This is a genomic window from Pseudomonas sp. NPDC089918 (genome assembly GCF_050280605.1).
Lineage (GTDB): Bacteria > Pseudomonadota > Gammaproteobacteria > Pseudomonadales > Pseudomonadaceae > Aquipseudomonas.
Genome location: NZ_JBNNVP010000021.1, coordinates 57672 through 106477 on the forward strand (window position 1 = coordinate 57672; position 48806 = coordinate 106477).

38 protein-coding genes and 2 pseudogenes (1 of these 40 only partly in view) are annotated in these 48806 nt (G+C 59.1%); 19 read left to right on the forward strand and 21 right to left on the reverse strand.

What is annotated here, in order from left to right:
* On the reverse strand, nucleotides 1-472 hold the start of the coding sequence (ccoG, locus tag ACQKPC_RS16470) for a cytochrome c oxidase accessory protein CcoG (RefSeq protein ID WP_427625544.1). 944 nt of this gene lie to the left of the window's left edge; the window shows 472 of its 1416 coding nt (coding positions 1-472); it begins with the start codon at nucleotides 470-472; its stop codon lies beyond the left edge, outside the window.
* 894 nt (nucleotides 473-1366) lie between these two features.
* Between ccoG and ACQKPC_RS16475 the strand changes: the two genes are divergently transcribed.
* On the forward strand, nucleotides 1367-2362 hold the full coding sequence (locus tag ACQKPC_RS16475) for a metallophosphoesterase family protein (protein ID WP_427625545.1): 996 nt from the start codon (nucleotides 1367-1369) through the stop codon (nucleotides 2360-2362).
* Nucleotides 2363-2442: 80 nt separating this feature from the next.
* Here the strand turns inward: ACQKPC_RS16475 and ccoP (ACQKPC_RS16480) are convergent, their stop codons facing one another.
* The 8 genes from ccoP (ACQKPC_RS16480) to ccoN (ACQKPC_RS16515) form a co-directional block, all read right to left on the reverse strand.
* Nucleotides 2443-3426 (reverse strand): cytochrome-c oxidase, cbb3-type subunit III, encoded by a 984-nt coding sequence (gene ccoP, locus ACQKPC_RS16480; protein ID WP_008075160.1) that lies wholly within the window; start codon nucleotides 3424-3426, stop codon nucleotides 2443-2445.
* A complete protein-coding gene (locus tag ACQKPC_RS16485; protein ID WP_003175465.1) occupies nucleotides 3423-3608 on the reverse strand; it encodes a CcoQ/FixQ family Cbb3-type cytochrome c oxidase assembly chaperone in 186 nt (61 codons plus the stop codon). Before ACQKPC_RS16485 ends, ccoP (ACQKPC_RS16480) begins: the two co-directional genes overlap by 4 nt.
* Before the next feature lie 5 nt (nucleotides 3609-3613).
* Nucleotides 3614-4222: a cytochrome-c oxidase, cbb3-type subunit II gene (gene ccoO, locus ACQKPC_RS16490; protein ID WP_007905434.1), complete on the reverse strand. Its 609-nt coding sequence runs from the start codon at nucleotides 4220-4222 to the stop codon at nucleotides 3614-3616.
* Nucleotides 4222-5664 carry a cytochrome-c oxidase, cbb3-type subunit I gene (ccoN, locus tag ACQKPC_RS16495; protein WP_007905436.1) on the reverse strand — a complete coding sequence of 481 codons (1443 nt, stop codon included), beginning with the start codon at nucleotides 5662-5664 and terminating at the stop codon, nucleotides 4222-4224. The genes ccoO (ACQKPC_RS16490) and ccoN (ACQKPC_RS16495) overlap by 1 nt, the downstream gene beginning before the upstream one ends.
* A 482-nt stretch (nucleotides 5665-6146) precedes the next feature.
* Entirely contained in the window at nucleotides 6147-7100 is a 954-nt protein-coding gene (gene ccoP / locus ACQKPC_RS16500) for a cytochrome-c oxidase, cbb3-type subunit III (RefSeq protein ID WP_427625546.1), read from the reverse strand.
* Nucleotides 7097-7303: a cbb3-type cytochrome oxidase subunit 3 gene (locus ACQKPC_RS16505; protein ID WP_427625570.1), complete on the reverse strand. Its 207-nt coding sequence runs from the start codon at nucleotides 7301-7303 to the stop codon at nucleotides 7097-7099. Before ACQKPC_RS16505 ends, ccoP (ACQKPC_RS16500) begins: the two co-directional genes overlap by 4 nt.
* A 21-nt stretch (nucleotides 7304-7324) precedes the next feature.
* Nucleotides 7325-7933: a cytochrome-c oxidase, cbb3-type subunit II gene (gene ccoO / locus ACQKPC_RS16510; RefSeq protein ID WP_427625547.1), complete on the reverse strand. Its 609-nt coding sequence runs from the start codon at nucleotides 7931-7933 to the stop codon at nucleotides 7325-7327.
* Nucleotides 7934-7943: 10 nt separating this feature from the next.
* The gene (gene ccoN / locus ACQKPC_RS16515) at nucleotides 7944-9368 is read right to left on the reverse strand and encodes a cytochrome-c oxidase, cbb3-type subunit I (RefSeq protein ID WP_427625548.1); all 1425 of its coding nucleotides are present in this window, start codon (nucleotides 9366-9368) and stop codon (nucleotides 7944-7946) included.
* Between the two features lie 108 nt (nucleotides 9369-9476).
* On the opposite strand from ccoN (ACQKPC_RS16515), the gene ACQKPC_RS16520 reads away from it, so the two are divergent.
* Entirely contained in the window at nucleotides 9477-10154 is a 678-nt protein-coding gene (locus ACQKPC_RS16520) for an alpha/beta family hydrolase (protein ID WP_427625549.1), read from the forward strand.
* A 128-nt stretch (nucleotides 10155-10282) separates the two neighbouring features.
* Here ACQKPC_RS16520 and ACQKPC_RS16525 read toward each other — a convergent pair whose 3' ends face one another.
* From ACQKPC_RS16525 to acnA, 3 genes are all read right to left on the reverse strand, one after another.
* Nucleotides 10283-11848, reverse strand: coding sequence for a methyl-accepting chemotaxis protein (locus tag ACQKPC_RS16525; RefSeq protein ID WP_427625550.1), 1566 nt, complete (start codon nucleotides 11846-11848; stop codon nucleotides 10283-10285).
* 104 nt (nucleotides 11849-11952) lie between these two features.
* A complete protein-coding gene (locus ACQKPC_RS16530) occupies nucleotides 11953-12744 on the reverse strand; it encodes a CPBP family intramembrane glutamic endopeptidase (RefSeq protein ID WP_427625551.1) in 792 nt (263 codons plus the stop codon).
* 281 nt (nucleotides 12745-13025) lie between these two features.
* A complete protein-coding gene (gene acnA / locus ACQKPC_RS16535; protein ID WP_427625552.1) occupies nucleotides 13026-15767 on the reverse strand; it encodes an aconitate hydratase AcnA in 2742 nt (913 codons plus the stop codon).
* A 221-nt stretch (nucleotides 15768-15988) separates the two neighbouring features.
* On the opposite strand from acnA, the gene rlmM reads away from it, so the two are divergent.
* Nucleotides 15989-17062 (forward strand): 23S rRNA (cytidine(2498)-2'-O)-methyltransferase RlmM, encoded by a 1074-nt coding sequence (rlmM, locus tag ACQKPC_RS16540; protein ID WP_427625553.1) that lies wholly within the window; start codon nucleotides 15989-15991, stop codon nucleotides 17060-17062.
* Nucleotides 17063-17247: 185 nt separating this feature from the next.
* A complete protein-coding gene (tusA, locus tag ACQKPC_RS16545; RefSeq protein ID WP_007907805.1) occupies nucleotides 17248-17499 on the forward strand; it encodes a sulfurtransferase TusA in 252 nt (83 codons plus the stop codon).
* Here tusA and ACQKPC_RS16550 read toward each other — a convergent pair.
* Nucleotides 17496-18905, reverse strand: a complete 1410-nt coding sequence (locus ACQKPC_RS16550; RefSeq protein ID WP_427625554.1) for an MATE family efflux transporter — start codon at nucleotides 18903-18905, stop codon at nucleotides 17496-17498. The two genes, tusA and ACQKPC_RS16550, sit on opposite strands and share 4 nt — an antisense overlap.
* A gap of 340 nt (nucleotides 18906-19245) precedes the next feature.
* On the opposite strand from ACQKPC_RS16550, the gene pdxB reads away from it, so the two are divergent.
* Nucleotides 19246-20388, forward strand: a complete 1143-nt coding sequence (gene pdxB / locus ACQKPC_RS16555) for a 4-phosphoerythronate dehydrogenase PdxB (RefSeq protein ID WP_427625555.1) — start codon at nucleotides 19246-19248, stop codon at nucleotides 20386-20388.
* 174 nt (nucleotides 20389-20562) lie between these two features.
* Here the strand turns inward: pdxB and ACQKPC_RS16560 are convergent, their stop codons facing one another.
* Nucleotides 20563-20742: a PA1571 family protein gene (locus tag ACQKPC_RS16560; protein ID WP_427625556.1), complete on the reverse strand. Its 180-nt coding sequence runs from the start codon at nucleotides 20740-20742 to the stop codon at nucleotides 20563-20565.
* A gap of 258 nt (nucleotides 20743-21000) precedes the next feature.
* Here ACQKPC_RS16560 and ACQKPC_RS16565 point away from each other — a divergent pair, with 258 nt between their 5' ends.
* Complete coding sequence (locus ACQKPC_RS16565) at nucleotides 21001-22788, forward strand: ABC transporter transmembrane domain-containing protein (protein ID WP_427625557.1); 1788 nt, start codon at nucleotides 21001-21003, stop codon at nucleotides 22786-22788.
* A 238-nt stretch (nucleotides 22789-23026) separates the two neighbouring features.
* On the opposite strand, the gene ACQKPC_RS16570 is transcribed toward ACQKPC_RS16565, so the two are convergent.
* Nucleotides 23027-24955, reverse strand: coding sequence for a transglycosylase SLT domain-containing protein (locus ACQKPC_RS16570; protein WP_427625558.1), 1929 nt, complete (start codon nucleotides 24953-24955; stop codon nucleotides 23027-23029).
* A 213-nt stretch (nucleotides 24956-25168) separates the two neighbouring features.
* Here ACQKPC_RS16570 and ACQKPC_RS16575 point away from each other — a divergent pair, with 213 nt between their 5' ends.
* Nucleotides 25169-27088 carry an ATP-binding cassette domain-containing protein gene (locus ACQKPC_RS16575; RefSeq protein WP_427625559.1) on the forward strand — a complete coding sequence of 640 codons (1920 nt, stop codon included), beginning with the start codon at nucleotides 25169-25171 and terminating at the stop codon, nucleotides 27086-27088.
* A 191-nt stretch (nucleotides 27089-27279) separates the two neighbouring features.
* On the opposite strand, the gene ACQKPC_RS16580 is transcribed toward ACQKPC_RS16575, so the two are convergent.
* Nucleotides 27280-27717, reverse strand: a complete 438-nt coding sequence (locus tag ACQKPC_RS16580; RefSeq protein ID WP_007907790.1) for a universal stress protein — start codon at nucleotides 27715-27717, stop codon at nucleotides 27280-27282.
* 104 nt (nucleotides 27718-27821) lie between these two features.
* Here ACQKPC_RS16580 and ACQKPC_RS16585 point away from each other — a divergent pair, with 104 nt between their 5' ends.
* From ACQKPC_RS16585 to ACQKPC_RS16615, 7 genes are all read left to right on the forward strand, one after another.
* Nucleotides 27822-28259: a hypothetical protein gene (locus ACQKPC_RS16585; protein WP_008007072.1), complete on the forward strand. Its 438-nt coding sequence runs from the start codon at nucleotides 27822-27824 to the stop codon at nucleotides 28257-28259.
* Nucleotides 28260-28793: 534 nt separating this feature from the next.
* Nucleotides 28794-30941, forward strand: a complete 2148-nt coding sequence (fadB, locus tag ACQKPC_RS16590; RefSeq protein WP_427625560.1) for a fatty acid oxidation complex subunit alpha FadB — start codon at nucleotides 28794-28796, stop codon at nucleotides 30939-30941.
* Nucleotides 30942-30971: 30 nt separating this feature from the next.
* On the forward strand, nucleotides 30972-32147 hold the full coding sequence (fadA, locus tag ACQKPC_RS16595) for an acetyl-CoA C-acyltransferase FadA (protein ID WP_427625561.1): 1176 nt from the start codon (nucleotides 30972-30974) through the stop codon (nucleotides 32145-32147).
* Between the two features lie 98 nt (nucleotides 32148-32245).
* The gene (locus tag ACQKPC_RS16600; protein WP_008007078.1) at nucleotides 32246-32482 is read left to right on the forward strand and encodes a DUF1653 domain-containing protein; all 237 of its coding nucleotides are present in this window, start codon (nucleotides 32246-32248) and stop codon (nucleotides 32480-32482) included.
* Nucleotides 32483-32596: 114 nt separating this feature from the next.
* Nucleotides 32597-35224 carry a type I DNA topoisomerase gene (gene topA / locus ACQKPC_RS16605; RefSeq protein ID WP_427625562.1) on the forward strand — a complete coding sequence of 876 codons (2628 nt, stop codon included), beginning with the start codon at nucleotides 32597-32599 and terminating at the stop codon, nucleotides 35222-35224.
* A 138-nt stretch (nucleotides 35225-35362) separates the two neighbouring features.
* A complete protein-coding gene (locus ACQKPC_RS16610; protein ID WP_038979974.1) occupies nucleotides 35363-35887 on the forward strand; it encodes a DUF6586 family protein in 525 nt (174 codons plus the stop codon).
* 141 nt (nucleotides 35888-36028) lie between these two features.
* Nucleotides 36029-36262, forward strand: coding sequence for a hypothetical protein (locus ACQKPC_RS16615; protein WP_008007084.1), 234 nt, complete (start codon nucleotides 36029-36031; stop codon nucleotides 36260-36262).
* Between the two features lie 93 nt (nucleotides 36263-36355).
* On the opposite strand, the gene sulA is transcribed toward ACQKPC_RS16615, so the two are convergent.
* Nucleotides 36356-36829 (reverse strand): SOS-induced cell division inhibitor SulA, encoded by a 474-nt coding sequence (gene sulA / locus ACQKPC_RS16620; protein WP_008073066.1) that lies wholly within the window; start codon nucleotides 36827-36829, stop codon nucleotides 36356-36358.
* A gap of 10 nt (nucleotides 36830-36839) precedes the next feature.
* Complete coding sequence (lexA, locus tag ACQKPC_RS16625; protein WP_427625563.1) at nucleotides 36840-37448, reverse strand: transcriptional repressor LexA; 609 nt, start codon at nucleotides 37446-37448, stop codon at nucleotides 36840-36842.
* Nucleotides 37449-37677: 229 nt separating this feature from the next.
* Here lexA and ACQKPC_RS16630 point away from each other — a divergent pair, with 229 nt between their 5' ends.
* The 3 genes from ACQKPC_RS16630 to ACQKPC_RS16640 all read left to right on the forward strand — a co-directional run bounded on the left by ACQKPC_RS16630 (nucleotide 37678) and on the right by ACQKPC_RS16640 (nucleotide 40303).
* A complete protein-coding gene (locus ACQKPC_RS16630) occupies nucleotides 37678-38385 on the forward strand; it encodes a TetR/AcrR family transcriptional regulator (protein WP_427625564.1) in 708 nt (235 codons plus the stop codon).
* A gap of 158 nt (nucleotides 38386-38543) precedes the next feature.
* Nucleotides 38544-39554, forward strand: a complete 1011-nt coding sequence (gene nagZ / locus ACQKPC_RS16635; RefSeq protein WP_427625565.1) for a beta-N-acetylhexosaminidase — start codon at nucleotides 38544-38546, stop codon at nucleotides 39552-39554.
* Between the two features lie 11 nt (nucleotides 39555-39565).
* Nucleotides 39566-40303 carry an S-methyl-5'-thioinosine phosphorylase gene (locus ACQKPC_RS16640; RefSeq protein WP_427625566.1) on the forward strand — a complete coding sequence of 246 codons (738 nt, stop codon included), beginning with the start codon at nucleotides 39566-39568 and terminating at the stop codon, nucleotides 40301-40303.
* 136 nt (nucleotides 40304-40439) lie between these two features.
* Here the strand turns inward: ACQKPC_RS16640 and ACQKPC_RS16645 are convergent, their stop codons facing one another.
* Genes ACQKPC_RS16645 through mfd form a run of 3 tightly spaced genes read right to left on the reverse strand, consistent with a single transcriptional unit; the run spans nucleotide 40440 to nucleotide 47167 of the window.
* The gene (locus ACQKPC_RS16645; protein ID WP_427625567.1) at nucleotides 40440-43130 is read right to left on the reverse strand and encodes an SNF2-related protein; all 2691 of its coding nucleotides are present in this window, start codon (nucleotides 43128-43130) and stop codon (nucleotides 40440-40442) included.
* A 1-nt stretch (nucleotide 43131) separates the two neighbouring features.
* Complete coding sequence (locus ACQKPC_RS16650) at nucleotides 43132-43707, reverse strand: CsiV family protein (protein ID WP_427625568.1); 576 nt, start codon at nucleotides 43705-43707, stop codon at nucleotides 43132-43134.
* Nucleotides 43708-43717: 10 nt separating this feature from the next.
* Complete coding sequence (mfd, locus tag ACQKPC_RS16655; protein WP_427625569.1) at nucleotides 43718-47167, reverse strand: transcription-repair coupling factor; 3450 nt, start codon at nucleotides 47165-47167, stop codon at nucleotides 43718-43720.
* Between the two features lie 354 nt (nucleotides 47168-47521).
* On the opposite strand from mfd, the pseudogene ACQKPC_RS16660 reads away from it, so the two are divergent.
* Together ACQKPC_RS16660 and ACQKPC_RS16665 are read left to right on the forward strand one after the other, a co-directional pair.
* Nucleotides 47522-48709 (forward strand): annotated as a pseudogene (locus tag ACQKPC_RS16660) (glyceraldehyde-3-phosphate dehydrogenase); the annotation flags it as partial.
* Nucleotides 48710-48711: 2 nt separating this feature from the next.
* Nucleotides 48712-48806, forward strand: a pseudogene (locus ACQKPC_RS16665) (hypothetical protein); the annotation flags it as partial.

Sequence of the window (48806 nt, forward strand, 5' to 3'; positions counted from 1 at the left end):
TGCGCAGGAATTTGTTGGCGCTCATCGGCGCCTTGTCGAGCTTGATACGCTGGTTGCGGTCGCCTTCGGTGACCTTTTCGCACCACATGAAGATCCAGGTCCAGACGCTTTGCGGGCAGGTATAGCCACACCAGACCCGACCGGCATACACGGTAATGAAAAACAGGCCGAAGGCACTGATGATCAGAATGCCCGAGAGCAGGATGAAATCCTGAGGCCAGAAGGTCGCGCCAAAAATGAAGAATTTACGCTCTGGCAGGTTCCACCAGACGGCCTGATGACCGCCCCAGCTCAGCCACACCGTGCCGAAATACAGCAGAAACAGCCCGGCCCCGCCGATCATCCGCAAATTGCGGAACAGGCCGGTGAAGGCGCGGGTGTAGATCTTTTCTCGAGAGGCGTAGAGGTCGACGCTGTTGTTCGCGTTCTTGGCAGGCGGAGTGACGTCGTGTACCGGAATCTGATTGCTCATCGTTGCATCCCACGGCAGTGGAAAAATGCCTCGGTCAGTACGTGCCGACCGCGGTCAAAAAGAGGTGTTGCAGTGGCGCAATGATACGCCTGTCGCTCTAGACCAAGGGTGCGACCTTTGGTCGCGTTGGGGGGAAGGCGTGGATGGTGTAGCAGATGCAACAAGTCATGATCCAGATCAATTGACTATAGACGATCCATGAATCACCTCTCGTGAGCCGCTCCTTGGAGCGCAGCGGCTCATTTATTCTGAGAAGGCATCAAGGCAGCCTTCCGTCTCCCAAGCTGTCCAGCCCGCTGTCTTTTTTTCTACCGACATCTTCGGTGGCCGGTTTTGTGCTTTCGTTGTCTGAGGGCGTGCCCTCAACATCGTTGATAACGTAAGTGAAATCCTCGTGTGATAGCACACAATCGTAGTCAGACTCTCGCATAGGGTTCTTCCTTGAAATGCATCTATTGAACGGTGGTTCTCACGTTGCTCGTCAGGGTGAAAAGGGAAGCTACAGGGCGCTGAAATCCGAGTCTATTGAGCATTCGTCTCAAATTATGAAGGCGTCGAAATGCAAACGGCCCCGCCAATTCTCATTGGCGAGGCCGTTTTTTTATTGCATCAAGCGTTTGCCTTACTGGGGCTGCCGCTGGAGCTTTTTCACCGTCAGACAAAACGTGATGCAGGTCCATTGAATTTTGAGTATAGCGGCTTGCTCGGCACTCGTTAGAGCGCGTTCATATGTTTGATTCTTAACTAACGAAATGTCAGACATATATTTTATTGGTTTGAAAGTTTCATTTATTTGCGAGTTAACAGGGCTTATTGTATTTTGCGGCTTCAACGTAATGGCTGCGAAGAGCGGCTAATCAATATCAATGGAAATGGATTTCAATGAAGTTGTCAATGAATAAGTGGCTGGCATGCCTTGCCTTGGTGTTAGTTAATTGCTGGGGCTCAAGTGTTGCTTTTGCAGAAGCACCGCAACACATGATATTTGCCTCGGATTCGCAATATCCCTGGAGTGATCTTACCGATAAGGGTGAGCAGGATCCCAACAAGGAAGCTCGGTCAAGAGAACTGATCGAGTTGCAGTATTCCGATATCGCGAGCTTCAGAAGCCTTAATGGCGGCGCTCACCGTATACCTGTAATGATTAATGGAGATATCACGGCGTTTGGTCATGGAGGCGAGCGTTCGTACATGAGGGGGGTTTTTGAGAAGAAGTTGCTGGGGCTCTATGACTATGGTTTGGGGAACCATGATTATGCCAATAACGTAGATGATTGTGTTTGGAATAATTGTGCGGCCGGGAGTATCAATGACCTCAAGACACGCTATTGGGGAAAAGGGGGATCCATGGACTTGGGGGCAAGAAGTTCGGGGCTTGGGAAAATTTATTACGGCAGTCTCGCCTACTCAAAGGGTTTTGGTGATGTGCATTTTGTTCAATTGAATAATGAGCCGACCTATACAGTTAATTTTACTTCCGGTAATCCGTTGGCTCGAACGTCCTTTGAAATTACTGATGCGCTGGACTGGCTTGAGCGTGATCTGAAAAGCGCGAGAGCACAGGGCAAAATCATTATTCTCAATATGCACAAGGTCTATGACTGGGCTGGCAGTGATGCGCAGATTTCCCGATTTAAACAGATGATCAACCAGTACAAGGTGACCGCTGTATTTGGCGGGCATGATCACAAGGGAGTAGGGATCCATGTGTTCTCCAGAAAATGGGAACTGTTTGGCGAAGTGCCCGTATTCATGAGTGGGTCTGCTTCCCAGCAAACCTATCTTATTGCCAGTTTTACCGATGATCGACAGTCTCTGAAAATCAGCGTAGTACACAACAGTAACTGGCCCAGCCGTGAAGCCGTGAGGGTCATTCCTGTCTTGAAGTAAGCAGGTTTGAGGCTGAAATGAAAACGGCCCCGCCAATTCACATGGGCGGGGCCGTTTGTTGTTGCGATCAAGCGTTTGCCTTACTGGGCGTCCGCTTCCGGCGCTTTCTCACCGTGAGAGAGGCTGTAGACGTAAGCGGCCAGCAGGTGAACCTTGTCGTTGCCTTGCAGCTGTTCTTGTGCAGGCATCTGGCCCTGACGGCCGTAACGGATGGTCTGCTGCAGTTGAGCGAAGCTCGAACCGTAGATGAACGCCGCCGGGTGGGTCAGGTCAGGTGCGCCCATCGCTGGCGTACCTTTGCCTGCGGGACCGTGGCACGCCACGCAGTTGGCAGCGAACAGTTTCTGGCCGGCAACCGGGTCAGCCTTGGCGCCTTCCGGCAGCTTGCGGCCATCGAGGTTGGTCAGCACGTAAGCGGCAACATCGCTGACACCTTGTTCACCGATCACTGCAGCCCAGGCCGGCATCACGGCATGACGACCGCCCATGATGGTGGTCTTGATGGTTTGCGCATCACCGCCCCAGCGCCAGTCGGCGTCGGTCAGGTTAGGGAAACCGTAGGCGCCTTTGGCGTCGGAACCGTGGCAGACCGAGCAGTTGGAGGCGAACAGGCGGCCACCCATCTTCAGGGCTTGCGGGTCTTTGGCGACTTCTTCGATCGGCATGGAAGCAAACTTGGCGAAGATCGGGCCGAACTTGGCGTCCGACCTGAGCATTTCCTTTTCCCATTCGTGAACGCCGGTCCAGCCGGTCTGGCCGTTGGCGAACGCGGTCTGCTTCTCGTTATCCAGGTAGTTGTAACCCGGCAACAGGCCTTTCCAGTTACCCAGGCCCGGGTACAGCACCAGATAGCCGAGGGCGAAGATGATGGTGCCCACGAACAGCATGAACCACCATTTCGGCAGCGGGTTGTCATACTCCTCGATCCCGTCGAAGGAGTGGCCGACCGTTTCATCGGTGGATTCGCTGCGCTGGCCCTTGCGGGTGGACAGCAGCAGCCAGGTCAGGGCGAAGATGGTGCCGAGACTGAGGACTGTGACGTACAGACTCCAGAACGTAGTCATTCTTTGTTACTCCTAGAAGCTTGCTCGACGTGCTTGATGGCTTCGGGATCATCCGCGAAAGGCAGCAAGGTCGCGTCTTCAAACTCCGACTTGCGCTTGGGGCTGAACACCCACAGCGCCAGACCGATGAAGGCCACCATCACAACAACGGTGCCCAGGCCACGAATCATCCCGATATCCATCTAAATCACCGTTTGCTTTTGATGATGGTGCCCAGGCCTTGCAGATAGGCCACCAGCGCGTCCATTTCGGTTTTGCCCTTCACAGCATCCTTGGCACCGGCGATGTCTTCGTCGGTGTAAGGGACGCCGAGCGTGCGCAAGACTTCCATTTTCTTGGCGGTGTCTTTGCCGTCGAGCTTGTTTTCCACGAGGAACGGATAGGCCGGCATTTTCGACTCAGGCACCACGTTGCGCGGGTTGTACAAGTGCGCACGCTGCCAGTCATCGGAGTAACGACCGCCGACACGGGCCAGGTCCGGACCGGTACGCTTGGAACCCCACAGGAACGGGTGGTCCCAAACGCTTTCACCGGCGACCGAATAGTGGCCGTAACGTTCGGTTTCAGCACGGAACGGGCGGATCATCTGCGAGTGGCAGCCGACACAACCGTTGGCGATGTACACGTCGCGGCCTTCCAGCTCAAGGGCGGTACGCGGCTTCATGCCCTCGACCGGCTTGTTGGTGACGTCCTGGAAAAACAGCGGAACGATTTGAGTCAGGCCGCCGACGCTGACGGCGATAACCATGAAGAAGGCCAGCAGGCCAATATTCTTCTCGACTGCTTCATGCTTCATCAGTGAGCTCCAACTACAGCAATCTGTTCAGCAGCTTTGGCTTCAGCCGGGTTCGAGGCACGTACGGTACGCCATACGTTGTAGGCCATGAACAGCATGCCGCTGGCAAAGAACGCACCGCCCAGGGCGCGAACGATGAAACCCGGGTGGCTGGCTTGCAGCGCTTCAACGAACGAGTAGGTGAGGGTGCCGTCGTCGTTGATTGCACGCCACATCAGACCTTGGGTGATGCCGTTGACCCACATCGAGGCGATGTACAGAACGGTACCGATGGTCGCGAGCCAGAAGTGCGTGTTGATCAGGCCGATGCTGTGCATCTGCGTACGACCGAACAGTTTCGGGATCATGTGGTAGATCGCGCCGATCGAAATCATCGCTACCCAGCCAAGAGCGCCGGCGTGTACGTGGCCGATGGTCCAGTCGGTGTAGTGCGACAGCGAGTTGACGGTCTTGATGGCCATCATCGGGCCTTCGAAGGTCGACATGCCGTAGAACGCCAGCGATACCACGAGGAAGCGCAGGATCGGGTCGGTGCGCAGCTTATGCCAGGCACCCGACAAGGTCATCATGCCGTTGATCATGCCGCCCCAGCTTGGTGCCAGCAGGATGATCGACATCGCCATGCCCAGGGACTGAGCCCAGTCCGGCAATGCGGTGTAATGCAGGTGGTGCGGACCGGCCCAGATATACAGGGTAATCAGCGCCCAGAAGTGCACGATCGACAGACGATAGGAGTAGATCGGACGCTCGGCCTGCTTCGGAACGAAGTAGTACATCATCCCCAGGAAGCCGGTGGTCAGGAAGAAACCTACCGCGTTGTGGCCGTACCACCACTGGATCATCGCATCAGTCGCACCCGAGTAGGCCGAGTAGGACTTGAAGAAACTGACCGGCAGGGACGCGTGGTTGACGATGTGCAGCATCGCGGTCACGACGATGAAGGCACCGTAGAACCAGTTACCGACATAGATGTGCTTGGTCTTGCGCTTGACGATGGTGCCGAAGAACACCAGACCGTAGGTGACCCAGACGATGGCCAGCAGAATAGCCAGAGGCCATTCAAGTTCCGCGTATTCCTTGGTGGTCGTGAAACCCATCGGCAAGGTAACGATCGCGCCGACTATCACCGCTTGCCAACCCCAGAAGGTGAAGGCCGCGAGGCTGTCGGAAATCAGTCGCGTTTGGCAGGTTCGCTGCACGACGTAATAGGAAGTGGCAAACAGAGCGCACCCACCGAAGGCGAAAATCACCAGGTTGGTGTGCAGCGGGCGCAGGCGTCCAAAGCTCGTCCATGCCAGACCGAAGTTCAACTCCGGCCAGACCAGTTGCGAGGCGATGAAGACACCGAGCCCCATGCCAAGGATCCCCCAGACCACCGTCATGATGGCGAACTGGCGGACTACCTTATAGTTATAAGCAGTCGGACTGATTGCTGTGCTCATTCTAAGGTTCCACGGTTTGGGTGTTTTATTAGGAGTAAAAATCGGCCGCAAGTATGTAGAAAGCGGGGGGTCATTGCAACGCGCCATGACGTAGGTCAATGCTTTCAAAAGCTGATTCTGCGGCCTTTCCATGCGCCGCGTAAGGACAAAATTGCCCTCGGACAAAATGTCGCAACGGATCAAAGAGGCGAGGGGTTCAGGTCAGTTGTAACGGGGTATGTTCAAACACGACGATCGGGTAACAGAGGGCAACGGGGACGATAGCCGGTGTCTACCAGCCTTTGCGGCCTGTCATCGAGCAAATTCGTCGAACACATCGGGTTGAATCGACCTGGAACCGGCGCTGGCCAGTCCGCATCGCAGGGAAGCTTAGACCCGAATCCGGTGAACCGAAAGGAAGACCAGCGGAGGGTGCGACAATGCGTCGCAAAGGGGCAGGGAACTGCCGCATCCGGGTGGATGCGGCGTTGCGCGGACGAGATTTATTCGCTTTTGCCTTCAGCCTGTAAACGCTCGGTGCTCAGACCTTGAGACAGGCTGTATACGTAAGCGGCCAGCAATTGCACCTTGTCGTTGCCGAGCAGTTCGTTCTGCGCCGGCATATGACCCTGGCGGCCATGACGAATCGTTTGTTGCAGTTGCGCCAGGCTTGTACCGTAGATAAATCCGGCCGGTTGCGTCAGGTTCGGCGCCCCCATGGCTTCAGTGCCCTGGCCGTTTGCCCCATGACAGGCTACGCACATAGTGCTGAACGCCTGCTGTCCGGCATGCAGGTCGGCACCGTTGTCGGCAGGCAAAGGCAGGCCGGCCAGGTCATGGCGCACATAAGCAGCAACGTTCTTCACGCCGGCGTCACCGAGGATTTCTCCCCAGGCCGGCATCGCGGCCATGCGACCGCCCATGATAGTCGTTTTGATCATTTCGGCATCGCCGCCCCAGCGCCAGTTGTTGTCCGCCAGGTTAGGGAAACCAAATGCGCCCTTGGCATCCGAGCCGTGGCACACCGAGCAATTGGACGCAAACAGACGACCACCCATTTTCAGGGCTAGCGGGTCCTTGGCCACTTCTTCGATGGGCATGGCAGAGAATTTGGCGAAGATCGGCCCGAACTTCGCGTCAGCCTTGTTCATCTCCTTTTCCCATTCGTGGACACCGGTCCAGCCGTCCTCATAACCGGGCAATATGCCTTTCCAGTTGCCCAGGCCCGGGTAAAGCACCAGATAACCGACGGCAAACACCAACGTGCCGGCGAACAGCATGAACCACCACTGCGGCAGCGGATTGTCGTACTCCTCGATGCCGTCGAAGCTGTGGCCCATGGTCTGGTCGACGCTGCCCTTGGTTTCGCCCTTGCGGGTACCGATCAGCAGCCAGGTCAGGCCGATCAGGCTGCCGATGGTCAGTACGCAGATCCACGTACTCCAGAAGGTGGTCATGGCCGGGTACTCCTTGTTGTTGCAGATTCTTGAGTGTTGGCGTTGTCGGGATGCGGCTCGTCGGCGAACGGCAGCAGGCGTGCTTCGGCGAATTCCGGATTGCGCTTGCGGTTGAACACCCACAGCGTCAGGCCGACGAAGGCCACGAACACCACGACCGTGCCCAGGCCGCGGATCATTCCACTGCTCATTACGCTTACGATTTCAAAGGGCATGGCCATGGCTCACCTCTTGCTCTTGATGGATGTGCCGAGCACTTGCAGGTAAGCGACCAGCGCGTCCATTTCGGTCTTGCCCTTGAGCGAAGCCACTGAGCCTGCGATGTCTTCATCGGTGTACGGTACGCCGAGGGTGCGCATGGCGCGGATCTTGGTTTCGGTGTGGCTGCTGTCGACCTGATTGGCCACCAGCCATGGATAGGCCGGCATCTTCGACTCCGGCACCACGTTGCGCGGGTTGTACAAGTGCGCGCGGTGCCAGTCTTCGGAGTAGCGACCGCCAACGCGTGCCAGGTCCGGCCCGGTGCGCTTGGAGCCCCACAGGAACGGGTGATCCCACACGCTTTCACCGGCCACCGAGTAATGCCCATAGCGCTCGGTCTCGGCGCGGAACGGGCGGATCATCTGCGAGTGGCAACCGACGCAGCCTTCGCGGATGTAAATGTCGCGACCTTCCAGTTGCAGCGCGGTGTAGGGCTTCATGCCTTCCACCGGTTTATTGGTCACGTCCTGAAAGAACAGCGGGACGATCTGGGTCAGTCCGCCGATGCTCACGGCGAACACCATCAGCAACATCAGCAGGCCGACGTTTTTCTCGATTGTTTCGTGTTTCATGGCGGACTCCTCAGGCTATCTGCGCGGCAGCGGCGACTTCGGCAGGCTGCGAGGCCCGCACCGTGCGCCAGGTGTTGTAAGCCATCAGCAACATGCCACTGAGGAAGATCGCACCGCCCACCAGTCGCACGACGAAGCCTGGGTGGCTGGCCACCAGGGTTTCGACGAATGAATAGGTCAGCGTGCCGTCCTCGTTGACGGCGCGCCACATCAGGCCCTGGGCGATGCCGTTGACCCACATCGACGCGATGTACAGCACGGTGCCGATGGTCGCGAGCCAGAAGTGCGCGTTGATCAGGCCGATGCTGTGCATCTGTGTGCGGCCGAAGATTTTCGGAATCATGTGGTACAGCGCACCGATGGAAATCATAGCCACCCAGCCGAGCGCGCCGGCATGAACGTGGCCGATGGTCCAGTCGGTGTAGTGGGAGAGGGCGTTCACTGTTTTGATCGCCATCATCGGCCCTTCGAAGGTCGACATGCCGTAGAACGCCAGCGACACCACGAGGAAACGCAGGATCGGGTCGCTGCGCAACTTATGCCAGGCGCCCGAGAGGGTCATCATGCCGTTGATCATCCCGCCCCAGCTCGGCGCCAACAGGATCAGCGACATCACCATTCCCAACGACTGCGCCCAGTCCGGCAGCGCGGTGTAGTGCAAGTGGTGTGGGCCGGCCCAGATGTACAGGGTGATCAGCGCCCAGAAGTGCACGATCGACAAGCGATAGGAATACACCGGACGCTCGGCCTGTTTCGGCACGAAGTAGTACATCATCCCGAGGAAACCGGCGGTGAGGAAAAAGCCTACGGCGTTGTGTCCGTACCACCACTGCACCATGGCATCGGTCGCACCGGCGTACAGCGAGTAGGACTTGGTGAAACTCACTGGCAATTCCAGGTTGTTGACGATGTGCAGGATCGCCACGGTGATGATGAAGCCACCGAAGAACCAGTTACCGACATAGATGTGTTTGGTCTTGCGCTGCATGATCGTGCCGAAGAACACCACGGCATAAGCAACCCAGACGATGGTGATCAGGATGTCGATCGGCCATTCCAGCTCGGCGTATTCCTTGGAACTGGTGTAACCCAGTGGCAGGCTGATGGCCGCCAGCAGGATCACCAGTTGCCAGCCCCAGAAGCAGAACGCGGCGATCTTCGGCGCGAACAATCGGGTCTGGCAGGTGCGTTGTACCGAATAGAACGAACTGGCGAACAGGGCGCAACCGCCGAAAGCGAAGATCACCGCGTTGGTATGCAGCGGGCGCAGGCGGCCGAAGCTGGTCCACGGCAGGTTGAAGTTGAGTTCGGGCCAGACCAACTGGGCAGCGAGAAAAACCCCGAGCCCCATGCCGACGATGCCCCACACCACCGTCATAATGGCGAATTGGCGGACCACCTTGTAGTTGTAGGCGGTACTGATAGAAGTGTTCATGGTTCCCCATCCACGGTTCAGCCGAAGTGAGAGCCTGCCTTTGCGAGTAAGCCGCAAGGCAACGCTCCCTTCGCCTGGAGTTATAGGCAGACTAAAAGCGAGGCAAGCATGGACAAAGAGCACAAGGCCAGTATTGACGGGGATCAATGGGCGCAGTGTGTGCGGGATCATGGATGGCTGTGGAGTGCCGCCGCAGGCAAGGCCTCGGCGACGCTGATTCTCGCTCACGGTGCCGGTGCGCCGATGGACAGTGGCTGGATGAGCGACATGGCTGAGCGCCTTGCCGCGCATGGGGTCAACGTGTTGCGTTTCGAGTTTCCCTACATGGCGCAGCGGCGTATCGATGGCGGTAAACGTCCCCCCAACCCTGCGCCCAAATTGCAGGATTGCTGGCGTGAGGTGTATGCGGTGGTGCGACGCCATGTCGCTGGGCGCCTGGCCATTGGCGGCAAGTCCATGGGCGGGCGGATGGCGAGTTTGTTGGCCGATGAGTTGGGAGCGGATGCGCTGGTGTGCCTGGGGTACCCGTTTTACGCCGTCGGCAAACCGGAAAAACCGCGGGTCGAGCATTTGGCGGCGCTGAAGACTCGCACGTTGATTGTGCAGGGTGAGCGGGATGCGCTGGGTAATCGGGCTGCGGTCGAAGGGTATGAGTTGGCGCCGGGTATCGAGGTGTTCTGGCTGGAGGCAGCGGATCATGATTTGAAGCCGTTGAAGGCTTCGGGGTTTACTCATGAGCAGCATTTGGCGGCTGCGGCGGGGAAGGTGGCTGATTTCCTACGCTAAGCGATCGTTCCCACGCTCCGCGTGGGAATGCCTCAACGGACGCTCTGCGTCCGCTTCTGGGACGCGGAGCGTCCCGGGCTGCATTCCCACGCAGAGCGTGGGAACGATCAGGATCAGGCGAGGCACTATCAGCGATTAAACCGCTCCACCAACGAATACTGGGTATTCGCGGTCTTGGTCAGTTCTTCGCTCAACAGCGCCGAGTGCTGTGCCTGTTCCGAGGTCTGGTCAGCCAGTTGCGAGATGTTGCTGATGTTGCGGCTGATTTCTTCGGCGACGGCGCTTTGCTCTTCGGTGGCGGCAGCAATCTGGGTGGTCATGTCGGTGATGTTGGCCACCGCTTCGCTGATGCCCACCAGCGCCTGATCCGCTTCCAATACCCGCGCCACACCTTCTTCGGCCTGGCGATGCCCGGTTTCCATGGTTTGCACCGCGGTGCTGGCGGTTTGTTGCAGCTTGGCGATCAGGGCGTGGATTTGCCCGGTGGATTCGCTGGTGCGTTGCGCCAGTTGACGCACTTCGTCGGCCACCACCGCAAAACCACGGCCCATCTCGCCGGCACGCGCGGCTTCAATCGCAGCGTTCAAGGCCAGCAGGTTGGTCTGGTCGGCGATGCCTTTGATCACATCGACCACGCCGCCGATTTCGTCGCTGTCCTTGGCCAGTTGCGTGACCGTCAGGCCGGTTTCACCGACCACCACCGACAGGCGCTGAATGGCTTCGCGGGTTTCCCCGGCGATGTCGCGACCGCGACCGGTCAGGCGATTGGCTTCCTGAGTGGCGTCGGCGGTGCGCTGCACGTGGCTGGCGACTTCCTGAGTGGTGGCGGCCATCTGATTCACAGCGGTCGCCACTTGCTCGGTTTCCACGCGTTGACGTTCCAGGCCGGTGGAGCTGTTGTGGGCCAGGGTGTCAGACTGTTTCGCTTGCTCGGTCAGGTGTTCGGCGGTGTCCTGCAGGCGGGTCAGGCAGGTTTTCAGGCGTGCTTCCTGGCTGAGGATCGACATCTCCAAACGTGCCTGGGCGCCACGGCTGTCGGTATACATCTGCGCGATCAGGGGGTCGGACGTGGTCTGCTCGGCCAGGCGCAGCAAACGCTTGATACCGCGCTGTTGCCAGCTCAAACCCATCAAGCCCAACGGCACCGAAAGGCCGGCGGCGAGGGCGAAGCCCCATTGGGACGTCAGGGTGGCGCCGATCATGAAGCTCAACTGGCTGACCAGAATGAACGGCAGCCAGTCCTGAAGTACCGGCAGCCATTTGTCGCTTTGAGGAATGGCTGACTTGCCCTGGTTTATGCGTTGGTAGAGCGCTTCGGCGCGGCGGATCTGCTCGGCGGTGGGTTTGACCCGCACCGACTCGTAACCGACCAGCTGATTGCCGTCGAACACCGGTGTGACATAGGCGTTAACCCAGTAGTGGTCACCGGTCTTGCAGCGATTCTTGACAATGCCCATCCATGGCAAGCCTTGTTTCAGTGTGCCCCACATGTGCGCGAACACCGCAGCCGGGACGTCGGGGTGACGGACCAGGTTATGCGGCGCACGGATCAGTTCCTCACGAGAAAACCCGCTGATTTCGACGAAAGCGTCGTTGCAGTAGGTGATCACGCCCTTGGCATCGGTGGTGGAAATCAACCGTTGCTGAGCCGGGAAGGTCCGTTCGCGTTGGGTAATGGGCTGGTTGTTACGCATGGCTTTTTCAATCCGCAAGGCTTTGAAAGGTTCTCGGCATCGTCAGGCATTTATTGAAATGTTTTTTTCATAAATCAGTGACGCGTCGCAAAACGACCATTGCGTCAGCCAGCGAGCATCGGATAAGTGAACAGCCCGAAATGCAGCAGATTCAAACCAAAGTGGGTGGCGATGGCCGCGCCCAACCCGCCGAAACGGTAAGCCAGGCCATAACCGACCCCCGCCAGGCCCGCCAACAACACCCATTGCCAGCCAGCGCCCAGATGCACGAGGCCGAACAGCATTGAGGCGAGCAATAACGCGAGGTTGTCGCCGTAAGGCAGGTGTTTGAACTGCCGGCTCAGACCGCCCTGGATGTAGCCGCGAAACAGCGCTTCTTCCACCAGCGTCACCAGCAACAGATTGTTCAGTACCCACAACCAGGCCTGATCCGGCCACTTCGGAGCCCAACTGATCACGCCCAGCAACAGCGCGCCGCCCAAGGCCAGCACGGCGCTTACGATCAGGGCGAGGGCGGTGGCATAAACGGACAGCCGCAACGAGCGCCGGCCGACAATCCATGGGCAAATCAGCAACAGCCAGAAGCCGATCAGCGGTTTGTCCTGATTCAGGTACATCGCAAACGGCACGGCATCGCCGGTGAAACGCTGGGGATCAATCGCGCGACCGTTGAAGAAACCGGGAAGCCAGTGCATTGCCAGCGCTACCGCCAGGAAGATGAACAGGCCGTGGCCGAGGTAGCGGCCTACGGGAACCTGTTGCTGGCGAACGGCGAAACCGGCGAACAGCAGCAACGCAAAAGAGATAGCGGACAGCCAACCGAGATGGCCGTAGATCAACGCCAGGCCGTAGCCAATGGAGAGAAGTGCCAGATAAGTCCATGGCAGAGCGATCATTTGAAGTCCTTGTGTCCGAAATTTTGCGGATTGCCTCATTCCCTGTGGGAGCGGCCTGTGGCGAGGGGGCTTGCCCCCGTTTGAGTGCGTAGCACTCACAAAATCTTTGGTACATCAGAGATTTTGGGACTGCTTCGCAGCCCAACGGGGGCAAGCCCCCTCGCCACAGGCGCGCCCATTTGTCCTGTGATCGACACAAAACAAATGGGCGCGCGATTATAGAGACGTACACCGCGCAAACAAAAACACCGCCCGAAGGCGGTGTCGTTGTCAGCAGGCTGTTACGAGGCAATCAATTGCCGCAACACATAATGCAAAATCCCGCCGGCCTTGAAGTATTCCACTTCGTTGAGGGTATCGATCCGGCACAACACCTCAATCTTTTCCTTGCTGCCGTCTTCACGGGAGACAACCAGGGTCAGGTTCATCCGTGGAGTCAGTTCGACGCCGGTCAGACCAAGGATGTCCACGGTTTCCTTGCCGGTGAGGTTCAGGCTCTTGCGGTTCTGATCCAGCTTGAACTGCAACGGCAACACGCCCATGCCGACCAGGTTGGAACGGTGAATTCGCTCGAAGCTCTCGGCGATGACTGCTTTCACGCCCAGCAGATTGGTGCCCTTGGCTGCCCAGTCACGGCTCGAGCCGGTGCCGTATTCTTGCCCGGCGATCACCACCAGCGGTGTCCCCGACGCCTGGTAACGCATGGCCGCGTCGTAGATCGGCAGCTTCTCCCCGGTCGGAATATAAATCGTGTTGCCGCCTTCTTCGCCGCCAAGCATCTCGTTGCGAATGCGGATATTGGCGAAGGTGCCGCGCATCATCACTTGATGGTTGCCGCGACGGGAACCGTAGGAGTTGAACTCCCGCGGTTCCACCCCTTGCTCGCGCAGATAATGGCCGGCAGGGCTGTCAGCCTTGATGTTGCCGGCCGGGGAGATGTGGTCGGTGGTCACCGAATCGCCGAGCAGCGCCAGGACTCTCGCCCCTTCGACGTCCTTGACCACCGGCGCAGGGCCGCCGATGTCATCGAAGAATGGCGGATGCTGGATATACGTCGAATCGTTGTCCCAGACATAAGTCGCCGCCTGCGGCACTTCGATCGCCTGCCACTGTTCGTCGCCGGCAAACACTTCGGCGTACTCCTTGTGGAACATCGCGGTGTTTACCTGAGTTACCGCGTCGGCGATTTCTTTAGTGCTCGGCCAAATGTCTCGCAGATAAACCGGCTGGCCGTCCTTGTCGTTACCCAATGACTCGCTGCTGATATCGATGCGCACCGTGCCAGCCAATGCATAGGCGACGACCAGAGGCGGGGAGGCCAGCCAGTTGGTTTTCACCAGCGGATGCACGCGTCCTTCAAAGTTGCGGTTGCCCGAGAGCACCGAGGCGACGGTCAGGTCGGCTTTCTGAATGGCTTTTTCGATCGGCTCCGGCAACGGTCCGGAGTTACCGATGCAGGTGGTGCAGCCATAACCGACTAGGGCAAAACCGAGCTCATCAAGGTATTGGGTCAGGCCTGCTGCCTTGTAGTAGTCGGTGACCACTTTTGAGCCTGGGGCCAGCGAGCTCTTGACCCACGGTTTGCGCTTCAGGCCTTTCTCCACGGCTTTTTTCGCCACCAGCCCGGCCGCCATCATCACGCTGGGGTTAGAGGTGTTGGTGCAGGACGTGATGGCGGCGATCACCACAGCACCGTTTTTCAGCCGATAAGTACTTCCTTCGTGGTGGTAATCCGCTTCGCCGATCAGATCGGCGTTACCCACCGCGACGCCACCGCCACCCTCACTTTCGAGGCGACCTTCTTCCTTGCTGGGCGGTTTGAATTGCAGGCCGAGAAAGTCAGTGAACGCTTGCGCGACATTCGGCAACGAGACGCGGTCTTGCGGGCGCTTTGGCCCGGCGAGGCTGGCTTCGACGCTGCCCATGTCCAGGGCCAGGCTGTCGGTGAACACCGGCTCCTTGCCGGGCAGGCGCCACAGGCCCTGGGTCTTGCAATAGGCCTCCACCAGTTTCACGGTTTGCGGGGTGCGGCCGGACAGGCGCAAGTATTCCAGTGTCACCTCGTCCACCGGGAAGAAACCGCAGGTGGCGCCATATTCCGGGGCCATGTTGGCGATGGTCGCGCGATCGGCCAGCGGCAGGTCGGCGAGGCCGTCGCCGTAGAACTCGACAAATTTCCCCACCACACCTTTCTTGCGCAGCATCTGGGTGACCGTCAGCACCAGGTCGGTGGCGGTAATGCCTTCCTTGAGTTTGCCGGTGAGTTTGAAACCGATCACTTCCGGAATCAGCATCGACACCGGTTGGCCGAGCATCGCTGCTTCCGCTTCGATCCCGCCGACGCCCCAGCCGAGCACGCCGAGGCCGTTGATCATGGTGGTGTGGGAGTCGGTGCCAACCAAAGTGTCCGGGAAGGCATAGGTGCGCCCGTCCTCGTCCTTGGTCCAGACCGTGCGGCCCAGATACTCGAGGTTGACCTGGTGGCAAATGCCGGTGCCCGGTGGCACCACGCTGAAATTGTTAAAGGCGCTCTGACCCCAGCGCAGGAAGGCATAACGCTCGTGGTTGCGCTGCATTTCAATGTCGACGTTTTGTCCGAAGGCGCTTGCACTTGCGTATTTGTCGACCATCACCGAGTGGTCGATCACCAGGTCCACCGGCGACAGCGGATTGATTCGCTGCGGGTCGCCACCGGCCTTGGCCATGGCCGCGCGCATGGCGGCCAGGTCGACCACGGCGGGGACGCCGGTAAAGTCCTGCATCAATACCCGCGCGGGCCGGTACTGGATTTCGCGATCGGAGCGGCGCTCCTTCAGCCAGGCGGCAATTGCTTTGAGATCAGCGCCAGTGACGGTTTTCTCGTCCTCCCAGCGCAGCAGGTTTTCCAGCAACACTTTCAACGACATCGGCAGCTTGTTCAGATCACCCAGGCTTTTGGCGGCTTCGGGCAGGCTGAAATAGTGATAGGTCTTGTCGTCGACTTGTAAGGTTTTAAGGGTTTTCAGGCTATCGAGGGACGGCATTGAAATGACTCCTTTAAATCCGCACGGCTACGGACTGAGGGGCGGGCAGAGCTTTTAACCTAGCCCCGTTTAGACATTAAGGCTAATAACTGGACCCTAAGGACAAGTCCAAGGTTCCGATCTCGGCTATCATGCGCCGGTTTTCGTGACAGGCTTTGCTTCAACGCAAGTCTGGGCATCGCGCAGTGGCTGAATTCTTCGCCAACTGCCCAGGAGTAAGAATGAACACCCTCTTTATGCATTGCCGGCCGGGCTTCGAAAGCGAAGTCTGTTCCGAGATTTCCGAACATGCCGCGCGGCTGAACGTGGCCGGTTATGCCAAGGCCAAAACCGCCAGCGCCTGCGCCGAATTTATCTGTACCGAAGAAGACGGCGCCGAGCGCCTGATGCGTGGCCAGCGTTTCGCCGATCTGATCTTCCCGCGCCAGTGGGCTCGCGGGATCTTCATCGATCTGCCGGAAACCGACCGCATCAGCGTGATCCTTGCGCACATGGCGGATTTCCCGCTGTGCGGCAGCCTATGGCTGGAAATGGTCGACACCAACGATGGCAAGGAACTGTCGAACTTCTGCAAGAAGTTCGAAGGCCACCTGCGCAAGGCGCTGATGGCGGCCGGAAAACTGGTGGAAGACCCCCACAAACCACGGCTGCTGCTGACCTTCAAGAGCGGTCGCGAAGTGTTCATGGGCCTGGCGGAATCGAACAATTCGGCGATGTGGCCAATGGGCATTCCACGCCTGAAATTCCCGCGTGAGGCGCCGAGCCGTTCGACCCTCAAGCTGGAAGAAGCCTGGCACCATTTCATTCCCCGCGACCAGTGGGACGAGCGCCTGCACAGTGACATGACCGGTGTCGACCTCGGCGCTGCACCCGGTGGCTGGACCTGGCAACTGGTCAATCGCGGCATGTTGGTGACCGCCATCGACAACGGCCCGATGGCCGAAAGCCTGATGGACACCGGTTTGGTGCAGCACTTGATGGCCGACGGTTTCACCTTCAAGCCCAAGCAACCGGTGGACTGGATGGTCTGCGACATCGTCGAGAAACCGGCGCGCAACGCGGCGATGCTGGAAGAGTGGATTGGCGAGGGGCATTGCCGGGAAGCGGTGGTCAACCTCAAGCTGCCGATGAAACAGCGTTATGCCGAAGTGAAGCGCTTGCTGGAGCGTATTGCCGACGGGTTCAAGGCGCGGGGCATTCGGGTTGAGATCGGCTGCAAACAGCTGTATCACGACCGTGAAGAAGTGACCTGCCACCTTCGCCGATTGGACGTGAAGAAACCCAAGTCCCGCTGACTTTGTGGTCCGATCGTTCCCACGCTCTGCGTGGGAACGCCGCCGGGGACGCTCCGCGTTCCGCCTTTGGATGTGACGCAGAGCGTCACGGGATGCATTCCCACGCAGAGCGTGGGAATGATCAGCTGCCAGTGACTAGACACCCGGCAATGCGCGACAATGCCGGCAAGTTTCAGGAGTAAACCATGAGTGAAATGATCGATACGCCGGTAGACGGCACCCTCGACGCCACCGGCCTCAATTGCCCGGAACCGGTGATGATGCTGCACCAGCACATCCGAGACCTGGTGCCCGGCGGCCTGCTGAAGGTGATCGCCACCGACCCGTCGACCCGTCGCGACATTCCCAAGTTTTGCGTGTTTCTCGACCACGAACTGGTCGCGCAGCACGAAGAGGCAGGCACCTACCTCTACTGGATCCGCAAGAAACTCGCTTAACCCGCTGAACGACTGATGCGGATCCGCTTGCGTGCACTGCGCGTCAGGCGGATCGACAGCATCAGCGCCGCGCAACTCAAGCCGACGATCAAACCCTGCCACAGCCCGCTCGGGCCGCTCGGCGCACCGAACCAATCGGTCAGGCCCAAGGCGTAACCCACTGGTAAACCAATCCCCCAGTACGCGAACAATGTCAGGATCATCGTCACCCGCGTGTCCTGATAACCGCGCAGTGCGCCCGCCGCGGTCACCTGGATCGCATCGGAAAACTGGAACAGCGCCGAATACACGATCAACATCGCGGCCACCTGAATCACCGTCGGGTCAGCGGTGTAAATCGCAGCGATGGGTTCACGCAGCAATAGCATCAGGCTCGCCGACAAGCACGCATAAGCCAAGGCAGTGCCCATGCCGACACCGGCGGCGAAGCGGGCTTCGCGTGGTTCCTCACGGCCGAGTGCCTGGCCGACACGCACGGTCACGGCCATGCCCAGGGAGTAGGGGATCATGAACACCAGCGAGCTGAAGTTCAGCGCGATCTGATGCCCGGCGACCACGGTGGCGCCGAGGCTGCCGATCAGCAGGGCGATCACGGCGAAGATGCTCGACTCGGCGAACACCGCAATGCCGATTGGCAGGCCGATACCCAGCAAACGCTTGATCACCGACCACTGCGGCCAGTCGAAACGGCTGAACAACTGGCTCGACTGATAGGCCGGCGCCCAGCGCTCCCAGCCGGCCATGCCCAACGCCATCACCCACATCACGATCGCCGTGGCCCAGCCGCAGCCGACCCCACCCATGGCCGGCACACCAAAGTGGCCGTAGATGAAGATGTAGTTCAGTGGGATATTCAGCGCCAGCCCGCACAGGCCAAGGACCATGGCCGGGCGGGTGCGGCCCAGGCCATCACTGAAACAGCGCAGCACATGATAGAGCGCGACGGCGGGCAGGCCGCTGGCGATGCCGTGCAGATACTGCATGCAAGGGCCGATCAGCTCGGGGTCGACCTTCATGATGTGCAGGATCGGTTCGGCGCTGAACAGCATGCCGGTCGCCATCAAACCCACCACCAGCGCCAACCACAACGCCTGACGCACGATCGGGCCGATCTCGCTGTGGGTGCCGGCGCCGAAGCGCTGAGCGACTTTCGGGGTGGTGGCCAGCAGTGTGCCGGTCATCAGCAGAAACACCGGCACCCAGATCGAGTTACCCAGCGCGACGGCCGCCAGATCTCGTGGCCCGACACGACCGGCCATCACCGCATCGACGAAGCCCATGGCGGTGGTCGCCAGTTGCGCGATCATGATCGGCAACGCCAGGCCAAGCAGGTTTTTCAGCTCCATGCGAACCCGGGCCGGGCGGTTGAGGGAAATAGCGGTCGGGCGGTCAGTCACGGAATTCAAGGCGAAACGTCCAAAAGATTTTGATGCGCGAGGCGGCGCATTCTACGCCTTGACGCAGTGGTCAGGAAAAGTCCTGTGTTAGGGATTTGTAATCAGCTTGTTTCGACATTCCTGTGGCGAGGGAGCTTGCTCCCGCTGGGCTGCGCAGCAGCCCCAAAATCAGCAACCCATTTCCTTCAGGCACACCGCGGCATCAGTCTTTACGACTGCTTCGCAGCCGGACGGGAGCAAGCTCCCTCGCCACAGGGCCCGTGTTGCCCTTCACATCAAGACGAACAATGCCTGCTGGCCCATCACGGTCATCTACGCCTAAACTGCCGATCCGCCAAAGGAGCCTGCCATGCTGATTGTTGCCGACGAAAATATCCCGCTGCTCGATGCCTTCTTCGCAGGTTTCGGTGAAATCCGCCGGGTACCGGGACGTGCCATCGACCGCGCCACTGTCGAGCAGGCCGATGTGCTGTTGGTGCGCTCGGTGAGCAACGTCAACCGCGCATTGCTCGAGGGCAGCAAGGTGCGCTTTGTCGGCACCTGCACCATCGGCACTGATCACCTGGATCTGGATTACTTTCAACAGGCCGGCATTACCTGGTCCAGCGCGCCAGGCTGCAATGCCCGGGGTGTGGTCGATTACGTGCTGGGTAGCCTGCTGACCCTGGCCGAAATCGAAGGTGCCGACCTGACTCAACGCACCTACGGTGTGGTCGGCGCCGGTGAAGTGGGCGGGCGGCTGGTCAAGGTTTTGCAAGGTCTGGGCTGGAACGTGCTGGTCTGCGATCCCCCAAGGCAAGCGGCCGAAGGGGGTGATTACGTCAGCCTCGAGCAGATCATCGAGCAATGCGACGTCATCAGTCTGCACACTCCGCTAGACAAGCAAGGCCCTCAGTCGACCTGGCATCTGTTCGATAAAAACCGCTTGAACCAACTCAAGCCCGGCACCTGGCTGATCAACGCCAGTCGTGGCCCGGTCATCGACAATGCCGCTCTGCGCCAGGTGCTGTTGGAACGTGAAGACCTGCAAGCGGTGCTGGATGTCTGGGAGGGGGAACCTGAGGTCGATGTGGCACTGGCCGAGTTGTGTGTGCTAGCGACGCCACACATTGCCGGTTACAGCCTCGACGGCAGACAGCGCGGGACGGCGCAGATCTATCAGGCGCTTTGTGAGTTCCTTGGGCAACCGGAACAGGTCAGCCTGAACGATTTGCTGCCAGCACCGTGGTTGTCGACGGTGACGTTGAACGCCGACAGCGATCCGGCCTGGGCGCTGGCGATGTTGTGCCGTGGCGTGTACGACCCACGCCGTGATGATGCGAATTTCCGTCGCAGCCTTGTAGGTAATGTGAGCGAGCAGCGTGCGGCGTTTGATGCCTTGCGCAAACATTATCCGCTGCGGCGTGAGATCGATGGGTTGAGCGTGCGGGTCGAGGGGGACTCGCCGGCGTTGCAGCGGATCGTGGCGGCGTTGGGGGCTTCGGCTGTCTGAGTACCGCGTTGGCCTTATCGCGGGCAAGCCACGCTCCCACAGGTCGTGCGTCAATTTTGAAATCTCGGTAATCCTATGGGAGCGGGCTTGCCCGCGATAGGGCGCGCAGCACCCTCAAAAGGCACCCATAAAAAACCCGGCTAAAAGAGCCGGGTCAAGAAGACGGTGGCTATATCACTCTTGTTCGGCAGGCTTGACCAATCGCTTTTCCAGTTCGCGGCAAGCGTCCTGGATCATGTTTTCAGTGATCGGTACTTCGTGCCCATCCTTATCAATAATCGAGCAACCCAGAGACTGGTCTGGCTGCGTGCGGATCACTGGAATCTTGTCTTCGCTGCTGTTTTGCAAGGACATGGCCTGTCTCCTCATCAGGTTGTGTGCTTACTGTAGAACCGCCAGGTGACCGGGCTGTGACAACTCCCTGCGATCTTTCAGGTCGGCATCTTCAGTCCATCAGAAATACCCGGACGTTTCCACCCGGACTTTAGACCAATAATCTCTAGCCACTAGTCTTGGCGGTCATAATTAACCTGACTCATTATGATTTACCGCGTTCAATCCCGTTGGGCGGTGTAGGCTTGGTCGAGTTAAAGCCATTGGTTGCGCCATCGGATGATCTTCATGCTCTCTTCCCGTCACCGCCGCGCCATTCGTCTGGCCAGCCGTTTCCTCGCGCCTTATCGCTGGCCGGCCTTCGGCGCTTTGCTGGCATTGATTGTTACGGCCGGCATCACCTTGTCCATGGGGCAGGGGATTCGCCTGTTGGTGGATCAGGGTTTCATGACCCAGTCGCCGCATTTGCTCAACCGATCCATCGGCGTGTTCATGCTGCTGGTGATCGGTCTGGCGATTGGCACCTTTGCACGGTTTTACCTGGTGTCGTGGATCGGCGAGCGCGTTGTCGCCGACATCCGCCGACGGGTGTTCAACCATCTGGTCTACCTGCATCCGGGGTTCTATGAAGACAACCGCAGCTCCGAGATCCAGTCGCGGCTGACCGCCGACACCACGCTGCTGCAATCGGTGATCGGCTCTTCGCTGTCGCTGTTCCTGCGTAATGGGCTGATGGTGATCGGCGGGATCGTCTTGCTGTTTATCACCAACCCCAAACTCACCAGTATCGTGGTGGTCGCGTTGCCGCTGGTGGTCGCGCCCATCCTGATTTTTGGTCGCCGGGTGCGCACCCTGTCGCGTCTGAGCCAGGACCGGATTGCCGATATCGGCAGCTATGTCTCTGAAACACTGAGTCAGATCAAAACCGTGCAGGCCTACAACCATCAGGTTCAGGACGAGCAGCGTTTTGCCACGACCGTGGAAGAGGCTTTCAACACTGCCCGCAAGCGCATCTTCCAGCGAGCCTGGTTGATTACCCTGGTGATCCTGCTGGTGTTGGGCGCAGTCGGGGTGATGCTCTGGGTCGGTGGCATGGATGTCATCGCCGGCCGCATTTCCGCGGGTGAGCTGGCAGCGTTCGTCTTTTACAGCCTGATCGTCGGCGGTGCCTTCGGTACATTGAGTGAAGTGATCGGTGAACTCCAGCGAGCAGCGGGGGCGGCGGAGCGGATTGCCGAGTTATTGCGTTCGGAAAACATCATCCAGCCACCGACTCAGGGTTTGGTGACTTTGCCTGAACGGGTGAAGGGCGATCTGGTACTGCACGATGTGCGCTTTTCCTACCCGTCGCGTCCGCAAAGCTATGCCGTCGATGGTCTGAATCTGACGATCAACGCTGGCGAAACCCTTGCATTGGTCGGGCCGTCCGGCGCTGGCAAATCGACAGTGTATGACCTGCTATTACGCTTTTACGACCCCGCCGAAGGACGAATCCTGCTGGACGGTGTGCCGCTGACTCAGCTCGATCCTCTGGACCTGCGCCGCTGTTTCGCCCTGGTTTCACAAACCCCGGCGCTGTTCTTCGGCAGCATCGAAGAGAACATTCGCTACGGCCGCCCGACGGCAACTTTGGCCCAGGTCCAGGAAGCCGCGAAAATCGCCTATGCCCACGACTTCATCGAGCAAATGCCCAACGGCTACCAGACTCACCTCGGCGACGCGGGTCTCGGTTTGTCCGGCGGGCAACGCCAGCGCCTGGCCATCGCCCGAGCGCTGCTGGTGGACGCGCCGATCCTGCTGCTGGACGAAGCCACCAGCGCCCTCGACGCCCAGAGTGAGCACCTGATCCAGCAAGCCCTGCCCAGCCTGATGAAAAATCGCACCACGCTGGTCATTGCCCATCGACTGGCCACGGTGAAAAACGCTGACAGGATCGCGGTGATGGACCAAGGGAAACTGGTGGCGGTGGGGACGCATCAAGAGTTGATTGCGAGTAACGCGCTGTATGCACGGCTGGCGGCGTTGCAGTTCAATGACGGCAAAGTCGAAACCGATCTGCGAGCGTAGACACTGTTGGTTCGGGACGATCTTTTCGATTCCCATCAAAGAAGAGCGACCCAGTAATCGACCCAGTAACCGATCAAGTAACCGACCAAGTAGCGAAATTGCTTCGGGCTCTCGAAGGGACCGGTCCGGTGAAAATCAGTGAGTGCTTTGAGCTGCAAACAAAAATGCCCGCCTTGAAAGAGACGGGCATTTTTTACAGCGACGGAAAAAGATCGCAGCCTGCGACAGCGCCTACAGATTATTGATCGTCGAAATACCGTTCATGCCAATCCACCAACGGTTGTGGTGAGTTGAGCTTCTGGCCGTAGATCACCGAGTACGACAGCACGTTTTGCACGTACTGCCGGGTTTCGTCGAACGGGATGCTTTCCACCCACACATCGAAGCTCAGGTGATCGGCGCCACGCAGCCATTGACGTACGCGGCCGGGGCCGGCGTTGTAGGCGGCGGAGGCGAGGACGCGGTTGCCGTTGAACTGGCTGTGGACCTGGCTCAGGTAGGCGGCGCCGAGCTGGATGTTCTTGTCCGGATCGAACACTTGCTGTGGCGAAGCGAGGGGAATGCTGAACTTGCGTGCGGTTTCCTTGGCCGTACCGGGCATCAGTTGCATCAGGCCGCTAGCACCGACGCCGGAGCGTGCATCGGCCATGAAGGCGCTTTCCTGGCGGGTGATCGCGAATACCCAACTCGAATGCAGGCCACGGACCTTGGCTTCACGGACCAGGGTTTCGCGGTGGGCCATCGGGAAGCGAATATCCAGGTCGTCCCAGTATTTCGCCTGACTGATGGTGCGGATCGCCGGGAAATACCATTTCAGGTCGTAAGCCAGTTTCGCCTGGGCGACCATTTCGTCACGGCTGAAATGCCGGCTGACGTGGTACCACTCGCGACGACCGTCGACGATCTGCCCGCGGGCATGGAATTCCAGGGCGCGTCGTACGCCAGGGGTATTACGCACCTTGTTGATCAGCGCCTGGCTGAGCACCAACGGTTTGTTGTTCAGCGAATAGGGGGATTGCGAGCGATCGGCCGCCAGGAAACCGTAGAAGTCGCGCTCGCGAGCCAGGCCCTTGTAAAGCGTCTGCGCTTGCGGATTCTGTGGCTGCGCCAGCTCCAGGCTGCGAGCCTGCCAGTAACGCCAGCGGTTGGTGGTGGCCAGGTCTTGAGGCAGGCGGCGGGTCAGCTCATAGGCATCGTCCCAGCGGGCCAGGCGCAACAGCAGGCGCAAACGCCATTCGGAAACGGTGTTGTCCCGCAGTTCCGGGTCGTATTTGGTCATTACGTCCAGCGCGCGGCTGTCGAAACGACGAGCGAGGGTCAGCCCGATTTCCCGGGCAATCGCGACTTTTTCGTCGCGGGAGAAATGCATGCTGTTGGCGTAACCGTCGAGCAGTGCCATAGCCTTGTCCGGATCCTGACGGGCCAGGCGGCGCAGGCCGAGGCTGACGATGTCGGACATCGGTTCATCCGCCGGGGTGAAGCGCGACGGCTGATTGAGCAGCTCGGGATTCTGCGCCACATCCACCAGCAGTCGACCGCGTGGGGCGAGTGTCGTCAGGCCATTGATCAGGCTGTTGGCCAGCGGATAGTTGCGTGCCTGGGCGGCGAGCTTGGTGCGTTCCCAGCGTTTCTGTTCAGTCAGTTGACCCTCGGCGGCCCACATGCCAAACACACCATCGCAAGCGTCGGGTTGGGTTTTGCCGGTCAGCCAGAGTTTATCGGCGTTGGCGTAGCCTTCAGCCTTGCGGTTATGGCTGATCTGATACTGCGCGTTCAGGCAGTCCAGTTCGGTGAAATTGAGCTTGGGGTCATAATATTTAACGAAAGTTGCCCAATCGCCGCGTTCGGTCAGCCAGCGCAGCCAGCGCAACTTCATCCAGTTGGCTTGGGGCAGGTCACCGTGTTCGGCGAGGAATTTCTCGATTTCGGCGTTGCTCGCGGTTTTCAGGCGCGCGGTCAATTCGTCATAAGCCAGATACGGCTCCAGCGGATAATCGCTCAGAGCCTGGCTGTAACGGAAATAAGGGCCGGAATCGCCTTTGGCCAAGGCTCGCTTGGCTTCATCGTAATACTGGCGTTGGGTGGACAGGTCCACCGCCTGGGCGGATTGAGCGGCAGCGGCTGTAAGAAGCAAACACGAAAAAAGATTGAAAAGGCGACTGCGCATGAGACGTCCGGGCAGAGAAATCATGACAAGTGCCGGCGAGAGCGGCACTGAATTATCTGTAGCTTAGCCTTTTGCCAGCAGTGGGCGAAAGCTTTGCCGAGCTGTCGGCACAAGTTCGCAACAATTGTTGTGCAGAGTGCTTCGACATTGAAATTGCCGGCCTTCTGAAGCCTCAAGTCAGGTAGAATGCGCGCCCGGTTTTTGGAGAAGCTCATGACCCTGCTCAAATTCAGCGATGTGTCCCTTGCTTTCGGCGCTATGCCGTTGTTGGACAAGGTGTCCTGGCAGATCGCCCGTGGTGAGCGGGTGTGCATCATCGGCCGCAACGGCACTGGCAAGTCCAGCATGATGAAGCTCGTCAAGGGCGACCAGAAGCCCGATGAAGGCTCTGTTTGGCGCGCACCTGGCCTGAAAATTGGCGAATTGCCGCAAGAATTGCCGGTAGCCGACGAGCGGACCGTGTTCGACGTGGTTGCCGAAGGCCTGGACGGTGTCGGCGAGCTGCTCGCGCAGTATCACCACCTGAGCCAGAACATCGTCACCGACGCCGACCTGGACAAACTGATGCACGTCCAGCACGACCTCGAGGCCCGCGATGGCTGGCGTTTGCAACAACTGGTCGACAGCACCTTGAGCCGCTTGCAACTGCCGGCCGACAAGACCCTCGCCGAATTGTCCGGCGGTTGGCGTCGCCGCGTCCTGCTGGCGCAGGCCCTGGTTTCCGAACCGGATCTGCTGTTGCTCGACGAACCGACCAACCACCTGGACATCGGCGCCATTGCCTGGCTCGAAGAAGCGCTGAAGGACTTCCAGGGCGCCGTGCTGTTCATCACGCACGACCGTTCATTCCTGCAGAACCTTGCGACCCGCATTCTGGAACTGGATCGCGGTGGCCTGATCGACTGGAACGGCGACTACGCCAGTTTCCTCGTGCACAAAGAGGCGACTCTGGCTGCTGAAGAAACCGCCAACGCGCTGTTCGACAAGAAGCTGGCCCAGGAAGAAGTCTGGATCCGCCAAGGCATCAAGGCTCGCCGCACCCGTAACGAAGGCCGTGTCCGCGCCCTGAAAGCCTTGCGTGTTGAGCGCAGCGAGCGTCGTGAGCGCACCGGCAAGGCCAACATTCAGCTGGACACTGCTGACAAGTCCGGCAAGCAGGTGATGGTCCTCGAGAACGTGAGCTTCGCTCACCCGGGTGGCCCGTTCCTGATCAAGGATTTCTCGATGGTCCTGACGCGCGGCGACCGTATCGGTCTGCTTGGCGCCAACGGTACCGGCAAGACCACGCTGCTGAAACTGATGCTCAGCGGTCTGCAACCGACCAGCGGCAAGGTGGAAGAGGGGACGCGCATCGACGTGGCCTACTTCGACCAGTTGCGCCATCAGCTGGACCTGGAAAAGACCGTGATCGACAACGTGGCCGAAGGTCGCGACTTTATCGATATCGATGGTCAGAGCCGCCATGTGCTGAGCTACCTCGGCGACTTCCTGTTCAGCCCGCAGCGTGCCCGCACGCCGGTCAAGGCGCTGTCCGGTGGTGAGCGTGCCCGTCTGTTGCTGGCCAAACTGTTCAGCAAGCCGGCGAACCTGCTGGTACTCGACGAACCGACCAACGACCTGGACGTGGAAACCCTCGAACTGCTGGAAGAGGTCTTGCTGACCTTCAACGGCACCGTGCTGATGGTCAGTCACGACCGGGCATTCCTCGACAACGTGGTCACCAGCACCCTGGTCTTCGAAGGCGAAGGCAAGGTTCGCGAATACGTCGGTGGTTATCAGGACTGGCTGCGTCAGGGCGGCTCGCCGCGCCTGTTGGGCGTGACCGAGAGCAAGTCCGGCAAGGCCGACCTGAACTCGGCTGTCGTCACTGCTGAACCAGTGCCAGTCGCTGCGGCAGTAGAGGCGCCGGTGGCAAAGAAAAAGCTCAGCTACAAGTTGCAACGTGAGCTGGAAATGTTGCCGAGTCAGATCGAAGCCATGGAGCAGCAGATCGCGGTGGTTGAAGCGCAGATGGCGGATGCCGGTTTCTATCAGCGCCCTGCTGCCGAGACAGCTGCAGTGATCGCTCAGCTGGAGCAGTTGCAGGCTGAGCTCGACGTGATGGTCGAGCGCTGGGCCGAGCTGGATGCCTGATTGATCCGGCGATAAAAAAGCCCGGCGTTCAGTGATGAGCGCCGGGCTTTTCGTATGGAAAACGATCTGCTCGCCGACATAGATTCACTGTGGGAGCGGGTTTGCTCGCGAAAGCTGCTTAACATTCAATAAAGATGTCGACTGTCACGCCGCTTTCGCGAGCAAGCCCGCTCCCACATTGTTCCGTGTTGTCAGCTTTTGATCAGGCGCACCGCCAGCACATCGCAAGGCGCGCCGTGCAGTACGTCATTGGCGGTGGAGCCGAGCAATAGCGCCAAGCCGTGTCGGCCATGACTGCCCACCACGATCAGGTCGCACGTTTGCTCCTTGGCGAGGTGGTGAATCTCCTGGCGCGGCTGGCCGTAGGTCAAGTGACTGTATTCCTTGGAGAGTTCCGGGTATTTCACGATCAATCGCTCAAGGCGCTCTTTGGCCTGATCGAATTGTTGCTGTTGCAACTGGGAAAGATCCATCGGCACGTCGCCGCCAAAGGCCATCGCCATCGGTTCGACAATATGCACCAGGGACAGCTTTGCGCCATTGCTCACCGAGAGCTCGCGAGCCCGGTGGATGACAGGATCGCACTCTTCCGTTAGGTCTACAGCGACCAGAATGTGGTTGTAGGGCATGAGGTGCTCCTCCTGAGGATTGCAATATTGGTAAGTATGGCTGGTTTCAAGCGCATTGGTTTCAAAGTGACTCAATGGGCTCATCAAGAATCGGGAGTACACATATGACGGTCTGGATAGTGGTGTCAATCCTGCTGGTGGTCTTGAGCCCGCTGGCCTGGTTGCGACCCTCTCGTACTCAGAGCGGGCGCATGGCCCTGCGCATGGAGGCGCGGCGCATTGGCCTGGCCATGCAGCTGGCGCCCCAGGAATGGCCGCACTGGCTGAGCGAGGAGCCGCCGAGCCCTTGCGCGCAGTACCATCGGCCGCGCCGTGGCACGCGACCGGCGTGCTGGAGTTACTGGCAGAAGGCGCCGGGCGTGTGGGTCAATCAGTGGCAGGAGGTCTGTGAGGATGGGATGCTGCTGAATCATTTCGAAAAATTGCCTGCCAACGTCTACAAGGTCGAAGCAGACAAGCAAATGATTGCCCTGTATTGGGGCGAGAAGGGCGAGGCCGAGGTTCTGCAACAGATCGATGCCACGCTCAAAGCACTCGCTTGAAACCCTACCCCCTACAAAAGCAAGCGCCAGCGCCTGACAGGCAGGCAATAAAAAGCCCGACATCATCATCGGGCTGAGGTTGGCCAGGCAGGCCGGTAATTCTGTGTGGCTGATCTTACGCTGGACATTCGTCAAAGCGTTCAAATTTTTTCTTCAGGGTCCCGCCAGCGTAGCTTGTTAAACACAGGCTGCCGGTAATTAGGGCGACTTTTCTAACTATTGATTCTATGAATGGCCTCACATGCATGAGCGTGTTGCAGGGCTTCGTGGTACGGAAGTGACCGGAAAGTCGCGTTTCAACCAGTATTTTGGGCGATTGACAATTGCCGGAAATTCCGTGAAGGTGACATACCCAAATCAAACGGGCGTATGAATTGAGCGTTTGTATTACAGATCGCTCCTACAGAATCCCGACTATCGCGTCGGCGGGTGTGCCGGGTGAATTGGCGTAGCATCGACGATAAACGTCCTTGCCGAGCCAGTCGCCTGCGTCCGACGTGTACTGTTCAGCTTCCATATCGTGGAGATCAGTTGATGATTTACGAAGGTAAAGCCATCACGGTTAAGGCTCTTGAAAGTGGCATCGTCGAATTGAAATTCGACCTCAAGGGTGAGTCCGTCAACAAGTTCAACCGTCTTACCCTGAACGAACTGCGTCAGGCTGTAGACACCATCAAGGCAGATGCTTCGATCAAGGGTGTGATCGTCAGCAGTGGCAAGGACGTGTTCATCGTCGGCGCCGACATCACCGAATTCGTCGACAACTTCAAGCTGCCGGATGCAGAGCTTGTCGCTGGTAACCTCGAAGCCAACAAGATTTTCAGCGATTTCGAAGACCTCAACGTCCCGACTGTCGCCGCTATCAATGGCATCGCACTGGGTGGCGGTCTGGAGATGTGCCTGGCGGCAGATTTCCGCGTCATGGCCAATACCGCCAAAATCGGTCTGCCGGAAGTCAAGCTGGGCATCTACCCAGGCTTCGGCGGTACTGTGCGTTTGCCGCGCATCATCGGTGCCGACAACGCTATCGAGTGGATTGCCGCCGGTAAGGAAAACCGCGCTGAAGACGCGTTGAAAGTCGGTGCTGTCGACGCCGTGGTCGCTCCGGAGAAATTGCAGGAAGCGGCTCTGAACCTGCTCAAGGGCGCCATCTCTGGCGAATTTGACTACAAGGCCAAGCGTCAGCCGAAGCTCGAAAAGCTCAAGCTCAACGCCATCGAACAAATGATGTCGTTCGAAACCGCCAAAGGTTTCGTGGCCGGTCAAGCAGGCCCGAACTACCCGGCACCGGTCGAAGCGATCAAGACCATCCAGAAAGCCGCGAACTTCGGTCGCGACAAGGCGCTGGAAGTCGAAGCCGCCGGTTTCGTCAAACTGGCCAAGACCTCTGCCGCGCAGAGCTTGATCGGTCTGTTCCTGAACGATCAGGAGCTGAAGAAAAAGGCCAAGGCCTACGACGAAATCGCCAAAGACGTGAAGCAGGCCGCCGTATTGGGCGCCGGCATCATGGGTGGCGGTATCGCTTATCAGTCGGCCTCCAAAGGTACGCCGATCCTGATGAAAGACATCAACGAGCACGGCATCGAGCAAGGTCTGGCGGAAGCCGCCAAGCTGCTGGTGGGCCGCGTTGATAAAGGTCGCATGACGCCGGCGAAAATGGCCGAAGTGCTCAATGGCATTCGTCCGACCCTGTCCTACGGCGATTTCGGTCACGTCGACCTGGTCGTCGAAGCCGTTGTCGAGAACCCGAAGGTCAAGCAAGCCGTTCTGGCCGAAGTTGAAGACAAGGTCAAAGAGGACACCATCCTCGCGTCCAACACTTCGACCATTTCCATCACCTTGCTGGCCAAAGCCCTCAAGCGTCCGGAAAACTACGTCGGCATGCACTTCTTCAACCCGGTACACATGATGCCGCTGGTTGAAGTGATCCGTGGCGAGAAGTCCAGCGAAGTGGCCGTTGCCACCACCGTTGCCTACGCCAAGAAAATGGGCAAGAACCCGATCGTCGTCAACGACTGCCCGGGCTTCCTGGTCAACCGCGTGCTGTTCCCGTACTTCGGCGGTTTCGCCAAACTGGTCAGCGCCGGCGTGGACTTCGTGCGCATCGACAAAGTCATGGAAAAATTCGGCTGGCCAATGGGCCCGGCATACCTGATGGACGTGGTCGGCATCGACACCGGTCACCACGGTCGTGACGTCATGGCTGAAGGCTTCCCGGATCGCATGAAGGACGATCGCCGTTCGGCCGTCGACGTGCTCTACGAAGCCAAGCGCCTGGGCCAGAAGAATGGCAAAGGCTTCTACGCCTATGAGACCGACAAGCGCGGCAAGCAGAAGAAAGTCGCCGATCCTTCGGTACTGGAAGTGCTCAAGCCAATCGTGTTCGAACAGCGCGAAGTCACTGACGAAGACATCATCAACTGGATGATGATCCCACTGTGCCTGGAAACCGTGCGTTGCCTGGAAGACGGTATCGTCGAAACCGCCGCCGAAGCCGACATGGGCCTGGTCTACGGTATTGGTTTCCCTCCATTCCGTGGCGGTGCGCTGCGCTACATCGACTCGATCGGTGTTGCAGAGTTCGTTGCCCTGGCTGACCAGTACGCTGATTTGGGCGCGCTGTACCACCCGACCGCGAAGCTGCGTGCAATGGCCAAAAACGGTCAGAGCTTCTTCGGTTAAGCGCCCACACTAGAGCGAGAGTGAAAGTATATGAGCTTGAATCCTAGAGACGTCGTGATTGTCGACTTCGGTCGTACGCCGATGGGCCGCTCCAAGGGCGGCATGCACCGCAACACCCGCGCCGAAGACATGTCGGCGCACCTGATCAGCAAATTGCTGGAACGCAACGTCAAGGTCGACCCGAGCGAAGTTGAGGACGTGATCTGGGGCTGTGTGAACCAGACCCTGGAGCAGGGCTGGAACATCGCCCGCATGGCGTCCCTGATGACGCAGATCCCGCACACCGCGGCCGGCCAGACCGTCAGCCGTCTGTGTGGTTCGTCGATGAGTGCTCTGCACACCGCTGCACAAGCGATCATGACCGGTAACGGTGACGTGTTCGTGGTTGGTGGCGTCGAGCATATGGGCCACGTGAGCATGATGCACGGTGTCGATCCGAACCCGCACATGTCCCTGTATGCGGCGAAAGCCTCGGGCATGATGGGCCTGACCGCGGAAATGCTCGGCAAAATGCACGGCATTAGTCGCGAACAACAGGACGCCTTTGGCGTGCGCTCCCATCAGCTCGCCCACAAGGCGACTCTGGAAGGCAAGTTCAAAGACGAAATCATCCCGATGCAGGGCTACGACGAGAACGGTTTCCTGAAACTGTTCGACTACGACGAAACCATTCGTCCGGAAACCACCCTGGAAAGCCTGGCGGCTCTGAAGCCAGCGTTTAACCCGAAGGGCGGCACCGTGACAGCCGGTACTTCGTCGCAGATCACCGACGGTGCTTCGTGCATGATCGTGATGTCGGCACAGCGTGCCCAGGACCTGGGCATCCAGCCGATGGCGGTGATTCGTTCGATGGCAGTGGCGGGTGTGGACCCGGCGATCATGGGCTATGGTCCAGTACCGGCAACGCAGAAAGCACTGAAGCGCGCGGGTCTTGGTATCAACGATATCGACTTCTTCGAGCTTAACGAAGCTTTCGCCGCACAGGCGCTGCCAGTGCTGAAAGATTTGATAGTGCTCGACAAGATGAACGAGAAGGTTAACCTGCACGGCGGCGCGATCGCCCTGGGTCACCCGTTCGGTTGCTCCGGTGCCCGTATCTCCGGCACTTTGCTGAACGTGATGAAGCAGAATGGCGGCACCTTTGGGGTAGCCACCATGTGCATTGGTCTTGGCCAAGGCATCTCCACCGTCTTCGAACGCGTTTAAGCGTTTCGCTGATGGAAGCCGGGGCCAAGTGCCCCGGTTTTTGTTTTTCCGGATTTATTTTGTTTTTATTTTGAAAAAATTTGAGTGAGGGCCAAACCATGCCGATACAACCTGGGCTCTACGAACATTACAAAGGTCCGCAGTACCGTGTATTCGCTGTTGCGCGGCATTCGGAAACGGAAGAAGAAGTGGTCTTCTACCAAGCCCTGTATGGCGATTACGGCTTTTGGGTGCGCCCCTTGAGCATGTTCCTGGAGTCGGTCGAGGTTGACGGCGAACAGGTGCCACGCTTTGCTTTGGTGCAAGCCGAACCGAGCGTTTTTCCGCAGTCATAAGGGGAGTGCGCGCAGAACCCTGCGCTTGACCTCACCTTGTAGCCACTATATATAGCGGTGCCGCGTCAGGCGCCAACCGCCTTTCACTTCTAGAATTCAGGAATTTTCTGATCCATGGGCAAATCGCTGGTCATTGTGGAATCCCCGGCTAAGGCCAAGACCATCAACAAGTATCTGGGTAACCAATACGTGGTGAAGTCGAGTATCGGCCATATCCGAGACCTGCCCACCAGCGGTTCGGCTAGCGCCAGCAAAGAGCCTGCCGCCAAGCGCGGCAAGGCCGCCGCAGGTGAAGGTCCGGTGCTCACGCCGAAAGAGAAAGCGCGCAAGCAGCTGGTCTCGCGCATGGGTGTCGATCCCGATCATGGCTGGAAAGCCAAGTACGAGATTCTCCCGGGCAAGGAAAAAGTCATCGAAGAGCTGCGCCGGCTCGCCAAAGATGCTGACACCATCTATCTCGCAACCGACTTGGATCGCGAGGGGGAAGCCATTGCCTGGCACCTGCGCGAAGCCATCGGTGGTGACGACAGCCGCTACAAGCGCGTGGTGTTCAATGAAATCACCAAGAAAGCGATCCAGGAAGCCTTCTCCAAACCGGGCGAGTTGGATATTGACCGTGTAAACGCCCAGCAGGCGCGTCGCTTCCTCGACCGCGTGGTGGGTTACATGGTTTCGCCGCTGCTGTGGGCCAAGGTCGCCCGTGGCCTGTCCGCCGGTCGCGTGCAATCGGTTGCCGTGAAGCTGGTGGTCGAGCGTGAGCGTGAAATCCGCGCGTTCAACCCGGAAGAGTACTGGGAAGTTCATGCCGACCTCGGCACCGCCAAGGGCGCGACCGTGCGTTTCGACGTGGCCCGTGAGAAAGGCGAAGCCTTCAAGCCGCTCAACGAAGCCCAGGCCATGGCCGCGCTGGAAAAGCTCAAGGCTTCCAGCTACAGCATCGTCAAGCGCGAAGACAAACCGACCAGCAGCAAGCCGTCGGCACCGTTCATCACTTCCACCCTGCAGCAGGCTGCGAGTAACCGCCTGGGCTTTGGTGTGAAGAAAACCATGATGATGGCCCAGCGTTTGTACGAAGCCGGCTACATCACGTATATGCGTACCGACTCCACCAACCTCTCGGTCGATGCCGTGGCGATGGCGCGTACTTATATTGAAGGTGAGTTCGGCAAGAAGTACCTGCCGGAAAACCCGAACGTCTACAGCAGCAAGGAAGGCGCACAAGAGGCTCACGAAGCGATTCGTCCGTCTGACGCCAATACCGAGCCAAGCAAGCTGTCGGGCATGGAGCGTGATGCAGAACGGCTCTACGAGCTGATCTGGCGCCAGTTCCTCGCTTGCCAGATGCTGCCGGCGCAATACCTGTCGACCACAGTCACCGTCGGTGCCGGCGACTTCGAGTTGCGTGCCAAGGGCCGCATCCTGAAGTTCGACGGTTACACCCGCGTCATGCCGCAAATTGCCAAGCCTGGCGATGACGACGTGCTGCCGGACATGGCCCAGGGCGACGCGATGAAGCTGATCAAGCTTGATCCGACCCAGCACTTCACCAAGCCGCCGGCGCGTTACTCGGAAGCGAGCCTGGTTAAAGAAATGGAAAAACGGGGCATCGGTCGTCCTTCGACCTATGCCGCGATCATTTCGACCATCCAGGACCGCGGCTACGTGGCGCTGCACAACCGTCGTTTCTATTCGGAAAAGATGGGCGACATCGTCACCGAGCGTCTGGCCGAGAGCTTCTCCAATCTCATGGACTACGGCTTCACCGCCGGCATGGAAGAGAACCTCGATGACGTGGCCCAGGGCGAACGCGACTGGAAAAACGTGCTCGACGAGTTCTATGGCGACTTCAAGAAGAAACTCGAAGTAGCCGAAAGTGCCGAAGGCGGCATGCGCGCCAATCAGCCGGTGATGACTGACATTCCGTGCGTGTTGTGCGGTCGTCCGATGCAGATCCGTACTGCTTCGACGGGCGTGTTCCTCGGTTGCTCGGGCTACAGCCTGCCACCGAAAGAGCGCTGCAAGGCCACCGTCAACCTGGTGCCGGGCGATGAAATCGCCGCGGACGACGAGGGTGAGTCCGAATCGCTGGTCCTGCGTGGCAAGCATCGCTGCCCGATATGCAGCACGGCCATGGACGCTTACCTGCTCGACGAGAAGCGCAAGCTGCACATCTGCGGTAACAACCCGGATTGCTCTGGCTACGAAATCGAAGAGGGCACCTATCGCATCAAAGGCTATGAAGGTCCGAGCCTGGAGTGCGACAAGTGCGGCAGCGAGATGCAGCTCAAGACCGGTCGTTTCGGTAAGTTCTTCGGTTGCACCAACGCCACCTGCAAGAACACTCGCAAGCTGCTGAAGAGCGGTGACGCGGCGCCGCCGAAGATGGACCCGGTGAAGATGCCTGAGCTCAAATGCGAAAAGGTCAACGACACCTACATCCTTCGCGACGGTGCTTCCGGCCTGTTCCTGGCGGCCAGCCAGTTCCCGAAAAACCGCGAGACCCGTGCTCCATTGGTCATGGAGATCGTGCCGCACAAGGATGAGATCGATCCGAAGTACCATTTCCTCTGCGAAGCGCCGAAGAAAGATCCGGACGGCCTTCCTTCGGTAATTCGTTACAGCCGCAAGACCAAAGAGCAATACGTGCAGACTGAGGTTGACGGTAAACCGACTGGCTGGAAGGCGTATTACGACGGCGGCAAGTGGACGGTTGAAGACAAGCGTCCATCAGCCAAGGCTTAAAAGGCTGTACGCAAAAGGCCGCATGACAACCCACGGGTTTTCATGCGGCCTTTTGTTTTGGGCTTGCGGGAAGCTCAGGTGATCCACGACACTGTCTGACCTGCGTGAAGCAATTATTTCGTTGTGGAGGCTGCCGTCATGGCCCACGAACTCTATACCCGTACCAACCAGAAGATTTATTTCGCCGGCCTGTCGCTGGAAGCGCTTGCCAAAGCCGAAGAGGGGCGGGCGATGAACTCCCTCGCGCTGATTCAGGCCGGGCGCGAATCGGCGTTGTTTCACCTGTACGGTGCGCTGTTGGGACTGTGCCATGAAATCGCCGGTTTCTATCGCCTGCCTCAGGCCAATGCGCCGCGGGCAGAGATGCTGCTGACCCGCGAAGTGCTCGAAACCATCGCTATTCCGGAAATGGCCGAGATGGTCGAACTGGCCCAAAACCCTGAAACCTGGCTGGCCAAATTGCTGTCGGCTCATGCCGCACTGTTTCAGCCGCCTCGCGCGCCGCACAAGCCCAAGGGTGATGTGACGCAGCCGCTCATTCTGGCCGTTAATCTGGATGAAGAAGAGGCACCGGAAGAGCTGAGTCGGGAAGAGCTGGAGAGCTGGCGTCAGAACCTTAAAGGACTGGCGATTCGGTTTCGCGAAGGGTTGAACGAGTGCTGAAAGATTGAGCGTTTAGGGAAGGATCTGCTCAAGGAAGAGTGTTGTCAGAAATTTCCCTTCGTGATGGCATCTGGTCAAGATCCCGAGCGAAGCTTGGCTGATGCCTATATAATCCCCGCCTTTCGTGGAGAACAGACCTTTATGCCAACGTCCTTTCTAGAAATTGTTGAGTTACCAGACGGCCGAATCGAGCTGCGCAGGGCCGAGGACGAGGGTTCTCTGGTTACTTTGGATTTCTCCGAGGATGCCAAGGTTTTCCTGCAAGGCCAGCATGTGGAAGTCGCCAAGGCGATGTTGAGCGTCGGTGTTCAGATGGCAGGACGCCTGGTTGAAGGCGAATTTGATAAGGAAGAGGGGTCACGGGTTCTTCATTGATCCCGCCCGTCGGATTCTTCGGATACCTCTACAGATCGGCTTCTCTATCCCTGGAGAAGCCCTGCGCTGTTCAGCGCGCACCGTGTTTGTCAGTTACCCCAGTCGAATATTCAGACTTTGCGCATCCCCGATACGGGCAGCGCTGATCAACTGTTGCCGCGACGTTGTGCTCAGCGGGTTAAGCCAGCTGACGACCGTATGGCTGCGGCCAAGTCGCAAGGCTTCGCAGGTCAACTGCTGAGCGCTCTGCGTGCCGCGCGGTTGGAGGAGCAGAATGCGTTCACGGTTCAAGCCGGCGTCCCGTAACCAGGCTTGTGTCAGGCTGGCGGGTGGGGCGATAAGTGTCAGCCAGCGTGCATCCTGATCCTGGCTCAGTTCCCGGAGAATCGGTGCTAGAAGGTTCAGGCAGTTCCCGGCCGCGCCGCGCAGTGACAGCTCGCTGAAGACTTCGGGCTCGGCGCTCCAGGGCGATTCGACCACGTCCTTCAGGATCGGCGCCAATGGCTGCGCCATGAACGCCTCGAACAACGGCAGTTGGGCTTGCTGTGAAGTATGTGGGAACTGCATAAAGCCTCCTTTAGCGGCGAATCACGCCGACACTCAAGCCTTCGATAACCAGTTCCTGATCTTTCAGGTTGACTTCGATAGGGGCGAATTCAGGGTTTTCGGCAATCAACCAGACCTTGCTGCCGTCGCGCTTGAAGCGCTTGACGGTCACTTCGTCGCCGATCCGCGCCACAACGATCTGGCCGTTGCGGGCTTCACGGGTGGTGTGGACGGCCAGCAGGTCGCCGTCGAAAATGCCGACGTCCTTCATGCTCATGCCATGGACGCGCAACAGATAGTCAGCGCGAGGATGGAAGAACGCAGGGTTGATGTTGCAGGATTCCTCGATGTGCTGCTGGGCGAGGATCGGCGCACCGGCAGCCACCCGGCCAATGATCGGCAAGCTGGACTCGTCGGCCTTGGCTTCGAAGCCAGGGATGCGGATGCCGCGGGAGGCGCCCGGGGTCATCTCGATCGCTCCCTTGCGGGCCAGCGCCTTGAGGTGTTCTTCCGCGGCATTGGGCGACTTGAACCCCAGTTCCTGAGCGATTTCCGCGCGGGTCGGCGGGTAGCCGTTGTCTTCGAGGCAACGTTTGATGAAGGCCAGAATCTCTGCTTGGCGTGGCGTCAGCTTTAGCATATTGATCGCTCTGTCTTTTTATACAGTGACTGGGATTATATACAGTGAACTGGTCTTGGCAATGCCCCTTTTTTTATCGGCCGCTGGACGGTCATTTTGCTCGCTGATTGAAGCGGCACTGTTGTATGGTTAAATACCTGACCGACCATTCCCAAAACGAACCGCCAGACTTGACAAGGCCAAGGCTGAAACGTATGTTTCAAACAAGTGTTTGTCAGGCGGAGTAGCCATGGCCCAGTCGGAAACCGTTGAACGCATTCTCGATGCTGCCGAGCAGTTGTTCGCGGAAAAAGGTTTTGCTGAAACCTCATTGCGTCTGATCACCAGCAAGGCCGGTGTCAATCTGGCGGCGGTGAATTATCACTTCGGGTCGAAGAAGGCGCTGATTCAGGCGGTCTTCTCGCGTTTTCTCGGGCCATTCTGTCTCAGTCTCGATAAAGAGCTGGAGCGCCGCCAGGCCAAGCCCGAGAACAAGCCGTCCCTTGAAGAGCTGCTGGAGATTCTTGTCGAGCAAGCTTTGGTGGTGCAGCCACGCAGCGGCAATGACCTGTCCATTTTCATGCGTTTGCTGGGGCTGGCGTTCAGTCAGAGCCAAGGGCACTTGCGTCGTTATCTGGAAGATATGTACGGCAAGGTGTTCCGCCGCTACATGATGTTGGTCAACGAGGCTGCGCCGCGCATTCCCCCGATCGAACTGTTCTGGCGTGTGCACTTCATGCTGGGTGCCGCGGCGTTCAGCATGTCGGGGATCAAGGCCTTGCGTGCGATTGCCGAGACCGATTTCGGCGTCAACACCTCTATCGAACAAGTGATGCGTCTGATGGTGCCGTTCCTGGCCGCTGGCATGCGGGCCGAAACCGGCGTCACCGACACAGCCATGGCCACCGCGCAGTTGCGTCCGCGCAGCAAATCGGCCCCGGTCGCCGCCAAGGTTTAACCGCACACGGGTGGGCGCGGCAGCTGACATCCGCTAAGCTAGCCGCCCATGCCGACTCTCGTTCTGAACCCGCTCCTCATTGAAATCGCCGACCCGCAGGGCCCAGCCCATGGCGGCGAATTCGTGCGAGCCGGGTTTATCGTAATCAAGGAATCTCTATGACTGCTGGCCTGCAAGGCTCGTTGATGGTGGACGTCGCCGGTACCTGGCTGACGGCCGAAGATCGCCAATTGTTGCGCCAGCCCGAAGTGGGCGGCCTGATCATTTTTGCCCGCAACATCGAACACCCGCGCCAAGTGCGCGAATTGAGCGCTTCGATCCGCGCCATTCGTCCCGATCTGCTGCTGGCGGTGGATCAAGAGGGCGGTCGGGTTCAACGGCTTCGTCAGGGCTTCGTGCGGTTGCCAGCCATGCGCGCCATCGCCGATAACCCGAATGCCGAGGACCTGGCCGAGCAGTGTGGCTGGATCATGGCGACCGAAGTGCTCGCAGTCGGTCTCGACCTGAGCTTCGCCCCCGTGCTGGACCTGGATTACCAGCGCAGTGCGGTGGTTGGCACCCGTTCGTTTGAAGGTGATCCCGAACGTGCAGCCTTGCTCGCCGGTGCATTTATTCGTGGCATGAATAGCGCCGGAATGGCCGCCACTGGCAAGCATTTCCCCGGGCATGGCTGGGCCGAAGCCGATTCCCACGTCGCGATTCCCAACGATGAGCGCAGCCTCGACGAAATCCGCGCCAACGATCTTGTGCCGTTTGCGCGATTGAGCAAGCAACTGGCTGCCGTCATGCCAGCCCACGTTATTTATCCACAAGTCGATTCCCAGCCTGCAGGTTTCTCCCGTCGCTGGTTGCAGGACATCCTGCGTGGCGAGCTGCAGTTCGATGGCGTGATCTTCAGTGATGACCTGTCGATGGCCGGTGCCCATGTGGTCGGCGATGCTGCCAGTCGCATCGAAGCGGCATTGACCGCCGGTTGTGACATGGGCCTGGTGTGCAACGATCGCGCAGCTGCCGAGCTGGCCTTGAGCGCCGCCCAGCGTTTGAAGGTCAAACCTTCGGCGCGTATTGCGCGGATGCGCGGGCAGTCGTACAGCAGTACCGAATACCGTCAAGATCCACGCTGGCTAGCGGCCATCGGCGCGCTCAAAGAAGCTCAATTGATTGATTGAGGATTTTCGTCATGACGGTTTACGCGATTATCGGTGGCACCGGCCTGACTCAACTCGAAGGCTTGAGCATTCGTCAGTCATTGGCGGTGGACACGCCTTACGGCACGCCTTCGGCCGAAGTGCAGATCGGTGAGTATGCCGGCAAGGAAGTGCTGTTTCTCGCGCGTCATGGGTACCCACATCGTTTCCCGCCGCATCAGGTGAACTACCGCGCCAACCTGTGGGCTTTGAAGCAGGCCGGCGCCGAAGCGATTCTTGCGGTCAACGCCGTGGGCGGGATTCATTCCGAGATGGGCACCGGACATTTCTGCGTGCCACATCAATTGATCGACTACACCAGCGGCCGCGAACACACCTATTTCGCCGATGACCTGGAGCAGGTTACACACATCGATTTCAGCTATCCCTACAGCGAGCCCCTGCGTCAGCAATTGATCGCGGCGTTGGCGGCTGAAGGCGTTGGCTTCAGTAGCCAAGGCGTGTACGCCTGCACCCAGGGTCCACGTCTGGAAACAGTGGCTGAAGTCGCGAGGCTGGAACGTGACGGTTGCGACATTGTCGGCATGACCGGAATGCCGGAAGCGGCGTTGGCCCGCGAGTTGGAACTGGATTACGCCTGTCTGGCGCTGGTGGTGAATCCGGCGGCAGGCAAGTCGACAGCGGTGATCACCATGGTCGAGATCGAGCGGGCATTGTGTGACGGGATGGGTAAGGTGAAGTCGACGTTGGCGCGGGTGCTTAAGGGTTAATCAGTCGTTACACCGAGTCGCCCCATCGCGAGCAGGCTCGCTCCCACATTAATTTTGTGTTGTCTCAATTATGGTGGGCAAACACAGATCCAATGTGGGAGCGAGCCTGCTCGCGATGGCGATTCAGTAATCGACGCTACTTATCAATTTTTTCCGGCAACGGCGCGAACAACGCCTCAATATCATCGCTCTGCAACTTCCAGTCTCCGGTTTTGCGCCCATCCAGCACGCCTGCGGCAAGATCGGATTTTTCCTTCTGCAGATGCTGAATTTTCTCTTCCACCGTGCCCCTGGCAATCATCTTGTAGACGAATACCGGTTTCTCCTGACCAATGCGATAGGCACGATCCGTCGCCTGGTTTTCTGTCGCCGGGTTCCACCAGGGGTCATAGTGAATCACCGTATCCGCTTCGGTCAGGTTCAGTCCTACGCCGCCAGCCTTCAGGCTGATCAGAAAGATCTGACGTTTGCCGCTCTGGAATTCTTTCACTGGCGTGCGTCGGTCGCGGGTCTGGCCGGTCAGGATTACATAAGCCACGCCACGTTTTTTCAGCTCATCCTCGATCAGCGACAGCATCGAGGTGAACTGCGAAAACAGCAGAATCCGCCGACCTTCCTCGAACAACTCTTCAAGCATTTCCATCAGGCTATCAAGCTTGCCGGAGGTACTGCCGCGCGCGGGCAGGGCGGCATCGTTGACCAGGCGTAAATCGCAGCACACCTGACGCAGCTTCAGCAGGGCCTCAAGAATGATGATCTGGCTGCGCGCCACGCCTTTGCGAGTGATCTCGTCGCGGACTTTCTTGTCCATGGCCAGGCGCATGGTTTCGTACACGTCGCGCTGGGCTTCGTTGAGTTCGACCCAATGGATGATCTCGGTTTTCGGCGGCAGTTCGGTGGCCACCTGTTCCTTGGTTCTGCGCAGCAGGAACGGTTTTATCCGACCGTTGAGGTGCTGAAGTCTTACGTCGCTGGCACGCTTTTCTATCGGTACGCGGTAATCGCGGTTGAAGCTTTTCACGTCACCGAGCCAGCCGGGCAGCAGGAAGTGGAACAGCGACCACAGCTCACCGAGGTGATTTTCCAGTGGCGTGCCACTCAGGCACAGGCGCTGGCGAGCATTCAGCTCGCGGGCGGCGTGGGCGGCCTTGCTGTTGGGGTTCTTGATGTACTGTGCTTCATCCAGCACCAATACGTGCAACGGCTGCGCGGCGAGGCGTTCGACGTCCTTGGGCAGCAGCGCATAAGTGGTCAGAATCAGGTCGTAGTCGGCCAGATCGCCGAAGTGCTTCTTGCGACTGGCGCCGTACAGCGCCAGCACTTTGAGCTGAGGCGTGAAATGCGCGGCTTCGTCGAGCCAGTTGGGGATCAGGCTGGTGGGCATGACTACCATGCACGGCCGATCGAGGCGCCCGGCATTCTTCTCGCTGAGAATATGCGCCAGGGTCTGTAGGGTTTTGCCCAGGCCCATGTCGTCCGCGAGAATCCCGCCGACTTCCAGTTGCCGCAACGACTGCATCCAGCTCAGGCCTTCCAGCTGATACGGGCGCAAGGTGGCATTCAACCCTTCGGGTGCCACTGCGGTGTGGTCTTTGATGTCACGCAGGCGCTGGGCAAAGGTGCGGATCTGCTCGCCACCTTCCCAGAGCAGCGGCAGGCCTTCCAGCGGATTCAGGCGCGTGGCGTCGGCCTTGCTCAGGCGCAGCGTGGTTTCACCGGGCTCTTGCAGGTAAAACTCGCCGAGAGCGGCCAGCACCGGTTTCAAGCGGCCGAAGGGCAGGGCGACCTGCAGCGGGCCTTGGTCGGTGCTGCGGCGCTGCGGGATGTTCACCAGAATCAATTCGTCGTCGCGGCGTCGGGCGAGGCGTTCCGGGTTGAGAAGCTCGGTATGGGAGCGCATCAGGTTTAACAGGATCGGTAACAGGCTCAGCCGTTCGCCGTTGACGATGATCCCCAATTCCAGGTCGAACCAGTCGCGCTCCGGTGCCTGCTCGACGGTGGCGTACCAGTCTTCAACTGCGGTCAGGTCGAAGCCGAAGTCCTCGTCGATCTGCAACTCCCACCCTTGGGTGCGCAGCTTCGGCAGCTCGTTGAGGGTGAAAGTCAGCCAGGCGCTGTCGTTGACCATCTCGTAGAGTTCGCCGGCACTTTCGGGCAAGGCCTTGCTTTGTCGGGTGGCGATCTTGAAACCGAGGATTCGCAGCTGTTCCCTGTAGGCCTGTTCGACTTCCGGGTGACGTTTTATCCGCAGCGTCTGTGTCTCCTGACGAATCAGGATGTCAGTGTTTTTCTGTCCGCTGACGTATTCGTCCAGATAGCTGAAGGACAGCGCCGCGCGATGCTGGATGTAACGCTGCATCTTGCCGTTGCGTGGTTCAAAGGCACTGAATTCGATACTTGCCAGCCACAGGCGCGGCACCGGTTGCACGTTGTCCACCAACACTTGCGGCGGCGCTTTCGGGCTACGGTTTTCCAGTACGGCCTGAAGTTTTTCCAGCAGTTCGGCGTCTTTCGCCGCCGCCGGGTAGGCGAGGGTTTCCTGCACTTGCAGCAACACCGCCGCGCAATGTTTGCAGTTGCTATGAACCGGGCAGGTGCACGTGGCGTCGATCATCAGCAACGTGCCTTTGGCCGACTCGCGCAGGCGAATGGTCTGACGGTAAACGTTGCCGCCAGAGCCTTCGCAACTGGCGGTGATGGTGGCGTCGCCGACTTCGACGATCCTGACGCGGTTTTCCAGCGCGTAGCGGCGGCCACGCTCCAGGCTCTGTTCCTTGAATCGGCTGACCCAGGATGTTGCCAGGGGTTTGCTCAGGGTCGGGGGCATATCAGTCCGGAATTACATCGGGGACTGGCCGAGGTGCAGGGGCGGTCAGCGAGGTGATCTTGATCAGCAGGCCGAGGTGGCCGTTGTCGAGGAAGTTCAACTGGCCATTTTTGGTGTGGCTGTCCTGCTTCAGGCGTTCGCTGGCGGTGACCAGGCCGTTGGAATCGATCTGGTTGACCCAAAAGTCGGCGTCGACGTCGGTAAAGCGCCCCAGTTTCAGGCTCAGAGTGCCTTCGATCGGGAACTGGCCAAACTGTTCCTTGCCCTCGCTGATCGCCACTTTACTGGCTTCTTCACCCAGGTTCTGTTGCCAGGCCTTGTGCAACAGCACCGTGTATTCGTTGCTGGCGGTGAGTTTTTCCACTTCGGGATTAAGGCTCGGTGTGCGAAAGCTGTCGGGGCTGATGCGTTGGGCGCCGGCATCCCAGTCTTCCGGCGCGGCGCGGCTGACGATGGCGGGCACGGCGTTTTGCCGCACCAGAATCATTTCAACCTGATACAGATCATCAGCAAACGCCGTCGAGGCGAACGGCGAAAACAACGACATCAACAAGGTCAGTGAGCGAAACAGGCGCATGCGGCGTCCTTCAAGCAGTGGTCGGAATGAGGCGCTCGAATAGCGCCTCTACAGTATTAAAACGTTCTTCCGGGCGCTCCATCGGTACCTGGAATTTGAACATCGTGGCGCCTTCGAATTTGTAGCGTTTGGGCTGGCTCTGGATCAGTTTGATCAGTGTCAGCGGGTCGACCGGTGTCTGCGCCGCGAACTCGATACGACCGCCTTGCGGGCCGCCGTCGACTTTCTTGATGCCCAGCTGTTCGGCCTGCAATTTCAGCGCCGTAATCCGCACCAGGTTCTTGGTCGGCTCCGGCAGCAGGCCGAAACGGTCGATCATCTCCACCTGCAGGTCCTTGAGGCCTTCCTCATCGGTGGCCGAGGCAATGCGTTTGTAGAGAATCAGTCGCGCGTGAACATCCGGCAGATAGTCCTCGGGGATCAGCGCCGGTACACGCAGATTGACTTCCGGACCGCCGCCCAGCGGTTGGTCGAGGTTCGGCTGTTCGCCCTTGCGGATCGACTTCACCGCGCGCTCGAGCATTTCCATGTACAGCGTGAAACCGACGGCCTGGATCTGCCCGCTCTGACCGTCGCCCAGCAGTTCGCCGGCACCGCGGATTTCCAGGTCGTTGGTCGCGAGCACGAAGCCCGCGCCGAGGTCTTGGGTGTTGGCAATCGCTTCGAGGCGCTTTTCTGCGTCGGGAGTGATCTGCTGGCGCGGCGGTGTCAGCAGGTAAGCATACGCCTGGTGGTGGCTGCGACCGACCCGGCCGCGCAATTGGTGCAACTGCGCCAGGCCGAACTTGTCGGCACGCTCGATGATGATGGTGTTGGCGCTCGGCACGTCGATGCCGGTCTCGATGATGGTCGAGGCGATCAGCACGTTGAAGCGCTTGTGGTAGAAGTCGCTCATCACTTGTTCGAGATCGCGTTCACGCATCTGCCCGTGGCCGATGCCAATCCGCGCTTCTGGCACCAGTTCGGCGAGGTCGGCGGCGCATTTCTCGATGGTCTTCACGTCGTTGTGCAGGTAGTAGACCTGACCGCCACGCAGTAACTCACGCAGCAGGGCTTCTTTGACCGTGCTCTTGTTCTGCTCCATGACGAACGTGCGCACCGACAGGCGACGGGCCGGTGGCGTGGCGATGATCGACAGGTCGCGCATGCCCGACACCGCCATGTTCAACGTGCGCGGAATTGGCGTGGCGGTCAGCGTCAGGATGTCGACTTCACTGCGCAGCGCCTTGAGCTGTTCTTTCTGACGGACACCGAAACGGTGCTCTTCGTCGATGATCACCAGCCCGAGATTTTTGATTTTGACGTCGTCTTGCAGCAGCTTGTGTGTGCCGATGACGATGTCGATCTTGCCTTCGGCCAGGTCCGCGACGGCGGCGTTGACTTCCTTGGTCGACTTGAAGCGACTCATCACTTCCACGCTCACCGGCCAGTCGGCGAAGCGGTCGCGGAAGCTGTTGTAGTGTTGCTGGGCGAGCAGGGTGGTCGGCACCAGAATCGCCACCTGACGACCGCCATGCACCGCAATGAACGCCGCACGCATCGCCACTTCGGTCTTGCCGAAACCGACGTCGCCGCAGACCAGGCGATCCATCGGTTTCGGCGCGAGCATGTCGGCGCGCACCGCTTCGATGGTGGTTTGCTGGTCCGGGGTTTCTTCGAACGGGAAACCGGCGCTGAAGGTCGCGTAATCGGCTTTGGGGTCGGCGAAGGCATAACCCTCGCGAGCGGCGCGACGGGCATAGATGTCGAGCAACTCGGCGGCCACATCGCGCACCTGTTCGGCGGCTTTGCGTTTGGCTTTCTGCCAGGTTTCGGAGCCGAGGCGGTGCAGCGGCGCCAAGGCATCGTCGCTGCCGGTGTAGCGGGCGATCAAGTGCAGGTTGGCTACCGGGACGTACAGCTTGGCGTTCTCGGCATATTCAAGGGTCAGGAATTCGGCGGCTTGATTATCGATTTCCAGGATCGTCAGTCCCAGATAGCGGCCGACACCATGATCGATGTGCACCACCGGCGCGCCTTCGCGTAGTTCGGTGAGGTTTTTGATCACTGCATCGTTGTTGGCGTCAGCGCGTTTCTCGCGACGGCGACGCTGCATCACGCGCTGACCGAACAACGGGCTTTCAGCGACCAGGGCCAGGGCTGGATCGTCCAGCAACAGACCTTCGTCGAGCGGTGCGATGGTGATCGCCAAGCGCTCCTTGCTCGCAACAAAGTCTGGCCAGCTGTCGACGGTTTTCGGCCGCAGCTTCAGGCGTTCCAGCAATTCCAGCAGCACTTCACGACGGCCCGCGGACTCGGCGGTAAACAGCACGCGGCCAGGGAATTCGTCGAGGAAACCGGCCAGCGCCGCCAACGGCTGAGTGGCCTTGGCTTCGATGGCCAGGTTCGGCAGTGGCTGAGCCGGGAAGCGTTCGCGACCGACACCGGTTTCCACGTCCTGTTGACTGGCAACCACACGAGGCCAGCTCTTCAGGCGGGCAAAGCAATCTTCCACGGGCAAGAACAGCTCGGCCGGTGGCAATAAAGGACGGGATGGGTCGACGCGGCGCTCTTCGTAACGATTGCGCACGTCGTTCCAGAAATTTTCCGCCGCCTGTTCGATGCCCGGCAAAGAGAACACTTGCGTGTCCTGAGGCAGATAGTCGAACAGGGTGGAGGTTTCGTCGAAGAATAACGGCAAGTAGTACTCGATACCCGCCGGTGTAATCCCGCTGCTCAAATCCTGAAAGATCGGGCAGCGACGGAAGTCGACATCGAAGCGCTCGCGAAAGCGCGCCTTGAAACGGGTGACCGCGTCCTTTTGCAGCGGGAACTCCCGCGCCGGCAGCAGGCGAACAGTGTCCACCTTGTCGATTGAGCGCTGGTTTTCCGGATCGAAGGTACGCAGGGTTTCGATTTCGTCGTCGAACAGATCGATGCGGAAGGGCAGTTTGCTGCCCATCGGGAACAGATCGATCAGCGAGCCGCGCACGGTGAATTCGCCGTGCTCATAAACTGTATCGACGTAACGATAGCCGCTGGCTTCAAGCCGGCTGCGCATTTGCTCGACATCGAGCTTCTGGCCGACGTCCAGCACCAGGCTGCTGCCCAGCAAAAATCTGGTCGGCGCCAGGCGGTGCAGGGCCGTGGTGATCGGCACGACCAGCACGCCATGCTCCAGCTCCGGCAACCGATAAAGGCTGGAGATGCGCTGAGAGATGATGTCCTGATGTGGCGAGAACAGATCGTAGGGCAGGGTTTCCCAGTCGGGGAAATGCAGAACAGGCAAATCCGGGGCGAAGAAACTCAGCTCCTGTTCCAGCCGTTCGGCACTCTGGCTGTCGGCGGTCAGTAGCAGGGTAAAGCGCTTGGCAGCGCTGGCGGCCTCGGCAATGGCCAGGCTCAGGGCGGCACCGGGCAGGTTGCCCCAGTGCTGTTTACCTGCCGCGGCAGGGAGAAGCGGTAGACGCAGAACGGGCACGGAAGGTTGAGCTCCAAGCGTTGCGACAAAGTCGACAATTGTAACGGCCTCAGGTGCCGGCTGTCAGTTGCAGACTGTGTCTATATGCACAAGCTGGGTGAAATGTAGTGGTAATGACAAAAACTGGCGCTTTGACACTGAAAATGTAGTGCCAAAACCGCTCAGTGTTACGGAGGGTTACGGACACGGCAGCGTTGTCGTCGGAAAATTGACTGCGCTGAAAGCCCCGGTTTTACTGGGCTGGCGCGGGGCGTAATTTTTTTGAACAGGATTTTGTTACCGCCAGTGCGACAGGCGCGCATTGCTACAGGAGCCACTCGGCGGCATAATGTAGCCCCTTTTTTCTGCCCCTACATGTGGAAGGTTACCGTGACTCAGAAGCCCGACCAGTGTCTTGGTGAATGGATCGACCGTGAAGCACTCGCAGAAGCGATGATTCCGCTTATCGGTCAGCTCTACCGCAATAACAACGTGGTGAGCTCGATCTATGGCCGCAGTCTGATCAACCAGTCTGTCATCGCGATTCTCAAAGCTCACCGCTTTGCTCGCCATCGCCAGTCCGATGACAGCGAATTGTCCGTCCACGAAACATTCCCTCTGCTCAAGGCAATGAGCGAGCTCAAGCTCGGCGCTGCTTCGGTAGATCTGGGCAAGCTGGCTGTCAAATTCAAAGCCGAAGGTAATGGCCGTACCGCCGAAGCATTCGTCCGTGACGAACTGGCCGATGTGGTCGGCAAGCAGAATGGTTCCGGCCGTACCGGCACCGACGTTGTCCTGTATGGCTTCGGTCGTATCGGTCGTCTGCTGGCGCGCATCCTGATCGAGAAAACCGGTGGTGGCGACGGCCTGCGTCTGCGCGCCATCGTTGTCCGCAAGGGCGCCGAGAACGATCTGGTCAAGCGTGCCAGCCTGCTGCGTCGCGACTCGGTGCACGGTTCGTTCAATGGCACCATCACCATTGATGAAGCCAATAACACCATCACCGCCAACGGCAACCTGATCCAGGTTATCTACGCGAAGAACCCGACTGAAGTGGACTACACCCAGTACGGCATCAAAAACGCGCTGCTGGTGGATAACACCGGTGTATGGCGTGACGCCGACGGCCTGGGCCAGCACCTGTCCTGCCCGGGTATCGACCGCGTTGTTCTGACCGCGCCTGGCAAAGGCAAGCTGAAGAACATCGTTCACGGCATCAACCACGGTGAAATCACCGCTGACGACAAGATCGTGTCCGCCGCTTCCTGCACCACCAACGCCATCGTGCCGGTGCTGAAGGCTGTGAATGACAAGTTTGGCATCATCAACGGTCACGTCGAAACTGTTCACTCGTACACCAACGACCAGAACCTGATCGACAACTTCCACAAGGGTGATCGCCGTGGCCGTAGCGCCGCGCTGAACATGGTTATCACCGAGACTGGTGCTGCCACCGCTGCTGCCAAGGCGCTGCCTGAGCTGGCCGGCAAGCTGACCGGTAACGCGATCCGTGTTCCGACGCCGAACGTGTCGATGGCCATTCTCAACCTGAACCTTGAGAAAGAGAACCGAACACGGTGTTCTGGAACCAGCCGCCGACGCTGCCGGAAGACGACACCCTGTGGGACATTCAAGAGGCCGGTCAGGCGCTGTTGGCCGA

What these genes read in the sequence shown, in the direction of transcription:
- ACQKPC_RS16475 (WP_427625545.1), top strand. Translation starts at nt 1,367, where the DNA reads ATGAATAAGTGGCTGGCATGCCTTGCCTTGGTGTTAGTTAATTGCTGG.
- ccoP (WP_008075160.1), bottom strand. Translation starts at nt 3,426, where the DNA reads ATGACTACGTTCTGGAGTCTGTACGTCACAGTCCTCAGTCTCGGCACC.
- ACQKPC_RS16485 (WP_003175465.1), bottom strand. Translation starts at nt 3,608, where the DNA reads ATGGATATCGGGATGATTCGTGGCCTGGGCACCGTTGTTGTGATGGTG.
- ccoO (WP_007905434.1), bottom strand. Translation starts at nt 4,222, where the DNA reads ATGAAGCATGAAGCAGTCGAGAAGAATATTGGCCTGCTGGCCTTCTTC.
- ccoN (WP_007905436.1), bottom strand. Translation starts at nt 5,664, where the DNA reads ATGAGCACAGCAATCAGTCCGACTGCTTATAACTATAAGGTAGTCCGC.
- ccoP (WP_427625546.1), bottom strand. Translation starts at nt 7,100, where the DNA reads ATGACCACCTTCTGGAGTACGTGGATCTGCGTACTGACCATCGGCAGC.
- ccoO (WP_427625547.1), bottom strand. Translation starts at nt 7,933, where the DNA reads ATGAAACACGAAACAATCGAGAAAAACGTCGGCCTGCTGATGTTGCTG.
- ccoN (WP_427625548.1), bottom strand. Translation starts at nt 9,368, where the DNA reads ATGAACACTTCTATCAGTACCGCCTACAACTACAAGGTGGTCCGCCAA.
- ACQKPC_RS16520 (WP_427625549.1), top strand. Translation starts at nt 9,477, where the DNA reads ATGGACAAAGAGCACAAGGCCAGTATTGACGGGGATCAATGGGCGCAG.
- ACQKPC_RS16525 (WP_427625550.1), bottom strand. Translation starts at nt 11,848, where the DNA reads ATGCGTAACAACCAGCCCATTACCCAACGCGAACGGACCTTCCCGGCT.
- ACQKPC_RS16530 (WP_427625551.1), bottom strand. Translation starts at nt 12,744, where the DNA reads ATGATCGCTCTGCCATGGACTTATCTGGCACTTCTCTCCATTGGCTAC.
- acnA (WP_427625552.1), bottom strand. Translation starts at nt 15,767, where the DNA reads ATGCCGTCCCTCGATAGCCTGAAAACCCTTAAAACCTTACAAGTCGAC.
- rlmM (WP_427625553.1), top strand. Translation starts at nt 15,989, where the DNA reads ATGAACACCCTCTTTATGCATTGCCGGCCGGGCTTCGAAAGCGAAGTC.
- tusA (WP_007907805.1), top strand. Translation starts at nt 17,248, where the DNA reads ATGAGTGAAATGATCGATACGCCGGTAGACGGCACCCTCGACGCCACC.
- pdxB (WP_427625555.1), top strand. Translation starts at nt 19,246, where the DNA reads ATGCTGATTGTTGCCGACGAAAATATCCCGCTGCTCGATGCCTTCTTC.
- ACQKPC_RS16560 (WP_427625556.1), bottom strand. Translation starts at nt 20,742, where the DNA reads ATGTCCTTGCAAAACAGCAGCGAAGACAAGATTCCAGTGATCCGCACG.
- ACQKPC_RS16565 (WP_427625557.1), top strand. Translation starts at nt 21,001, where the DNA reads ATGATCTTCATGCTCTCTTCCCGTCACCGCCGCGCCATTCGTCTGGCC.
- ACQKPC_RS16570 (WP_427625558.1), bottom strand. Translation starts at nt 24,955, where the DNA reads ATGCGCAGTCGCCTTTTCAATCTTTTTTCGTGTTTGCTTCTTACAGCC.
- ACQKPC_RS16575 (WP_427625559.1), top strand. Translation starts at nt 25,169, where the DNA reads ATGACCCTGCTCAAATTCAGCGATGTGTCCCTTGCTTTCGGCGCTATG.
- ACQKPC_RS16580 (WP_007907790.1), bottom strand. Translation starts at nt 27,717, where the DNA reads ATGCCCTACAACCACATTCTGGTCGCTGTAGACCTAACGGAAGAGTGC.
- ACQKPC_RS16585 (WP_008007072.1), top strand. Translation starts at nt 27,822, where the DNA reads ATGACGGTCTGGATAGTGGTGTCAATCCTGCTGGTGGTCTTGAGCCCG.
- fadB (WP_427625560.1), top strand. Translation starts at nt 28,794, where the DNA reads ATGATTTACGAAGGTAAAGCCATCACGGTTAAGGCTCTTGAAAGTGGC.
- fadA (WP_427625561.1), top strand. Translation starts at nt 30,972, where the DNA reads ATGAGCTTGAATCCTAGAGACGTCGTGATTGTCGACTTCGGTCGTACG.
- ACQKPC_RS16600 (WP_008007078.1), top strand. Translation starts at nt 32,246, where the DNA reads ATGCCGATACAACCTGGGCTCTACGAACATTACAAAGGTCCGCAGTAC.
- topA (WP_427625562.1), top strand. Translation starts at nt 32,597, where the DNA reads ATGGGCAAATCGCTGGTCATTGTGGAATCCCCGGCTAAGGCCAAGACC.
- ACQKPC_RS16610 (WP_038979974.1), top strand. Translation starts at nt 35,363, where the DNA reads ATGGCCCACGAACTCTATACCCGTACCAACCAGAAGATTTATTTCGCC.
- ACQKPC_RS16615 (WP_008007084.1), top strand. Translation starts at nt 36,029, where the DNA reads ATGCCAACGTCCTTTCTAGAAATTGTTGAGTTACCAGACGGCCGAATC.
- sulA (WP_008073066.1), bottom strand. Translation starts at nt 36,829, where the DNA reads ATGCAGTTCCCACATACTTCACAGCAAGCCCAACTGCCGTTGTTCGAG.
- lexA (WP_427625563.1), bottom strand. Translation starts at nt 37,448, where the DNA reads ATGCTAAAGCTGACGCCACGCCAAGCAGAGATTCTGGCCTTCATCAAA.
- ACQKPC_RS16630 (WP_427625564.1), top strand. Translation starts at nt 37,678, where the DNA reads ATGGCCCAGTCGGAAACCGTTGAACGCATTCTCGATGCTGCCGAGCAG.
- nagZ (WP_427625565.1), top strand. Translation starts at nt 38,544, where the DNA reads ATGACTGCTGGCCTGCAAGGCTCGTTGATGGTGGACGTCGCCGGTACC.
- ACQKPC_RS16640 (WP_427625566.1), top strand. Translation starts at nt 39,566, where the DNA reads ATGACGGTTTACGCGATTATCGGTGGCACCGGCCTGACTCAACTCGAA.
- ACQKPC_RS16645 (WP_427625567.1), bottom strand. Translation starts at nt 43,130, where the DNA reads ATGCCCCCGACCCTGAGCAAACCCCTGGCAACATCCTGGGTCAGCCGA.
- ACQKPC_RS16650 (WP_427625568.1), bottom strand. Translation starts at nt 43,707, where the DNA reads ATGCGCCTGTTTCGCTCACTGACCTTGTTGATGTCGTTGTTTTCGCCG.